49 protein-coding genes and 2 pseudogenes (2 of these 51 running past the window's edge) are annotated in these 57,671 nt (G+C 60.4%); 31 read left to right on the top strand and 20 right to left on the bottom strand.

The window, feature by feature from the left end; translation table 11 throughout:
* Together N2A98_RS11555 and N2A98_RS11550 are read left to right on the top strand one after the other, a co-directional pair.
* Window positions 1-1,121, top strand: a pseudogene (locus tag N2A98_RS11555) (TonB-dependent siderophore receptor) (it extends 1,107 nt beyond the left edge of the window).
* Window positions 1,122-1,262: 141 nt separating this feature from the next.
* Window positions 1,263-1,475: a hypothetical protein gene (locus N2A98_RS11550; RefSeq protein WP_003190877.1), complete on the top strand. Its 213-nt coding sequence runs from the start codon at window positions 1,263-1,265 to the stop codon at window positions 1,473-1,475.
* A 101-nt stretch (window positions 1,476-1,576) separates the two neighbouring features.
* Here the strand turns inward: N2A98_RS11550 and N2A98_RS11545 are convergent, their stop codons facing one another.
* The 4 genes from N2A98_RS11545 to N2A98_RS11530 all read right to left on the bottom strand — a co-directional run bounded on the left by N2A98_RS11545 (window position 1,577) and on the right by N2A98_RS11530 (window position 6,085).
* The gene (locus tag N2A98_RS11545) at window positions 1,577-2,068 is read right to left on the bottom strand and encodes a GNAT family N-acetyltransferase (RefSeq protein ID WP_003190875.1); all 492 of its coding nucleotides are present in this window, start codon (window positions 2,066-2,068) and stop codon (window positions 1,577-1,579) included.
* 165 nt (window positions 2,069-2,233) lie between these two features.
* Window positions 2,234-3,340 carry a cell division protein ZapE gene (zapE, locus tag N2A98_RS11540; protein WP_275623457.1) on the bottom strand — a complete coding sequence of 369 codons (1,107 nt, stop codon included), beginning with the start codon at window positions 3,338-3,340 and terminating at the stop codon, window positions 2,234-2,236.
* Window positions 3,341-4,007: 667 nt separating this feature from the next.
* On the bottom strand, window positions 4,008-5,411 hold the full coding sequence (locus N2A98_RS11535) for an MFS transporter (protein WP_275623456.1): 1,404 nt from the start codon (window positions 5,409-5,411) through the stop codon (window positions 4,008-4,010).
* Window positions 5,412-5,554: 143 nt separating this feature from the next.
* On the bottom strand, window positions 5,555-6,085 hold the full coding sequence (locus N2A98_RS11530; RefSeq protein ID WP_275623455.1) for a GNAT family N-acetyltransferase: 531 nt from the start codon (window positions 6,083-6,085) through the stop codon (window positions 5,555-5,557).
* Between the two features lie 442 nt (window positions 6,086-6,527).
* On the opposite strand from N2A98_RS11530, the gene proP reads away from it, so the two are divergent.
* Window positions 6,528-8,030, top strand: coding sequence for a glycine betaine/L-proline transporter ProP (gene proP / locus N2A98_RS11525; RefSeq protein WP_032892100.1), 1,503 nt, complete (start codon window positions 6,528-6,530; stop codon window positions 8,028-8,030).
* A 53-nt stretch (window positions 8,031-8,083) separates the two neighbouring features.
* Window positions 8,084-8,590, top strand: a complete 507-nt coding sequence (locus N2A98_RS11520; RefSeq protein WP_032892101.1) for a GAF domain-containing protein — start codon at window positions 8,084-8,086, stop codon at window positions 8,588-8,590.
* Here the strand turns inward: N2A98_RS11520 and N2A98_RS11515 are convergent.
* The gene (locus tag N2A98_RS11515) at window positions 8,565-9,488 is read right to left on the bottom strand and encodes an AraC family transcriptional regulator (RefSeq protein ID WP_003190868.1); all 924 of its coding nucleotides are present in this window, start codon (window positions 9,486-9,488) and stop codon (window positions 8,565-8,567) included. The two genes, N2A98_RS11520 and N2A98_RS11515, sit on opposite strands and share 26 nt — an antisense overlap.
* Window positions 9,489-9,651: 163 nt before the next feature.
* Between N2A98_RS11515 and N2A98_RS11510 the strand changes: the two genes are divergently transcribed.
* Entirely contained in the window at window positions 9,652-10,674 is a 1,023-nt protein-coding gene (locus N2A98_RS11510; RefSeq protein ID WP_275623454.1) for an alpha/beta hydrolase, read from the top strand.
* Window positions 10,671-11,861: an MFS transporter gene (locus N2A98_RS11505; protein WP_275623453.1), complete on the top strand. Its 1,191-nt coding sequence runs from the start codon at window positions 10,671-10,673 to the stop codon at window positions 11,859-11,861. Before N2A98_RS11510 ends, N2A98_RS11505 begins: the two co-directional genes overlap by 4 nt.
* On the opposite strand, the gene N2A98_RS11500 is transcribed toward N2A98_RS11505, so the two are convergent.
* A complete protein-coding gene (locus N2A98_RS11500; protein ID WP_034135456.1) occupies window positions 11,854-12,675 on the bottom strand; it encodes a helix-turn-helix transcriptional regulator in 822 nt (273 codons plus the stop codon). The genes N2A98_RS11505 and N2A98_RS11500 overlap by 8 nt on opposite strands.
* A 102-nt stretch (window positions 12,676-12,777) precedes the next feature.
* On the opposite strand from N2A98_RS11500, the gene N2A98_RS11495 reads away from it, so the two are divergent.
* Window positions 12,778-13,989: an MFS transporter gene (locus tag N2A98_RS11495; protein WP_034135455.1), complete on the top strand. Its 1,212-nt coding sequence runs from the start codon at window positions 12,778-12,780 to the stop codon at window positions 13,987-13,989.
* A 484-nt stretch (window positions 13,990-14,473) separates the two neighbouring features.
* Here N2A98_RS11495 and N2A98_RS11490 read toward each other — a convergent pair whose 3' ends face one another.
* Window positions 14,474-14,788 carry a DUF2834 domain-containing protein gene (locus N2A98_RS11490; protein WP_014718650.1) on the bottom strand — a complete coding sequence of 105 codons (315 nt, stop codon included), beginning with the start codon at window positions 14,786-14,788 and terminating at the stop codon, window positions 14,474-14,476.
* A gap of 190 nt (window positions 14,789-14,978) precedes the next feature.
* On the opposite strand from N2A98_RS11490, the gene N2A98_RS11485 reads away from it, so the two are divergent.
* Window positions 14,979-16,688 (top strand): amidase, encoded by a 1,710-nt coding sequence (locus N2A98_RS11485; protein WP_275623452.1) that lies wholly within the window; start codon window positions 14,979-14,981, stop codon window positions 16,686-16,688.
* 730 nt (window positions 16,689-17,418) lie between these two features.
* On the opposite strand, the gene N2A98_RS11480 is transcribed toward N2A98_RS11485, so the two are convergent.
* Window positions 17,419-18,744, bottom strand: a complete 1,326-nt coding sequence (locus N2A98_RS11480) for a PLP-dependent aminotransferase family protein (protein WP_275623451.1) — start codon at window positions 18,742-18,744, stop codon at window positions 17,419-17,421.
* A gap of 86 nt (window positions 18,745-18,830) precedes the next feature.
* On the opposite strand from N2A98_RS11480, the gene N2A98_RS11475 reads away from it, so the two are divergent.
* The 3 genes from N2A98_RS11475 to N2A98_RS11465 are packed head-to-tail and all read left to right on the top strand — an operon-like array spanning window position 18,831 to window position 20,650.
* A complete protein-coding gene (locus tag N2A98_RS11475) occupies window positions 18,831-19,721 on the top strand; it encodes a DMT family transporter (RefSeq protein WP_275623450.1) in 891 nt (296 codons plus the stop codon).
* A 52-nt stretch (window positions 19,722-19,773) separates the two neighbouring features.
* On the top strand, window positions 19,774-20,268 hold the full coding sequence (locus N2A98_RS11470; protein ID WP_032892109.1) for a thioesterase: 495 nt from the start codon (window positions 19,774-19,776) through the stop codon (window positions 20,266-20,268).
* Window positions 20,269-20,323: 55 nt separating this feature from the next.
* On the top strand, window positions 20,324-20,650 hold the full coding sequence (locus N2A98_RS11465; protein ID WP_275623449.1) for a hypothetical protein: 327 nt from the start codon (window positions 20,324-20,326) through the stop codon (window positions 20,648-20,650).
* Here N2A98_RS11465 and N2A98_RS11460 read toward each other — a convergent pair.
* Complete coding sequence (locus N2A98_RS11460; RefSeq protein WP_275623448.1) at window positions 20,616-21,491, bottom strand: LysR family transcriptional regulator; 876 nt, start codon at window positions 21,489-21,491, stop codon at window positions 20,616-20,618. The two genes, N2A98_RS11465 and N2A98_RS11460, sit on opposite strands and share 35 nt — an antisense overlap.
* 130 nt (window positions 21,492-21,621) lie before the next feature.
* Between N2A98_RS11460 and ampC the strand changes: the two genes are divergently transcribed.
* A complete protein-coding gene (gene ampC, locus N2A98_RS11455) occupies window positions 21,622-22,764 on the top strand; it encodes a class C beta-lactamase (RefSeq protein ID WP_275623447.1) in 1,143 nt (380 codons plus the stop codon).
* A gap of 47 nt (window positions 22,765-22,811) precedes the next feature.
* On the opposite strand, the gene N2A98_RS11450 is transcribed toward ampC, so the two are convergent.
* Window positions 22,812-23,789, bottom strand: a complete 978-nt coding sequence (locus N2A98_RS11450) for a polyprenyl synthetase family protein (protein ID WP_044273448.1) — start codon at window positions 23,787-23,789, stop codon at window positions 22,812-22,814.
* 434 nt (window positions 23,790-24,223) lie between these two features.
* On the opposite strand from N2A98_RS11450, the gene N2A98_RS11445 reads away from it, so the two are divergent.
* From N2A98_RS11445 to N2A98_RS11435, 3 genes are all read left to right on the top strand, one after another.
* Window positions 24,224-25,147 carry a hypothetical protein gene (locus N2A98_RS11445; protein WP_235369416.1) on the top strand — a complete coding sequence of 308 codons (924 nt, stop codon included), beginning with the start codon at window positions 24,224-24,226 and terminating at the stop codon, window positions 25,145-25,147.
* Window positions 25,148-25,286: 139 nt separating this feature from the next.
* Complete coding sequence (gene pnuC, locus N2A98_RS11440; protein ID WP_275623446.1) at window positions 25,287-25,850, top strand: nicotinamide riboside transporter PnuC; 564 nt, start codon at window positions 25,287-25,289, stop codon at window positions 25,848-25,850.
* Complete coding sequence (locus tag N2A98_RS11435; protein WP_275623605.1) at window positions 25,847-26,365, top strand: AAA family ATPase; 519 nt, start codon at window positions 25,847-25,849, stop codon at window positions 26,363-26,365. The genes pnuC and N2A98_RS11435 overlap by 4 nt, the downstream gene beginning before the upstream one ends.
* Window positions 26,366-26,483: 118 nt before the next feature.
* On the opposite strand, the gene N2A98_RS11430 is transcribed toward N2A98_RS11435, so the two are convergent.
* Together N2A98_RS11430 and N2A98_RS11425 are read right to left on the bottom strand one after the other, a co-directional pair.
* Window positions 26,484-27,761 (bottom strand): ATP-binding protein, encoded by a 1,278-nt coding sequence (locus N2A98_RS11430; RefSeq protein ID WP_047710708.1) that lies wholly within the window; start codon window positions 27,759-27,761, stop codon window positions 26,484-26,486.
* Window positions 27,762-28,469 (bottom strand): response regulator, encoded by a 708-nt coding sequence (locus N2A98_RS11425; protein ID WP_044273446.1) that lies wholly within the window; start codon window positions 28,467-28,469, stop codon window positions 27,762-27,764.
* Window positions 28,470-28,626: 157 nt separating this feature from the next.
* On the opposite strand from N2A98_RS11425, the gene N2A98_RS11420 reads away from it, so the two are divergent.
* Window positions 28,627-29,826, top strand: a complete 1,200-nt coding sequence (locus N2A98_RS11420) for an MFS transporter (RefSeq protein WP_044273445.1) — start codon at window positions 28,627-28,629, stop codon at window positions 29,824-29,826.
* Here the strand turns inward: N2A98_RS11420 and miaE are convergent.
* Window positions 29,782-30,384, bottom strand: coding sequence for a tRNA isopentenyl-2-thiomethyl-A-37 hydroxylase MiaE (gene miaE / locus N2A98_RS11415; RefSeq protein ID WP_044273444.1), 603 nt, complete (start codon window positions 30,382-30,384; stop codon window positions 29,782-29,784). The genes N2A98_RS11420 and miaE overlap by 45 nt on opposite strands.
* 148 nt (window positions 30,385-30,532) lie before the next feature.
* Here miaE and N2A98_RS11410 point away from each other — a divergent pair, with 148 nt between their 5' ends.
* Window positions 30,533-31,396, top strand: coding sequence for a universal stress protein (locus N2A98_RS11410; RefSeq protein ID WP_275623445.1), 864 nt, complete (start codon window positions 30,533-30,535; stop codon window positions 31,394-31,396).
* Window positions 31,397-31,530: 134 nt separating this feature from the next.
* Here N2A98_RS11410 and N2A98_RS11405 read toward each other — a convergent pair whose 3' ends face one another.
* Window positions 31,531-31,998, bottom strand: coding sequence for a DUF1289 domain-containing protein (locus N2A98_RS11405; RefSeq protein WP_003190830.1), 468 nt, complete (start codon window positions 31,996-31,998; stop codon window positions 31,531-31,533).
* A 395-nt stretch (window positions 31,999-32,393) separates the two neighbouring features.
* Between N2A98_RS11405 and acnB the strand changes: the two genes are divergently transcribed.
* Window positions 32,394-35,003: a bifunctional aconitate hydratase 2/2-methylisocitrate dehydratase gene (acnB, locus tag N2A98_RS11400; RefSeq protein WP_044273442.1), complete on the top strand. Its 2,610-nt coding sequence runs from the start codon at window positions 32,394-32,396 to the stop codon at window positions 35,001-35,003.
* A 608-nt stretch (window positions 35,004-35,611) separates the two neighbouring features.
* On the opposite strand, the gene N2A98_RS11395 is transcribed toward acnB, so the two are convergent.
* A protein-coding gene (locus tag N2A98_RS11395) for an IS3 family transposase (protein ID WP_193791350.1) occupies window positions 35,612-37,164 on the bottom strand; the annotation gives its coding sequence in 2 pieces (ribosomal slippage) (window positions 35,612-36,702 and window positions 36,702-37,164; 1,554 coding nt in all).
* Between the two features lie 148 nt (window positions 37,165-37,312).
* Window positions 37,313-38,590 (bottom strand): serine/threonine transporter, encoded by a 1,278-nt coding sequence (locus tag N2A98_RS11390; RefSeq protein WP_044273440.1) that lies wholly within the window; start codon window positions 38,588-38,590, stop codon window positions 37,313-37,315.
* 413 nt (window positions 38,591-39,003) lie between these two features.
* Between N2A98_RS11390 and N2A98_RS11385 the strand changes: the two genes are divergently transcribed.
* Together N2A98_RS11385 and N2A98_RS11380 are read left to right on the top strand one after the other, a co-directional pair.
* On the top strand, window positions 39,004-39,504 hold the full coding sequence (locus N2A98_RS11385) for a DUF4822 domain-containing protein (protein ID WP_275623444.1): 501 nt from the start codon (window positions 39,004-39,006) through the stop codon (window positions 39,502-39,504).
* A gap of 90 nt (window positions 39,505-39,594) precedes the next feature.
* A complete protein-coding gene (locus tag N2A98_RS11380; protein WP_078803002.1) occupies window positions 39,595-40,008 on the top strand; it encodes a hypothetical protein in 414 nt (137 codons plus the stop codon).
* 12 nt (window positions 40,009-40,020) lie between these two features.
* Here N2A98_RS11380 and N2A98_RS11375 read toward each other — a convergent pair whose 3' ends face one another.
* Together N2A98_RS11375 and N2A98_RS11370 are read right to left on the bottom strand one after the other, a co-directional pair.
* A complete protein-coding gene (locus N2A98_RS11375; RefSeq protein ID WP_032892123.1) occupies window positions 40,021-40,353 on the bottom strand; it encodes a hypothetical protein in 333 nt (110 codons plus the stop codon).
* On the bottom strand, window positions 40,350-40,685 hold the full coding sequence (locus N2A98_RS11370) for a hypothetical protein (protein ID WP_125969948.1): 336 nt from the start codon (window positions 40,683-40,685) through the stop codon (window positions 40,350-40,352). Before N2A98_RS11370 ends, N2A98_RS11375 begins: the two co-directional genes overlap by 4 nt.
* Before the next feature lie 181 nt (window positions 40,686-40,866).
* On the opposite strand from N2A98_RS11370, the gene N2A98_RS11365 reads away from it, so the two are divergent.
* From N2A98_RS11365 to N2A98_RS11345, 5 genes and pseudogenes are all read left to right on the top strand, one after another.
* Entirely contained in the window at window positions 40,867-41,820 is a 954-nt protein-coding gene (locus N2A98_RS11365) for a 2-hydroxyacid dehydrogenase (protein WP_275623443.1), read from the top strand.
* Window positions 41,821-41,949: 129 nt separating this feature from the next.
* A complete protein-coding gene (locus N2A98_RS11360) occupies window positions 41,950-43,017 on the top strand; it encodes a phosphotransferase family protein (protein WP_044273438.1) in 1,068 nt (355 codons plus the stop codon).
* 21 nt (window positions 43,018-43,038) lie between these two features.
* A complete protein-coding gene (locus tag N2A98_RS11355) occupies window positions 43,039-43,806 on the top strand; it encodes an SDR family oxidoreductase (RefSeq protein WP_275623442.1) in 768 nt (255 codons plus the stop codon).
* A 70-nt stretch (window positions 43,807-43,876) separates the two neighbouring features.
* Window positions 43,877-45,310, top strand: a pseudogene (locus tag N2A98_RS11350) (PLP-dependent aminotransferase family protein).
* A gap of 84 nt (window positions 45,311-45,394) precedes the next feature.
* Window positions 45,395-45,796: a cupin domain-containing protein gene (locus tag N2A98_RS11345; protein ID WP_044273435.1), complete on the top strand. Its 402-nt coding sequence runs from the start codon at window positions 45,395-45,397 to the stop codon at window positions 45,794-45,796.
* A 150-nt stretch (window positions 45,797-45,946) separates the two neighbouring features.
* Here the strand turns inward: N2A98_RS11345 and N2A98_RS11340 are convergent, their stop codons facing one another.
* Window positions 45,947-46,576 (bottom strand): DNA-3-methyladenine glycosylase I, encoded by a 630-nt coding sequence (locus tag N2A98_RS11340; protein ID WP_275623441.1) that lies wholly within the window; start codon window positions 46,574-46,576, stop codon window positions 45,947-45,949.
* Window positions 46,577-46,791: 215 nt separating this feature from the next.
* Between N2A98_RS11340 and N2A98_RS11335 the strand changes: the two genes are divergently transcribed.
* The 3 genes from N2A98_RS11335 (at window position 46,792) to N2A98_RS11325 (ending at window position 49,680) form a co-directional block, all read left to right on the top strand.
* Complete coding sequence (locus N2A98_RS11335) at window positions 46,792-48,117, top strand: C4-dicarboxylate transporter DctA (protein ID WP_275623604.1); 1,326 nt, start codon at window positions 46,792-46,794, stop codon at window positions 48,115-48,117.
* Between the two features lie 158 nt (window positions 48,118-48,275).
* Complete coding sequence (locus tag N2A98_RS11330) at window positions 48,276-48,977, top strand: FadR/GntR family transcriptional regulator (RefSeq protein WP_014718317.1); 702 nt, start codon at window positions 48,276-48,278, stop codon at window positions 48,975-48,977.
* A gap of 16 nt (window positions 48,978-48,993) precedes the next feature.
* On the top strand, window positions 48,994-49,680 hold the full coding sequence (locus tag N2A98_RS11325; protein WP_003190805.1) for a GntR family transcriptional regulator: 687 nt from the start codon (window positions 48,994-48,996) through the stop codon (window positions 49,678-49,680).
* Between the two features lie 183 nt (window positions 49,681-49,863).
* Here N2A98_RS11325 and N2A98_RS11320 read toward each other — a convergent pair whose 3' ends face one another.
* Window positions 49,864-54,732 carry an NAD-glutamate dehydrogenase gene (locus N2A98_RS11320; RefSeq protein ID WP_032892132.1) on the bottom strand — a complete coding sequence of 1,623 codons (4,869 nt, stop codon included), beginning with the start codon at window positions 54,730-54,732 and terminating at the stop codon, window positions 49,864-49,866.
* 482 nt (window positions 54,733-55,214) lie between these two features.
* On the opposite strand from N2A98_RS11320, the gene N2A98_RS11315 reads away from it, so the two are divergent.
* From N2A98_RS11315 to N2A98_RS11305, 3 genes are all read left to right on the top strand, one after another.
* Entirely contained in the window at window positions 55,215-55,568 is a 354-nt protein-coding gene (locus N2A98_RS11315; RefSeq protein WP_078802998.1) for a hypothetical protein, read from the top strand.
* Window positions 55,569-56,309: 741 nt separating this feature from the next.
* Window positions 56,310-57,269, top strand: coding sequence for a MoxR family ATPase (locus N2A98_RS11310; protein ID WP_032892134.1), 960 nt, complete (start codon window positions 56,310-56,312; stop codon window positions 57,267-57,269).
* 5 nt (window positions 57,270-57,274) lie between these two features.
* Window positions 57,275-57,671, top strand: the 5' end (the start) of a protein-coding gene (locus N2A98_RS11305; RefSeq protein ID WP_044273431.1) for a DUF58 domain-containing protein. Its footprint extends 536 nt past the window's final position; the window shows 397 of its 933 coding nt (coding positions 1-397); the start codon lies at window positions 57,275-57,277; the stop codon falls past the right edge of the window.

Raw genomic sequence — 57,671 nt, 5'->3', positions numbered from 1 at the left:
ACGCTGCTGGGCCGCGAACACGCGCTGATGATGGGCTATGGCGAAGCCGCGCAACGGGATGTCTCGCCCTTTATGCGCAGCGACCTGCCAGCCAGCTACTACCCCATCCAGGACTGGAAGCACATGGGCGGCATCGGCAAGTTCACCGACCACGTGACCGACCTGAAAGGTGAGCACAGCAAGAAGCAACAAAAAGCCGGCTACCTGGCCACGCGGCTGAGCCTCACGGACCGCTTGCACGCCGTGCTGGGCAGCCGTTACGGTAGTTGGGAGCTGGAAAGCGCAGAGCCCAAATACGACGCCAACGACCAACTGACCGCTTCGGGCAAAACCAGCCAGACCCACAATGATATGTGGACGCCCTACGCCGGCCTGCTCTACGACATCACGCCGCAGTACACCGTCTACGCCAGCTATACCGACATCTTCAAACCCCAGAGCAACCGTGATGCCAACAAGAAGTACCTGGAGCCGGTGGTCGGCAGTAACTACGAAGTGGGCCTCAAGGGCAGCGTACTGAACGAGCGCTTGAACCTGGCCGCTGCGTACTTCTGGAGCACCCAGGACAACGTCGCCGAGCGGGATGACTCCGTCCCGCCCAACCCGGTGACGGGCGAGGAGTACTACAAATCTCCGCCGGCAAAGGTAACAAGGTCAACGGCTTTGAGCTGGAAGCCGCCGGGGAAATCACGCCGGACTGGAACCTGGCCGCCGGCTATACCTACACCCATTCAGTCAATGGCTCGGACAACCGCAACAACACCAGCCAACCCTTGAACCTGGTGAAAATCTCCAGCGCCTATCGCCTGCCGGGCTCCTGGCGCAAGCTGACCGTCGGCGGCGCAGTGAACTGGCAGAGCGAGACCTACGACTTCAGCAACCGCCCGACCGGGCAGCGCAACAGCGAAGGTCGGCCGATAACCACCCGGGCGAAAATCACGCAACAGGGCTATACCGTGGTCAACCTGATGTCACGCTACCAGTTCGACGAACAGGTTTCGGCGTCGGTCAACGTGAACAATCTCTTTGATAAGCAATACTACGAGCGCGTTGGTTTTTATAACGGTGTGTATTGGGGCGAGCCGCGTTCCGTCACGTTGGCGCTGGATTGGAAGCTGTAGCCGCGCACATTGAAGTTAACGAAACTGTTAACTTCAACTGCACTTTCAGTTAATTCCCACTTAATAGGATAACGCCATAGTCGCTCCATGATCTGATCACGGAGCGACCGGACACCTATCACTTTTAATGGGAATACCGCAATGAAACTGTCGACCTTGATGCTGGCCAGCCTGATGACCCTGACCTCCGCCGCCGCCTTTGCAGAGGGCGGTGCAGAGCGTTCCAAGGAGTTCTACAACAACTTCAGCTTCATTCAGGAAAAAACCCACGGCAAGGCTGAACAGCAAGTTGCCAGCGCCGATGGCAAATCGGTTAAGTCTGAGACGGTTGATCAGACGCAACCGAACAGCTGAGTTAATACTTACTTAATCCGTAGCACCCTGCGCCATTCTGCTCCGTTGGCGAAGGTTTATTGGGCGCCATTTAATGGCGCCTTTTTTTTGCCGATTATTTATTACAACGGTTTATGCCAGAACAGCATTCGCCCATGGGCGGGATCAAACACTGAGTCGTCAAACCCGAACTTGCGGTATGCCGACTGTGCCAGGGCATTACCTTCCAGCACTTCGAGGGTGATCTTGCAGCAACCACGCTGCCGGGCGATTTCCTCGACCTTTTGCAGCATCTTCTGACTCAGGCCCAAGCCGCGAAATTGCTCCTTCACCACCACATCGTGGACGTTGACCAAGGGCCGGCAGGCGAAGGTCGAGAAGCCTTCAAAGCAATTGACCAACCCCGCTGGCTCCCCCCCGACAAACGCCAGCACGCTGAACGCGTGGGGGCGCTTGGCCAGTTCGGCGGGCAGTTGCTGCAAGAGATCGGCGGGCAGGCTGTGGCCGCCGCCCATCGGATCTTCAGCGTAATGGTTGAGCAGCAGGCCAATGGCGTCGGCGTGCACGGCGTTGGTATAGCTGGCTTGCAGCACCAGGATGTCTGGGGTGTCCATGTCCTTCCTCGATAGCGACAACCAGGGAATCGTTTCCCTTTGAGAGGGGCGATTGTAAGCGTGGAGTCGGCAGTAGATGAAGGAGATAAGCGACAAATAGCTGACAGAAAGTGCGAAGGTTACGCGCATCAAAGCGCGCAATGAGCCCGCAAGCGGCGATTTTTCCTAGGTGGCGAAGCGTTGCAGTTGCATCTCCTGCAGCCGGCTCAGGGTGCGACGGAAAGGAAATTCCAGGTAACCATCGGTGTACAGGTGCTGCAACGGCACACGGGCTTCGATAAAGAGCGGCACCTTGCGGTCGTAGCACTCGTCTACCAAGGCGATAAAGCGACGTACGCTGTCATCGTGCACCGACAACTGCGGCAACTCTCGATCCCCGGCTTCTACGCGTTCGGCGCCGTCTTCAGTGCCACGGGCAATTCGGCCCGGGCGTTTCTGTGCACTAAGGTTGGGGACGTCTCCCAGCAGGATGGCGCCGAAGCGATCACACAACAGCATGAAATCCATGGCGGCCAGGGGCTGCTCGCACAGGTCCGCATAGCGACACCAAAGCACGGTGTCACTGGCCTGCACCGTCATGATGGTGCGGTGCCCTACGTTTACCGCCCCGCTGGTCACGGTTTGGCCTTGGCTCAATTGCTGGAACACCGCCGCCAGTGCCTCGGGTTGATTCACCCAATAGCGCTGCATGCCCACGCCGGGATGCAAGCGATGATCCTCGCCACCGTCCACGGCCACCACCTGCATATGCTGCTTGAGCGCATCGATGCCCGGCAGGAAACGCTCACGGTTGAAGCCATCGGCATACAACTGGTCGGGCGGCTGGTTGGACGTGCACACCATCACCACGCCTTCCTCGAACATCACTTGGAACAGGCGGCCGAGAATGATCGCGTCCCCGATATCGTTCACAAACAGCTCGTCGAAGCACAGTACGCGCACGGCCTGGCTCAGCTCCCGTGCCAACGCCTGCAAGGGGTCCTGGGTGCCCGTGAGCTGGAATAAGCGCTGGTGCACCCACGCCATGAAGTGGTGAAAATGCTGGCGCCGCGCAGGCACGCGCAGGCTTTGGTAGAACTGGTCCATCAGCCAGGTCTTGCCGCGCCCCACCGGCCCCCACAGGTACACGCCGGCAATCGGTGAACGCCCTTGGTGCAAGGCCTCGTGACAGGCTTGCAGGGCTTGGACCGCCCGGCGCTGGGCGTCGTCGGCGACAAAACCCGGCTGGGTGATGGCATGTTGATAAGCGGCGAGGGGCGAGTCGAAAGTCATGTTGGCCAGTATGACTGATAGACCGGATATGTACTCAGCTTGATCTCACATCCCGGCATAGATATCGACGCAACGTTGGTGCGACGCAGGGCCTGTGGCGAGGGAGCTTGCTCCTGTGACGGCCTGCCAACCGACGCCTATCTACCTGGCACCCCACGATCCAACTGTGGGAGCTGGCTTGCCTGCGATGACGGCCTGACAGTCGCCCCATATCTACCTGACACCCCCACGATCCAACTGTGGGAGCGGGCTTGCTCGCGAAGGCGGCCTGACAGTCAACACCGTTGGATTGTGTACATATCCATTTCTGCGGTAACGGCCGCTTAGGGTTCCGCCCTGACGGCGGCTCACTTTGCAAAAGCGGCAAAGTAAGCAAAACGCTCTTGCCCCACCACTCGGCACCTCGCCTAGGCTCGGTGTGCCCGAACGCAGTCTTGAATCCGTGGGCCGCCGCCACGCGCCATCCATGGCGCGGGGCGGCTAACCCGGCGTCCTGCCGGGTTACCCACGAATTCAAGCCTGCGTTCGGCCAGCGTGGTTTAACGGGGCGCCTGAGATCAAGATCACAAGCAGATCAAGAGCAAGAGCGGCTCGCTTCGCATCGTGGTTAGCGTTTGCTGCTACAGCCCAAACAGTTGTATCGGGAGCAAGCGGCGTTGCATTAAAGCTACAGGTCAGTGATTTCCTTGTGGCGCGGCACCAGTGTCTTCATCACGCTCCAGGCCACCAGGTAAGCCAAGGCGCAGATGGCGAACATGATCATGTAGCCGGTATGGATGTCGTTGATGGACTTGTAATAGTCGAACACCCAGCCACCGACCTTGGTCATGAGCACGCCGCCCAAGCCACCGGCCATGCCGCCAATGCCGACCACCGAGGCCACGGTTTTCTGCGGGAACATGTCGGACACGGTGGTGAAAATGTTGCATGACCACGCCTGGTGTGCCGAGGCGCCCACGCCGATCAGCAGCACCGGCACCCAGAAGCTGAGGTAACCCAGCGGCTGCGCCAGCAACACCACCAGCGGGAACAGCGCAATCACCAGCATGGCTTTCATGCGCCCGTCATAGGGCGCATCGCCGCGCGCCATGAAGTAGCTGGGGAACCAGCCGCCGCCAATGCTGCCGACCATGGTCATGCTGTACAGCACCGCCAATGGCATCACGATATCGGCGCCTTTCATGCCGTATTGGGCAGACAGGTAGGTGGGCAGCCAGAACAGGAAAAACCACCACACGCCGTCGGTCATGAACTTACCGAAGGCAAACGCCCAGGTCTGGCGGTAGGTCAACAGTTTGAACCAGGAGACTTTCTTCACAGCGCTGCCCGTCGGCGCCGGGGTGGACGGTTGTACGGTCTGGTCGCTGCGGATGTAGGACAGTTCTTCAGGCGACAGGCGTTTTTGCTGTTCCGGCTTTTCGTACACGGCGGCCCACACGGCTACCCACACAAAACCGAGCATGCCAATGACCATAAACGCCGCCTCCCAACCCCACAGGCCGGCAATCAATGGGACACAGATGGGCGCCAGGATCGCGCCGACATTGGCGCCGGAGTTGAAGATGCCGGTGGCCAGGGAGCGTTCTTTCTTGGGGAAATATTCGGCAGTGGCCTTGATCGCGATCGGGAAGTTACCCGCTTCGCCAATCGCCAACACCGCCCGTGAAAGCATAAAGCCGGCGATCGACACCGGGATCACCGCCAGGCCGATGGCACCACTGACGGCTGCGATACCCTCGCCCATCGGTACCGCAAACGCATGCATGATCGCGCCGGTGGACCAGATACCAATCGCTACCACGTAGGCGGCCTTGGTGCCGATCTTGTCAACGAAGCGCCCGGCAAACAGCATGGAAATGGCGTAGACAAACTGGAACACCGCCGCAATGTTGGCGTAATCGGTGTTGCTCCAGCCAAACTGCGTCGAGAGTTGCGGCGCCAACAGGCTGAGGACCTGGCGGTCGAGGTAATTGACCGTGGTCGCGAAAAACAGCATCGCGCAGATCGTCCAGCGATAGCTGCCGACCGCCTGGCCGACACGAAGGGCACTGATGGGCTCGTTCAGATTCATGGCATCACTTTTTATTTTTGTTAGGTAGGACATATGTAACGTCATATGTCGTCGTACAACTACGAGTTTTATATCGGGGCGCCCACGGAGTGTCAATCGCAAAGGCTGCCGTTTATCTACGATTTATGTGAAATATGAGAATGTCAGAGCTGCTCAGTCATAGGATGACAAACCCTGAGCACCAGGCTGGGCGCTTGGCCGGGTACATCGTCGAGCAAGCCGAAACGTTGCATGCCCAGTTTTTCCAGTACGCGGATCGACGCAGCATGATCCGGCCGCACCAAACCGAACACTTCCGGTAAAGACAGGGTGTCGAACGCCAGCGCCAGGGCATCCCGCCCCAGTTCAGTGGCATACCCCTGCCCCCAGGCCTCGACGGCCAGGCGATAGCCAAGGTTGATGCGCCGCTGCGTCAGATAGTTAAGCGGCGCAATGCCGCCAAACCCGATGATGTGTTCGGGGCTCTCTTTGCGGGCAATCGCCCACCAGCCGTAACCCTGGGATGCCCATTGCTCAAGCCAGTGATCCAATAGCCGTTGTGCCGCATCCAGGTTGGGCAGCGGGCCGGCAGGATTGAACAAGTGGGTCTGTGGATCGCCGAAGATCGCGAACAATCGCTGAACGTCTGCGGCCTGTGGTTGGCGGTAGGTAAGGCGTGAATGGCTGCTTGGCATATGAATGACTTCCCTGTTTTGCCTGACTGACAATGACAACCCCCAGTGGGAGCGCTCGAGCTTTAGCGAGGCCGCGATGGCGATAGCTCAGACAACACAAATGCCAACAGTACCGCCGCCTTCGTCGCCTCGCCGGGGCTCGGCAACTTCCACATCGGTTATGCGCCTGGCACAAACCCCCTGTGGGAGCTGGCTTGCCCGCGAAAGCGGAGTGCCAGGCACTGAATTTTTGACTGAGCTACCGCTTTCGCAGGCAAGCCAGCTCCCACATTTGATCTGTTTTGCCGCTAGTGATGCATAAGCCTCGAAAACCGACGTTTCATCCCATGCGAGAAAAAATACACAAAGCGGTGAATTATTTCGTGTCCACTTGTATCTGAACTGACAGAGCGGTGCCATCGTAGCGATGGCACCTCCCCTGTTCAGCTTTTGAGTGGCCCGCATGAAACTACGTAAAAAACGCGTCAAACCCATCGGATTGAAAGACATCACCATTGTCGACGACAACAAGATGCGCAAGGCGATCACCGCTGCCGCACTTGGCAACGCCATGGAATGGTTCGACTTTGGCGTCTATGGCTTTGTCGCCTATGTGCTGGGCAAGGTGTTCTTCCCTGACGCTTCCCCCAGCGTGCAGATGATCGCAGCGCTGGCCACCTTCTCCGTACCTTTCCTGATTCGCCCGCTGGGCGGCCTGTTCTTCGGCGCATTGGGCGACAAGTACGGACGGCAAAAAGTCCTCGCCGCCACCATCGTAATCATGTCCTTGAGCACCTTTGCCATCGGCTTGATCCCCGGCTATGCCTCCATTGGCATCTGGGCGCCGATCCTGTTGCTGCTGTGCAAAATGGCCCAGGGGTTCTCGGTGGGCGGTGAGTACACCGGCGCGTCGATTTTCGTGGCTGAATACGCCCCGGACCGCAAGCGCGGCTTCCTTGGCAGTTGGCTGGACTTCGGTTCCATCGCCGGTTTCGTCCTCGGCGCGGGTGTAGTGGTGTTGATCTCCACCGTGCTCGGTGAGGCTGAGTTCGAGGCCTGGGGCTGGCGCTTGCCGTTCTTCCTCGCCCTGCCCCTGGGCATCATCGGCCTGTACCTGCGCCATGCGCTGGAAGAGACACCGGCGTTTCAACAGCATGTCGACAAACTCGAACAGGGTGACCGCGAAGGCCTGAGCCACGGCCCGAAAGTCTCGTTCAAGGAAATCGCCACCAAGCACTGGCGCAGCCTGCTGACCTGCATCGGTATCGTCGCGGCTACCAACGTGACCTACTACATGCTGCTCACCTACATGCCCAGCTACCTGTCCCACAACCTGCACTACGCCGAAAACAGCGGCGTGCTGATCATCATCGCAATCATGGTCGGCATGCTGTTCGTGCAGCCGTTCATTGGCTTTGTCAGCGACAAGATCGGCCGCAAGCCGTTCATCATCGCCGGCAGTATTGGCCTGCTGTTCCTGTCGATCCCGGCCTTCATGCTGATCACCAGCGGCAAGACCGGCCTGATCTTCGGCGGCCTGTTGATTCTGGCGGTAGTGCTGAACTTCTTTATCGGCGTGATGGCGTCGACCTTGCCAGCCATGTTCCCCACTCACCTGCGCTACAGCGCCCTGGCCAGTGCCTTCAACGTCTCGGTACTGATCGCCGGTGTCACGCCCACTGCGGTGGCCTGGCTGGTGGAGAGCACCAACAACCTGTACATGCCCGCTTATTACCTGATGGTGTTCGCAGTGGTTGGCCTGATCACGGGCCTGACCATGAAGGAAACCGCCAACAAGCCCCTGCGTGGCGCGGCCCCGGCAGCTTCCGACATGGAAGAAGCCAAGGAGCTGCTGCAGGAGCATCACGACAATATCGAGCAGAAAATCGAAGACATCGACGCCGAGATTGCCGCGCTGCAAACCAAGCGGGAAAACCTGGTACAGCAACACCCGCGCATCAATTAATATCCTGACTGTGCGTGGTCGCGGCCTGCGACCACGCCATTGGAGCGTAAAGCATGGTTTCAAGCGTCACCGCCGCACACAGGTTACTCAGCGCAGACGAGCGCGCCGCCATTGCCGAAATTGAAGCAACCACCAACATCCTCAAGCTGGTCACCCGCCTGACCGGGATGAGGTTCGCCGGCATCGCCAAGTTCACCGACCAGGAATGGGTGGTGTGTTCGGCCTACGACCCGCTGCAAATGGGCATCAACGTCGACGACGTACTCGACCTCGAAACCACCTTGTGCAGTGAGTTCTGCATCAACCCGCACACCCTGTTCATTCCTCAGATCAGCCAGAACGGCCGTTTCGCGGCGCGCCCGGTGGTCAAGCAATACGCCATCGAAAGCTACGCCGGCGCGCCGATCTTCCTGCCCGATGGCCGCCTGTTCGGCGCGCTGTGTGCGCTGGACTCACGGGCCATGTTGTTCGACGACCCGAACCTGCCGGAAACCCTGAGCCTGTTCGCCCGGCTGATTGGCTGCATTTTCTACGCTAATTTGACCCCGGCGGATCACTGACACCCGCCCTGCCCCGCAGGGTCGCCATGTCGCGCTTGGGCGGCACCCCAAACAGCCGGCTGTACTCACGGCTGAATTGCGACGGGCTCTCATACCCGACTTTGAACGCGGCACTGGACACATCCTGGTGCTCGTTCAACATCAACCGACGCGCTTCATTCAAACGCAGCCATTTCTGGTATTGCAGCGGGCTCATCGCGGTCAGTTGCCGGAAGTGATGGTGAAAGGTCGCCGCGCTCATTTGCACCCGCGCTGCCAGCTCTTCCACCCGCAGGGCGGCGTCGAAATTCAACTTCAGCCAGTCGATGGCCTTGGCAATCCGATAGCCCTGGCCGTCTACCGAGCAGATCTGGCGCAATCGGCCGGCCTGGTCGCTTTTCAGTAGCCGGTAATGAATCTCGCGCTGGATCAAGGGCGCGAGTACCGGGATGGCTTCGGGTTCATCCAGCAACGCCACCAGGCGCGCGAATGCGGCCAGCATGCCGTCGGTGACCGTGCCGATCCCCACGCCCTTCATGACCGCACGCTCACGCACCGGCGGCAAGCCACCCTGGGCGATCAGCTCGGCGAGCATGCGCAGGTCCAGCTTGAACGTCAGCCCCAGGCACGGCTGCTCTGGGCTGGCCGCCAGCACCTCGGAATTGGCGGGGATGTCCAGCGATGTCACCAGGAACCGGGACGTGTCGTAGGGGTAGCCCTCGCCGCCGACCCACAACTGCTTCTCGCCCTGGGCCACCAGCACGATGCACGGCTCAACCATGCACACCACCGGCGCAGCGGGTTGCTCACGCCGATAAAAGCCCAGGCCCGGGATCGGCATGGCGTAGTCGCCGGGCGACGGCGTGCGCGAACCAATCGACTGGATCAGCGCGTTCAATGGGGTGGGAGTGGACGTCATGACAGACCCTTTCATTGCTTCATTGCACTTTACTCGCGCAAGCCACGGGCGTCGTCACCTGGCGCTGAAACTCAGAGGATCAGGCAAGTAATCCACTCAAATGCACTACAGAAGCCCTGCCGTCACCCGGAAAATGTGCGGACACTTCACAAGGAACATCCCTATGAAACGCCTCTTGCTCGCCTTGGGTTTGCTGGTGACTTCTCTTTCTTCATTTGGAGCCGATATGTCCAACGGTGCGGATAACTTCTACAGCAGCAACACAGTGACGGCCGAACCTGTCACCTTCAACAATCAATACGGCATGCAGGTCGCCGGCACGCTGTTCGTGCCCAAGCACCTGGCCCCAGGCTCAAAGCGCGCAGCCCTTGTCGTCGGCCACCCGATGGGCGCCGTCAAAGAGCAAAGCGCCAACCTCTACGCCACCAAAATGGCTGAACAGGGTTTCGTGACCCTGTCCCTGGACCTGTCGTTCTGGGGCCAAAGCGCCGGTACGCCGCGCAACGCGGTGTTGCCCGACCTCTACGTGGAAGACTTCAGCGCCGCCGTGGACTTTCTCGGCACTCGCCCACAGGTCGACCGGGAACGCATCGGTGCCATCGGCATTTGTGGCAGCGGCAGTTTCGTGATCAGTGCGGCGAAGATCGATCCGCGTCTCAAGGCAATCGCCACGGTCAGCATGTACGACATGGGCGCGGCCAACCGCAATGGCCTCAAGCACGGCATGACCTTGCAACAGCGCCAGCAGATCCTGCGCCAGGCCGCCAACCAGCGCTATGTAGAATTCCAGGGCGGTGAGACCCTCTACACCGGTGGCACGCCGCAGAGCCTCACAGGCGATCCGATCGGCGACGAGTTCTACGACTTCTACCGTACCCCGCGCGGCGAAGTCACCCCAGCAGGCGCCTCATCGCAAACCACCACCCGGCCGACGCTGACCAGCAACGTCAAGTTCATGAACTTCTACCCCTTCAACGATATCGAGACGATCTCGCCACGCCCGCTGCTGCTGATTACCGGGGCCGACGCGCATTCCCGTGAATTCAGTGAAGACGCCTACCAACGCGCCGCCGAGCCCAAGCAATTGCTGGTCATCCCCAACGCCGGCCATGTAGACCTTTACGACCGCGTCGAACTGATCCCGTTTGACACGCTCTCCACCTTCTTCCAGAGCCACTTGCAGTGAGGTCCGTTACCCCTCAACCGCAACGCTGGGGCGCGGTGCTGGCGATGTCGCTGGCGGCGTTTGCCTTGGTCGCCTCCGAGTTCATGCCGGTCAGCCTGCTGACACCGCTGGCCGCTGACTTGCAGATCACTGAAGGCCAGGCCGGCCAGGGCATTTCCGTGTCCGGGGTGTTTGCCCTGCTCACCAGCCTGGTGATCGCGGCGGTTGCCGCGCGGATGGATCGCAAGCGCCTGCTGATGGCCTTGACGCTGCTGATGATCGTCTCGGGCAGCGTGGTGGCGTTCGCACCGAATTACGCGGTGTTCATGCTCGGTCGCGCGTTGATTGGCGTGGCAATTGGCGGCTTCTGGTCGCTGTCGGCGGCCACGGCAATGCGCCTGGTCGAGCCCGCCCAAGTGCCACGGGCTTTGGCCATCGTCAACGGAGGCAACGCCCTGGCGACGGTGATTGCGGCGCCGCTGGGCAGCTTTCTCGGCGGCCTGATTGGCTGGCGCGGCGCATTTTTTTGCGTGGTGCCGGTGGCCGTGATTGCGCTGGCCTGGCTGTGGCTGAGCCTGCCGGCGCTCAAGCACAGCGGCGCGGCGAACACCGGCAATGCACTGCGCCTGCTGAGAAACCCCAAGGTGGCCTTGGGCATGTGCGCTGTCAGCCTGTTTTTCATGGGCCAGTTCATGCTGTTCACTTACCTGCGGCCGTTCCTGGAAGGCGTGACCCGGGTCGAGGTGTCCACCCTGTCGTTGATGCTGCTGGTGCTCGGCCTGGCCGGTCTGGCGGGTACGGTGTTGATTGAGCACTTGCTCAAGCGCCACCTCTACCCGACGCTGATTGCCATCCCGTTGATCATGGCCGGCATCGCCCTTGCGCTGGTGGCGTTCGGCGGTTCAGCGATTGCCACCACTGTGCTGCTGGGCTGCTGGGGCCTGGTGGCCACTGCTGCGCCTGTGGGCTGGTGGACATGGCTGGCCCGCGCCTTGCCCGACGACGCCGAGGCCGGCGGGGGATTGATGGTCGCCATCATCCAGCTGGCGATTGCCGCCGGCGCCACCGTCGGTGGTGTGGCATTCGACTTGAGCGGCTACCGGGCCACCTTCGAGCTGAGCGCCGCCTTGCTGGTAGTCGCCACGCTGCTGGCTTACCTGGCATCGCGCCGCCCTGCTCATGCGCGCATGGCGAGCGGCACTACTTGAAAAAATGACTCGGCGTTTTGCCAAACTGTTTCTTGAACATGCTGGTAAAAGCGCTGGGGCTTTCATAGCCCAATTCAAACGCCACATCGATGATCTTCTGCCCCACCGCAATGCGCTCCAGCGCCAGCAATAGCCGCGCTTGCTGGCGCCACTGGCCGAAGGTCATGCCGGTTTCCTTGCGGAACAGGCGCTGGATGGTGGTTTGGTCCAACCCCAACCGCGCACTCCAGTCGGCGACGGTGGAGGCATCACTCGGCTCGTCCTGCAACGCCAGGCAGATCGGGCTCAGGCGTGGGTCGGCAGGCTGGGGCAAAGACAGCGGCAAGGCCGGCAGGATGGCCAGTTCATCGAGGATGAGGTGCATGATCCGCGCGTCGCGTGAATCCTCGGCATACGGCGGTTTCAAGCTCACCGAGGCCTTGATCAGTTCACTCAGCAGCGGCGAGACCGTCACCGTCTTGGGCTCGGCCGGCAGGTTGGGGAAGCTGTCCGGGCGCACGAACACGCTGCGCATCTGCAGCGTACCCACGCAGCGCAGCGAGTGAACTTGACCGCAAGGCATCCAAAAGCCACGATTGGGCGGCACCGTCCATTGCCTCAGGGCCGAGTACACCACCATCACACCGCCAATGGCGTACAGCAGTTGGTGCTTGTTGTGGCTGTGTTCGGGGATCACCCAGTTTTCGGGGTAATCGGTGGCCGAGCTGATGACGGCCCAGTCGCCCTCATCGATTTCTCGCAGAAATTTATCCAGTGATTTGATCATTTCGCCCTTTTTGCGATGGTTTCTGCCCGAATTGCGCGAGACAGGCATTGGCGCCGAATCTAGCATAAACGCCGAGTCCAGATGGAGTGGCGGTTCACATCACCGCCGCCCGCCTCCACGCCTGTTAGCTGCCTTGTACGGAATGCCCGCATGTCCACAGTCACAGCGTCACCCGCCGCACCTTCGACCAGCCCGCAAGTAAGCCCCTTAGTCATGCGCGTCCTGGGCGCCTGTGCCCTGGCGCACCTGATCAATGACTTGATCCAGGCGGTGCTGCCGTCGATCTACCCGATGCTCAAGGCCAACTACGGCCTGAGCTTTACCCAGGTCGGCCTGATCACCCTGACCTTCCAGTTGACCGCCTCGCTGTTGCAACCGTGGATCGGCTACCACACCGACCGCCACCCCAAACCCTGGCTATTGCCGGCGGGCATGGTGTGCACCTTGGTCGGCATCTTGATGCTGGCCTTTGTCGGCAACTTCCCGGCGATATTGCTCGCGGCGGCGCTGGTGGGCGTGGGCTCATCGACCTTCCACCCGGAAACCTCCCGCGTCGCACGCCTGGCCTCCGGTGGGCGCTACGGCCTGGCGCAATCGACCTTCCAGGTCGGCGGCAACACCGGCAGCGCCTTCGGCCCATTGCTGGCGGCGGCGATCATCATTCCCTACGGCCAAAGCCACATTGCCTGGTTCGGCCTGTTCGCGGTGTTCGCCATCCTGGTGCTGTACGGTTTGAGCCGCTGGTACCGCCACCACCTCAACCTGTTCAAGCTCAAGCAAGGCAGCCAGGCGACCCACGGCTTGTCCAAAGGCCGCGTGACCTTCGCCCTGGTGGTATTGGCCGTGCTGGTGTTCTCCAAATACTGGTACATGACCAGCCTGACCAGCTACTTCACGTTCTACCTGATCGAGAAATTCCAGCTGTCGGTAGCCAGCTCGCAGATGTACCTGTTCCTGTTCCTCGGCGCAGTGGCCGTGGGCACCTTTGCCGGTGGCCCGATCGGCGACAAGATCGGCCGCAAAAAGGTTATCTGGTTCTCCATCCTCGGCGCCGCACCGTTCACCCTGGCCCTACCCTACGTCGACCTGTTCTGGACCGCCGTACTCAGCGTGGTCATCGGCTTTATCATCGCCTCGGCGTTCTCGGCCATCGTGGTGTTTGCCCAGGAGTTGGTGCCGGGCAATGTGGGCATGATCGCCGGGATATTCTTCGGTTTGATGTTCGGCTTCAGTGGGATCGGCGCGGCGCTGCTCGGGATGCTCGCTGATCATCACGGCATCGAGTACGTGTACAAATTGTGCTCGTTCCTGCCGTTGGTGGGCATCCTCACGGTACTGTTGCCGTCGACCAAAGGCGTTTGATCGGTTGCGGGGCCCAAATAGGTATCGACACAACTCTGTAGCGCTCAACGGTAACCACGATGCGAAGCGAGCCGCTCTTGATCTTGATCTGCTTTTGATCTCAGGCGCCCCGTTAAACCACGCTGGCCGGAATTCGACAGGGATTTGGGGGCTAAACCGGCAGGGATGCCGGTTTAGCCGCCCCGCGCCATGGATGGCGCGTGGCGGCGGCCCCCCAAATCACTGGCGGATTACGGGCACACCGAGCCTAAGCGAGGTGCCGAGTGGTGGGGCAAGAGCGTTTTGCTTACTTTTGCGCTTTTCAAAAGTGAGCCGCCGTCAGGGCGGAACCCTAAGCGGCCGCTACCGCAGCAATGGATATGTACACAATCCAACTGTGTCGCCTGTCAGGCCGCCTTCGCGAGCAAGCCCGCTCCCACATTTGGATCGTCGTGTGTCAGGTAGATCAGCGTCGGCTGGCAGGTCGTCAAGGGAGCAACAAGCCTCACTTCATGGCCCGACGAGAAAACCCATTAACCACGATATAAAGCAACGGCCCTACCGACACAAACACTGCCGTCAGTAGAAAATACGGCAACACTGAGGCCATCGACCGCCCTCGCCCACGCGCATCCCGGTACATCCACACACACGCCAGCACCGCCATCAGATACAGGTCAATCACCACCTGGGCCGTATCCGGCCTGGACATCAGTTCCCATCCAAACGCCAGCAGTGATTGCTCAGCCGTGAGCATGGTCGCCACGGTATAGACGGTAAATCCCAGCAAGGCCGCCAGGGCGATATAAGGTTTTTGCATGGTCTCTTCCTTGAAGCGCAACGTTAATCAGCGCGGCCACCTTAGCGATAAGAGGCTGCCGCTGGCAATCATGCTGACGTTGTTCTCAAGATCTCCTGCGCGCCGCCTACGCGAGTATGCCGCGCTGGTTTTGTGAAATATCTGTACGTAGACTGCCGCCATACCCCCACTTGAAGGCGGCGAAAAAAACGTGATGCAAGTTACTGAAGTCTCCATTGCCCAATTGCGCGCTGCGCTTGAAGCCGGCCAGACCACGGCGGTTGAACTGGTCCAGGCGTACCTGGCGCGAATCGACGCTTACGATGGCCCGCAGACGGCCACTGCGCTGAACGCCGTGGTGGTACGCAATCCCGAGGCGCTGAAAGAAGCCCAGGCCTCCGATGCGCGCCGCGCCAAGGGGCAAATCCTGGGGCCGCTGGATGGCATTCCCTACACCGCCAAGGACAGTTACCTGGTCAAGGGGCTGACGGCAGCATCCGGCAGCCCGGCGTTTGCCAAGCTGGTGGCCCAGCGTGATGCCTTCACCATTGAACGCCTGCGGGCCGGCGGCGCCATCTGCCTGGGCAAGACCAACATGCCGCCGATGGCTAATGGCGGCATGCAACGTGGCGTGTATGGCCGCGCCGAAAGCCCCTACAACGCCGACTACCTCACCGCGCCGTTCGCGTCGGGCTCCTCCAACGGTGCCGGCACCGCCACCGCCGCCAGCTTTGCCGCGTTCGGGCTCGCTGAAGAAACCTGGTCCAGCGGTCGCGGCCCGGCCTCCAACAATGGCCTGTGTGCCTACACGCCTTCACGCGGGGTGATTTCGGTGCGCGGCAACTGGCCGCTGACCCCGACCATGGACGTGGTGGTGCCCTACGCCCGCACCATGGCCGACCTGCTGGAAGTACTCGACGTCGTGGTGGCCGAAGACCCGGACACCCGTGGCGACCTGTGGCGCCTGCAACCCTGGGTGCCGATCCCCAGCGTCACCTCGGTGCGCCCAGCGTCCTACCCGGCCCTGGCAGCCGGCAGCGAAAGCCTGGCCGGCAAGCGCTTTGGCGTGCCGCGTATGTACATCAACGCCGACCCGGAGGCTGGCACCAGCGAAAAACCCGGTATCGGCGGCCCGACCGGGCAAAAGATCCACACCCGTGCCACGGTGATCGAACTGTGGCAAGCCGCACGCCAGGCACTGGAAGCCGCCGGTGCCGAAGTGATCGAAGTGGATTTCCCGTTGGTGTCCAACTGCGAAGGCGACCGCCCTGGTGCACCGACGGTGTTTACCCGTGGCCTGGTTTCCAAGGAATTTCTCCACGACGAGTTGTGGGAATTGTCGGCCTGGGCCTTCGATGACTTTCTGCGCGCCAACGGCGACCCGCACCTGAACCGCCTGGCCGATGTGGACGGGCCGAAGATATTCCCCCACGACCCCGGCACCCTGCCCAACCGTGAAGACGACCTGGCCGCCGGCATGGACGAATACGTGCGCATGGCCCAACGCGGCATCACCCCATGGGACCAGATCAGCACCGTGCCCGATGGCCTGCGCGGCCTGGAACAAACCCGGCGCCTGGACCTGGAAGACTGGATGAACTCCCTTGGGCTCGACGCCGTGCTGTTCCCTACCGTGGCCGATGTAGGCCCGGCGGATGCCGATGTGAACGAAGCGTCTGCCGATATCGCCTGGAGCAACGGCGTATGGGTCGCCAACGGCAACCTCGCCATCCGCCACCTGGGCGTGCCCACCGTCACCGTGCCAATGGGCGTGATGGCAGACATCGGCATGCCAGTGGGGCTGACCTTCGCCGGGCGCGCCTATGACGATTCGGCGCTGTTGCGCTTCGCCTCGGCGTTCGAAGCCACCGGCAGCAAACGCATGATCCCGCCGCGTACGCCACCGCTGGCAGCCCGCTAAACGCGGTCAACCTGTGGCTGGCTTGCCTTAATGCCAGTCAGTTAAGGCTTTTTTGTAGGAGCGAGCTTGCTCGCGAAAAACTCACTGGCGCCGCGTTCATTCAGCAAACACGGGTTATCGTTGACGTTTTTCGCGAGCAAGCTCGCTCCTACAGAATTGGCCGCAGCGCCGACTCCATGTGGGAGCTGGCTTGCCTGCGATGGCGGCCGTTCAATCGACAGCGACATCGAATGTGCCACCCACAGGTAACCACGATGCGAAGCGAGCCGCCCTTGATCTTGATCTGCTCTTGATCTCAGGCGCCCCGTTAAACCACGCTGGCCGGAATTCGACAGGGATTTGGGGGGTAAACCGGCAGGGATGCCGGTTTAGCCGCCCCGCGCCATGGATGGCGCGTGGCGGCGGCCCCCCAAATCACTGGCGGATTACGGGCACACCGAGCCTAAGCGAGGTGCCGAGTGGTGGGGCAAGAGCGTTTTGCTTACTTTGCCGCTTTTGCAAAGTGAGCCGCCGTCAGGGCGGAACCCTAAGTAGCCGTTACCGCAGGAATGGATATGTACTCGGTATTACGGTGTCGACTGTGAGGCCGTCTTCGCGAGCAAGCCCGCTCCCACAGTTGGATCGTGGGGTGTCAGGTAGATGGGCGTCGCCTGACTGGCCGCCATCGCAGGCAAGCCAGCTCCCACACTTTGCCCCTATTTCAAATCAAACCCTGTGGCCGGGTGTTCGCTCACCACGCCACCACCTTGCGCACTTTCACCAGCGCCTCACGCAACGCCGCCATCGGCACCGACCCCAGAGCCAGGCGCAGCGCGTGGGGCACCTGGGCCGAAACCGCGAACGGTTCAGCGGTTGAAACAGAGATGCCCGCACGCTGCAAGGTCATGGCGACCTGATCGGCGCGGGCATCTTCGGCCAACGGCAGCCACAGAAAGTAGGAGGATGGGTGGCTGATCGTCCTCACGCCGGTCAGCACCTGCGCCGCCAATGCCTGGCGGGCCTGGGCATCCGCGCGCTTTTGCGCCTCCAGTTGCGCCACCGTACCGTCTTCGAGCCAGCCCACCGCTATCGCACTCATCACCCCCGGCACGTTCCAGGTGGTGGCCATGATCGTGCGCTCCAGGCCGTTTACCCAAGCCATAGGCGCAGCGATAAAGCCCACGCGCAACCCGGTGGCAACACTCTTGGACAGCCCGCCGATGTACACCGTGCGCTCCGGTGCAAGAGTCGCCAAAGGTGGCGGTGCGTCTTCGGCGAGAAACGCATAGGCACCATCTTCGATGATCATCAAGTTGTGCTGCCGGGCGATTGCCACCAAACGCTCGCGCTGCGCCAGGCTCATCACCCAGCCCAGCGGGTTATGCAGGGTCGGCATGCTGTACACCGCTCGCACCGGGCGCTGGCGACACAGGCTGTGCAGGTGGTCCAGGTCCGGGCCGCAGGGAGTGACCGGGACGGCGACGAGTTCCAGATGCAGGGTTTCGGCCAGCACCTTGAAACCCGAATAGGTCAGCGCATCCACCGCGACCACATCCCCAGGCTTGAGCAAGGTCATCATGCTCACCGCCAGGCCATGCTGGGCGCCGCTGACCACCAGCACCTGCTCGGCGGGCACCTTCAGCCCTCGGTTCAACAAATGCCGGGCCACGGCAGCACGCTCGTGCACGCGACCGGCATGGGGCTGGTAACGCAGCAGCGCCTCCAGATCGCCAGACAGGGCAAGTTGGCGCAACGCCGTGCGCAACAGCTCGGCCTGGCCGGGCAAGGACGGATAGTTGAAATTCAGGTCGAGCAAACCCGCCGCAACCGTCATCTGCCCGCTGCCCTGCCCCGGCGGTAAGGCAATCTCACGCACGAAGGTGCCGCGCCCGGTCTCGCCACTGACCAGGCCCATGGCTTCCAGCTCGCTGTACACCCGGCTGGCAGTGACCAGCGCCAGGCCATGCTCGGCGGCCAATTGTCGATGGGTGGGCAACCGCGTGCCGGGCAGCAGTTGGCCGCTGCGGATGGCCTCGGCGAAGGTATCGACCAGCGACTTGTAGCGAGCACGGGGCATAAGGATGTATCCATGACAATTTTTTGATTGTCTTAATCTTCAATCCTAGGATGCCCAGCACGCAACTGCCTTTTCAGGACGCCCCCATGGAACGCACTTCTCGCCTCGGCACTCTGGACAACAGCACCCAGGGTTGGATCAACGGTTTTATCGGCGTGGTGATTTTCAGCGGCTCGCTGCCGGCCACGCGCCTGGCGGTGATGGAATTCGACCCAGTGTTCCTGACCATGATCCGCGCCACCCTCGCAGCGCTACTGGGGCTGTGCCTGCTGTGGCTATTCAAGCAAAAACGCCCCACGCGCCAGCAATGGGCACCGCTGGTCATCGTCGCGCTTGGCGTGGTGATCGGCTTTCCACTGCTGACGGCCCTGGCCTTGCAGTACGTGACCTCGGCCCACTCCATCGTCTTTATTGGCCTGCTGCCGCTGGCCACGGCGGTGTTCGGCGTGCTGCGCGGCGGTGAGCGGCCGCGGCCGGTGTTCTGGTTGTTTTCGATCCTGGGCAGCCTGTTGGTGATGGGTTACGCCGTTGCCCAAGGCTTGAGCGCCGCACCCGCGGGCGATGTGCTGATGCTGTTGGCGGTGCTGGTGTGCGGGCTGGGGTATGCCGAAGGCGCCAAGCTGTCGCGCAGCCTGGGCGGCTGGCAGGTGATCTGCTGGGCGCTGGTGGTGTCGCTGCCGGTGGTGGCGCCCTTGAGCCTGTTGCTGGCACCTGCCACCCTCAGCGGAATCAGCCTGCCGGCGTGGTTGAGCCTGGGCTACGTGGCGTTGTTCAGCATGTTGATCGGCTTTGTGTTCTGGTACCGCGGCCTGGCCCAGGGTGGGATTGCCGCGGTCGGCCAGTTGCAGTTGCTGCAACCGTTCTTCGGCCTGGCGCTGGCGGCGGGCTTGCTGCATGAACAGGTCAGCCTGGGCATGGTGCTGGTGACGGTGGCGGTGATCGGCTGCGTGGCCGGGGCGAAGAAGTTTGCTCGCTAACCCCTGGCCTGCTAAATAGAAGCGTCGCCCCAAAAAACAATAAGGACTCTGCATGCACAGCGCTTCTCTCCAAGACACCACGGCGCCGGAAGGCATCTGCTACGGCTGCGGCAGCAGCAACCCCCATGGCCTGCACATCAAGAGCCGTTGGGATGACGATGGCGTGCACGTCATTGCAGAGCATCAACCCGAGGCTAAATACAGCGGCTGGCCAGACCTGGTCTACGGTGGCCTGATCGCCATGCTGGTGGACTGCCACTCCAACTGGACCGCCATGGCCTACCACTACCGCGCCGAACAGCGTGAACCCGGCAGCCTGCCGCGCATCGATTGCGTCACCGGCAACCTGGGGATCAAATTCATCAAGCCCACGCCGATGGGTGTACCCCTGGTCCTGCGCGCTCGGGTCGAAGGCGAAGTCGGGCGCAAAAGCCGTGTGGTCTGCGAAGTGTATGCAGGCAGCGTGCTCACCGCCGTCGGCGACTCGGTGTTCGTGCGCGTTGATACCGGGCAACTGGCCGCTGCCGCCCATGGTCGCGAGGTTTGACCCGGCGCCATAGTGACAACCATGATCAGACACCCTGCATAAGGAGCACTCGAAGATGGCCTGTGAGATTTGTCTGGGGCTGAGCGCGCAATTCACCGAGAGCTATAAACTAACCTGGCTGGACTTCGGCCTGCAGATCACCTGCGTGCCTAACGCAGAAATCAGCCAGCAGGAACAGGATCTCTATCGGTTCTTTTTCGAAAGCGGCCTGGTGTGGAAAGTCGACCACGTGGATGCCTATGGCGATTACTGGCTGTGCGTGCAACATGGCGAACACAGTTATGAAACGCTTGCACCCGTTGCGGGCAGTTTCACAAAAGTCCCCTGTGACCCACCCTATCCAGTGGCTACACACCCACCACTTCGCGCAACCACCCCTTGAACGCCACCATCGCTGACGTCTCAGCCCGCGACTGCAAGCGCGTCAGCCAATAGCTGCCCGTCGTGATCCCCACCTCGAACGGCTGGCGGATCACATCGCTCTCCAATTGCCGCGAGAACATCAAGGCTGGCGCCAGTGCTACGCCAGCCCCTTGCAGCGCGGCCTCCATCATCGCCAGCGAGGAGTCGAACACCACGCTGCGCGGCACCCGGGTATCGCTGGGCAAACCGGCGGCCTGGAACCACAGGTTCCACTCATCGGCACGGTAGGAACGTAGCAAGGCGTGCTTCAACACGTCAGCCGGGCTGCGCAGTTGTTCGGCAAGCTGCGGCACACACAACACCGTCAACGGCGCCTCAAGCAAAGGGCAGGCATCGGTGCCGTGCCAGGCGCCGGCGCCAAAGCGGATGGCATAATCCAGGCCCTCGGCGGCGACATCCACGCGGTTGTTGTGGGTGGACAAGCGCAAGTCGATCAACGGGTAGCGGCTATGAAAATCCGCCAGGCGCGGCAACAACCAGCCCACCGCAAAGGTACCGACCGCCCCCACGGTCAATACTTCACGGTAATGCCCGCCTTCAAACTGATCCAAGGTCAGAGCAATACGGTCGAAGGCCTCACGCAGCACGGGCAGCAGGGATTCGCCTTCGCTGGTGAGCATCAAGCCCCGTGGAAGGCGCTTGAACAGCGTGACGTTGAGTTGCGCTTCGAGGCTTTTGACCTGATGACTGACCGCCGCTTGGGTCACGCATAACTCGATGGCCGCACGGGTAAAGCTCAAATGACGCGCCGACGCTTCGAAGGCGCGCAAGGCATTGAGCGGCAGGTGGGAACGCAACATGGCTTGGCCCAAATTTTTCTAATGGCTGGTGCGAGATATCATCGTTTGCCCGCTACGGGAAATCCACCTACATTTGCCACGCCTGCGCAGGCTCCGATCGTCATTGCCTTTACTTACATGGAAGCGAAGCATGAAACACACCCTGAAAAAATATGCGATCTCAGCCTTATTGCTTGGGGCCGGCAGCTGCATGGCCGCCACCGATATGCGCCAGGTCGTGGACAGCCACGTCACCCCTCTGATGAAACAGCAAGGCATCGCCGGCCTGACGGTCGCGGTCGTCCAACACGGCAAGGTGCAATACTTTAATTACGGCGTCGCCGCCAAGGACACTCAGGCACCCGTCACCGAAAACACCCTGTTCGAAATCGGCTCAGTGAGCAAAACCTTCAACGCCACCCTCGGCGGGTATGCTCAGGCTATCGGCAAGCTCAAGCTGTCGGACATGACCAGCCAACACCTGCCGGTGCTGGCTGGCAGCGCGTTCGATCGCATCAGCCTGCTGCAACTGGCGACCTATACCCCCGGCGGCCTGACGCTGCAGTTTCCGGATGCCGCCGACAGCGCCACCACCATGATGGATTATTTCCAGCATTGGAAACCCACTTATGCGCCGGGGGAACAACGCCTGTATTCCAACCCCAGCATTGGCCTGTTCGGTTACGTGACAGCAAAAAGCCTGGGCCTGCCGTTCACCGTCGCCATGGAAAAAACCCTGCTGCCAAAGCTGGGCTTGACCAACACCTACACGCGCGTGCCTGCCGAAAAGGCCAGCCAATACGCCCAGGGCTATGACAGCCAGCAGAAACCGGTTCGCGTCAACCCCGGCGCCTTGGACTTCGAAGCCTACGGCCTCAAAAGCAGCAGCCAGGACCTGGCCCGCTACGTGATCGCGAACATGCACCCGCAAACCCTGGAGCAACCAGTGCAGCAGGCCATTGCCACCACTCACGCCGGCTACTACACCGTCAACGGCATGACCCAGGGCCTGGGCTGGGAACGCTACCCCTACCCCGTCGCGCTGCAAGCGTTGCTTGAGGGCAACTCCACACCGATGGCGATGGAGCCGCACAAGGTTAACTGGCTCAAACCCGCCCAGGCGCAGCCTGCCAACGTGCTCTACAACAAAACCGGCTCCACCGGCGGTTTTGGCGCCTATGTGGCGTTTGTGCCAAGCAAGGACATGGGTGTAGTGATCCTGGCGAACAAGAACTACCCGAATGCCGAGCGGGTAAAGTTGGCTTATGAAATTTTGAGCACGATGGATCAATAAACCACGAAAGGGTCTCCGACTGTCGCGGCCACCCCTGACCGCGACGTTCAGTGACTGGAGCGACACACGGGAGGGGGTGACCTGAGTAGCGTTGCGTAATAATTGTCATCGGGCTCAGGTTGGAAATGAATGCTGCGTAAAAACCCCTTTAATGCGTGAATGCTGACAGTGCTGTTTCGCCGCTTTATAGCGTCTGCAAAGCGCAATAGCTGCCCATAGGTTTGCTCCATCAACGCCAGGGCAGCGTCAAATACGCCTGCGTCTCCATATTCTCGAATAATCTGTTTTTTTTGATCTGAAGTGAGCGCGCCCTTGACCAGTGCCTTGCCCGCCAAGATCATCAGGAACGACTTTGGCCCACCCTCCAAATCCATGGCGAATCCTTTTTTTTCAAAGTGCGGAATATGATTGATATCGCAATAGTCGTTGACGTAACGATAATAGATGCCCATCAACAGCAGCATCCGTTCAAGCAGAACATAGGTCTGCGCGTCCAACGGTTTCAGACATTGGCAAGCCTTTAACAGAAACACAAAAAAACAGCCGGTATTAGCCTGTGCAATACAGCCATAGTCTTCCAAGGTGGGCAATGTGTCACCTGCACTTGCTTTGGCGTCGAGGTATTGCCCAACATGCAGTCGTTCAAGGCTTTCCATACCCGCCCGCACAACATTCAAGTCATTGAGCTTGGCCAGGAGCTGAAGACCTTCCAGGTACCCATACATCCCCGACAACAGAGCAACCTCCGTACCGTATTGCTTCCATACCGTTGGAACACCACGGCGCACCGTATCACCATCCAGTAAATCGTCATGAATCAATGAGGAAAGATTCATCTTTTCGATGGCCGCGCAGAGGGTGTGAGTCTGGACAGAAGGCAAGCCGTACAACACCGAGAGTGCCCACATGAGTTCTGTTCTTACGGCTTTACCGGGGAAACGCTCTTGATAAGCAAAAGGCTCAGACCACTGGGCTCTGGCGTTTAAGTACCAAGTGTCATCGAATGACGAGCAGAAAGGGTTCATCTCATAGGCCTCGTTGTTGACCGCGTGAGCGCCTCAACACTCACTGTCTTCTACGTTCTTCACGCGTAAAGACCTTCAACATCCGCAGGCCACCGCTTTACGTGATCATCATTCACATGATGGAAAGGTTAGCCATTTTTCAGATAGGCACAAGGAGACAACATTTTACCGCTCGCAATAACTCAGTTTATTTATTCATAATGCGCAGCACATTGATTCCAAACCCATATTGAAAGCGCACCAGACGCTACAACACTGAGTGCTATAACTTGTCTTGCATACTTATCGACGCACTCTAACGTTACAGGTTACATCGTATGTCAGCGCGATCAGGCTCGCGGGGAAGAACCTCGCCCTCTTCACCACGCCTTGATGTCCAACAGCCCATCGGCCCCTTTCATTTACCCCGATGGCTTGAGACGGGGACTTATCCTTTGAGCCCCTTTGCGCAAGAGGCTCAGCAGCACACACGCCAATGGCTCAAGAATATGGGGCTGGAACAAACATCCCGCGCAACCCATCAATTGGACATCTACATTCCCGGTTTGTATGCCGGTTATATGTGGAGTGACGCGCCACTTGAGTTATTACTCATTCTGTCTGATCTGGTGGGATGGTTCAGTTGCCAGGACGATCTCGCCGACGAAGACTGCAATGACCCCGAAGCCCTCGAACGCCTGATTCGAGGTGTCTACGCAAGAGCGTTCACGCGCGCGAGCACACCCCGAGAACCGTTGGCCAATGCACTCACAGACATCATGCGACGCGCGTCACGCTTGATGCCCTCGCTCTGGCAGCAGCGAGTGGCCGAGCAATACTTGACCTACCTGGTTCCTTGCACCACCGCGCTGATGCATCGCCTTCATAACACGCAGCCGGGCGTAGAAGGTTATGAGGCTCTGTGGCAAAACGCCGGCGGTTTTCAAGTCTGTCTGGAATTCACCTACCTGGTGCAGAACATTCAATTATCGTCCTCGCTTTACTACAGCCCCCCCTGGCAAGACCTGCGAAACCTGGCCTTGAAACTCTTCAAGGCAGTTAACGATTTGTTGTCTTTTCAGATCATGGAAAACCCTGATGAAGACATCTACAACCTACTGACTCACCTCAGGCACACCCAGGGCCAATCGGCGCTGCAGGCCGCAGCCGAGGTGTCACAGCGGATTGAACAATGGGCGAAAAGCTTCGCAATGACGCAAGCCGAGTTGCCCAAACGCCTGGATGCGCTGGGCTATGACACGCGTACTCAAGAACAGGCAATGACCTGTGCTCAAGCCCTACATAACCAATGGCGCGGCAACATTGCCTGGCATCTGGCCGTACCGCGGTATCGGGAACTGCGCTTCAAGGGTCAATAACCGGCTGCGCTTACATCCCCAGCCACGGCATCGCCGCGCGCATGGAGCAAGCCCACGTGCGCGTTTGTCCTGCGGTGTTTGAGGTTCGGTGGCCTCTAGGTACAATCACCGCCCTCTCCCACTCCCCCAAGGATCCGCCATGTCCGGGCTTGAACTGTTTGCCGCCGCCCTGGGGGTGATCGCCGTTTCGCTGACGGTCAAACAAAACCCCTGGTGCTGGCCCATCGGCCTAGTGATGGTGCTGCTCTACACCTGGGTGTTCTTTGAGGTCAAGCTCTACTCCGACATGCTGCTGCAAGTGGTCTACGCGGCCTTGCAGGTGTATGGCTGGTGGCAGTGGACCCGCGCCGGCGAGGTCAAGCAGGGCCGCCAGGTCACGAGCCTGGGCGTGCCGGCGATCATGGCCAGCCTGGCTGTGGGTGCCGTCGGCAGTCTGCTGCTGGGCGCCGCCATGGCCCACTGGACCGACGCCGCCCAGCCTTGGCTCGACGCCGCGCTCACCGGTTTCAGCCTGGTGGCGCAGATGTGGATGGCGCAAAAACGTGTGCAGTGCTGGGCCTTGTGGATCGTGGTGGACGTGATCTTCGTCGGCCTGTTCCTTTACAAAGGCCTCTACCTCACCGCCGCGCTCTACGCGCTGTTTACCGTGATTGCCGTGCAAGGCTGGCGCGAGTGGCGCGCCGACCCGGCGTTGCGCGCATGAAGGTGGTGGTATTGGCAGGCCCCGAATCCAGCGGCAAGAGCTGGCTGGCGGCGCAGTTGCACGCGCACTTCGGCGGGTTGATGGTAGGGGAATATGTGCGCTACTTCATCGATCAGCATCAGCGCGACACCACCCTGGCGGATATCCCGGCCATTGCCCAAGGCCAGTTGGCCTGGGAGGATGCCGCCCGCGCCAAACGCCCCGCGTTGCTGATCCTCGACACCCACCTGCTCACCAACAGGCTCTGGAGCCAGACCCTGTTCGGCGACTACCCCGGCTGGCTGGATGACGAACTTCTGGCGCGGCATTACGACCTGCACCTGCTGCTCTCTCCCGAAGACGTGGAATGGAGTACCGACGGCCAGCGCTGCCAGCCGGAACTGGCGGATAGGCAGGCGTTTTTCCAGGCCAGTCTGGAATGGATGCAGCAGCACCAACAGCCACTGGTGGTGATTCGCGGGGGCTGGGAACAACGGCGCCAGGCGGCGTTTGCCGCGGTAACGCAGTTGCTGTAGGAGCGAGCTTGCTCGCGAAAGACGTCAACGATAACGCGTGTTTTCTGGATAAACGCGGCGCCTGTGAGTGTTTCGCGAGCGAGCTCGCTCCTACAGGATGACGTTGGGGCAGGCCCCTTTACTCGGCATATGCCCACGTCATCCGAAACGACGCCCCGCCCCATTCCGAATCCAGCACCTCAACTTGCCCGCCATGCCACTGGCTGACACGCTTGACCAGCGCCAGGCCCAGGCCAAACCCGCCTGTGCGGCGGTCGCGGCTGGCGTCGAGGCGCAGGAAGGGTTCGAATATCTTGGTGCGGCCCTCCAGCGGCACCCCCGGCCCATCGTCGTTGACCCGCACTTCGTAACCGCTGCCAAACTTGACCAGCGACACTTCCACACGGTGGTCGGCATAACGAATGGCGTTGCGCAGCAGGTTGATCACGGCCCGCGCCATAAAGCGTGGTTCGATCTGGATAACGTCCACCTCGCAGGTGCGCAACGACAGCTGCACCCCTTGCGCCTCGGCCTCCAGGGCCACGGCGCCTATAACACTGTCGAGCCAACTGTGGGCCTCGATATGCTCACGGGTGACCCGGGTGGCGCCCGGCTCAAGGCTGGCATAGGTCAACAGCTCGGAGACCATTTCTTCCAGCTCACCGAGGTCGGCGTACATGTCGTTGATCAGCGCTCGGCGTTGCCGTGGGTCGCTTTGTTGCCTGAGTTGATCAAGCTCGAATGACAACCGCGCAATCGGCGTGCGCAATTCATGGGAGACCGCGTTGGTGAGTTCGCGTTGGTTGGCGATCAAACCCTCAATGCGCTCGGCCATCTGGTTGAAATGCCCGGCCAGGGAACGCACGGTGGAACGGCTCGGCAGCAGGATGCGCGAGCCCAGGTCGTTGTCACCGAAACGTTGCGCCGCGAGGCGAATGTGCTCCAGGTCGCGCCAGTGTGGGCGCACCCAGAAATACAGAACAATGGCCAGGCTCACGCCCAGGAAGCCGTAGGCCCACAGGTACAACCACTTGGGTTCTTCCGGCAATTTGATTTCGAGCAATTGGGGGCCGTCGTCGATAGGCGCGAGAAACTTCATGAAGTCTTCGCGCACCACCACCTGGCCAGCCGCCAGGAGTTTCTGTTCCCGTTCGCTCAAATCCTGGGTGTCGCGTTGCACCAGTTTGAGCCGCAAGCCGTAATGCGGTTGCAATTCGTCCAGGCGGGCCTGGCGCGCCTCTGCCGGCACGGGGCGCAGCTGTTCCACCAAGGCCCACGCCGGTCCGCGCAGGGCTTCACGATTGTAGGTCTCGTTGGACTCGGGCATGTAGGTGTCCAGGCCGAAGTTCACCAGCCAGATCGACCCGGCCAGGCCGAGCGCAAGTATCACGTAAAGGCGCAGATACAAGCGCAGCATCTACACCTCCCACGCGAACGGATTGAACAGGTAGCCCTTGCCCCAGATGGTCTTGATGCACACCGGCTCGCGGGGGTTGTCATTGAGCTTGCCGCGCAGTTTGCTGATGTACACGTCTACGCTGCGGTTCAGCCCATCAAAGGCAATGCCGCGCATGCGGTTGAGGATATCGTCACGGGACAGAACCTTGCCCGAGCTGCTGGCCAGCAACCACAGCAACTCGAACTCCATGGTGGTGAGGTCAATGGTTTCGTCGCCCAGGCGCACCACCCGGCAACTGCGATCAATCGACAAGCGGCCGAACTCCAGAGCGCCGCGCACCGTGGGCTCGGGCACCTGGCGGCGCTGCAACGCACGCAGGCGCGCCAACAATACCGGCGGTTTGATCGGCTTGATCACGTAATCGTCAGCACCGGACTCAAGGCCAAGGATATGGTCCAGGTCATCTTCCTTGGCGGTGAGGATTACGATGGGCGTGTCCGACAGGTTGCGAATCTCGCGGCAGACATGCAGCCCGCTCTGACCCGGCAGCATCAGATCGAGCACGACGATCTTCGGCTTGAAATCCACGAACGCCGCCAAGGCTTCATCCCCCCGGTACACCACCCGGACCTCGAAACCATGCTGCGACAGAAAATGCGAGACCAGCCCTGCCAGCTTTTCATCGTCCTCAACGAGCAGGACCTTGCCCAGACCCAGGTTTTCCATAAGTTCTCAGTGTGGATGCGCGGATTGAAAAAGGGCCATTATAGGTGGCAAGCTGGCCGACAGAAGCCGCTGGCCAGCACCCCGCGAAGAAGCTTCATGCTTTTAAGAGTTTTTAACAAATAGCCTGCAGTTTTTAACGCCATTGACAGGGAGTTCCATGCGCAAGGATTACCTGGCGTTCTTCATTTCGCTGTTCCTTTCACGACTGGCCGACCAGATTTTGCTATTTATCGTGCCCTTGATCGTGTTCCAGACCACCCAAAGCGTGTCGTGGGCGGGTTTGGCGTTTTTTGTCGAGTCGCTGCCGCGTTACCTGGCGTTTCCGGTATGCGGCGCACTGTGCGACAGGTTTTCACCGGTGCGTATCCTGCATATCAGCCAGGTGTATCGGGCCTTGGCGTGTGTAGTGGCGATGGCGTGCTATGGGCTGTTCGACGGCATCCATTGGCTGGTGATGCTGTCCGCATTGTGCGGCGTGTTGACCACCCAGGGCATCATGGCGCGGGAGGTGGTGATGCCGCATATCTTCGGGCAGTACGCCTATGCCAAGACCTTGTCCTATTCGCAAATCGCCGACCAGAGTGGCCTGGTGCTCGGGCCGTTGGTGGCGGCGCTGGTGCTGGAAGTCTGGGCGTGGCCTTGGGTGGTGCTGGGGGTGGCCGTGCTGTTTGTGCTGGCGGACCTGGCGATGCTGATCTGGCAGCGCAACACTACGGTGAACCTGGAAATACACCAACAACACCCAGGTATCTGGCTGCAACCCCTGCGCACCGCCTTCGGCCACATCTTCAGCCGGGTGGAGTTGAAGCGCATCATCGTCCTGGCGGTCGGCGTGAACCTGATAGTCGGGGTGACGCTGGCCACCTCGGCCGCCATGGTCACCGGCCACTTCGCAGCGGGCAAAGACGCCTATGCCCTGCTGCAAGCCGCCGGGGCGCTGGTGACCATCGCTATTCTGTTCTACCTGGCGCGCTCATCACTGAAGCTGAAGGTGCTGGGCGGGCTGTCGTATTCGATGATCACCGTCGGCGCGCTGATCACCGCGCTCAGCCCCGGCGTGTGGGCCTACGCGGTGGGCTTCCTGCTGGTGAGCGGCTTCGACAAGATGTTCAACGTGTATCTTCGCAGCACCCGCCAACGGGTGATCCCGGTGCAGGACTTCGGCAAGACAGTCGGCGTGATGACCTTGCTCAACAACCTCGCCCAGCCCTTGGCGGGCTTGATGATTGCCGTGCTGGCAGCGCCTTTGGGCACGCCAACGGTGATCCTGCTGCTGGCGGGGATCACCGCCTTGATCGGTGTGGCCGTGGCCTCAGGCTGGCACGCCACTGTGAAAGCGGAACTCGACGTCGGGTGACTCGATCAGCTCCTGCTCGGTGGCCCGCACCCGCTCGATCACCTGGGCGATGTCCTTGGCGTCGCCGTACTGGTAGGCCAGCTTCAGGTAGCCCTGGAAGTGCCGCGCCTCGCTCTTGAGCAAGCCGAAGTAGAACTTGCCGAGTTCTTCGTCCAAATGCGGCACCAGCGCTTCGAAACGTTCGCAACTGCGCGCTTCGATAAAGGCGCCTACCACCAGGGTATCCACCAGCTTGACCGGCTCATGGCTGCGCACCACCTTGCGCAAACCCGAGGCGTAACGGCCGGCGTGCAGTTGACGCAGCTCGACCTTGCGCTTTTTCATCAGGCGCATGACCTGCTCGTGGTGCACCAGCTCTTCGCGGGCCAGGCGCGACATCATGTTGATCAGGTCAACGTGGCCGTAGTACTTGGCCATCAGGCTCAAGGCGGTGCTGGCGGCTTTGAATTCGCAGTTCTTGTGGTCGATCAGCAGGGTTTCCTGATCGGCCAATGCGGCCTGTACCCAGGCATCGGGGGTGCGGCAGCCGAGGAATTCATGGATTTCGGGCAGGTTCATCGGGCTCACGGGCAAAGGATACAAAAGGGCGCCGATTATACCGACCCCGCCGCAGACCACCAGCCACCGGCTTTGATGTGTATCAACATGACGGCTGCCGGCCAGCAACTATAGTTATCCAACGCCCACCCTTCAGGAGAACCCGACCATGCAAGCCATCCGCAGCATCCTGGTGGTCATCGAGCCCGAGCACTCCGAAAGCCTGGCACTCAAACGTGCCAAGCTGATTGCCGGGGTGACCGACGCGCACCTGCACTTGCTGGTCTGTGACAAAAAACACGAACATTCGGCGCTGCTGAGCCTGCTCAAGCAAGGCTTGACGGAAGACGGCTACAGCGTCACCACCGAGCAAGCGTGGAACGACAGCCTGCATGAAACCATCATCGATGTGCAGCAAGCCGAAGGCTGCGGCCTGGTGATCAAGCAGCACTTCCCCGACAGCCCACTGAAAACAGCCCTGCTGACCCCGGCGGACTGGAAGTTGCTGCGCTATTGCCCAACGCCAGTGTTGCTGGTCAAGACCGCCACTCCTTGGGCGGGCGGCGTGATCCTGGCGGCCATCGACGTGGGCAACACAGACGGCGAACACCGCTCGCTGCACCATTCGATCATCGACCATGGCTTTGATATCGCCAGCCTGGCCAAAGCCAAATTGCATGTCATCAGTGCCCACCCGTCGCCCATGCTGTCGGCGGCCGACCCGACCTTTCAGCTCAAGGAAACCATCGAGGCGCGCTACCGCGAGCAGTGCAAGGCATTCCAGGCTGAGTTCGACGTAGACGACAGCCACCTGCATATCAAGGAAGGCCCAGCCGATGTGCTGATTCCACATATTGCCCATCGGTTGCATGCGGCGGTGACCATTATCGGCACGGTGGCGCGCACGGGGATTTCCGGCGCGTTGATCGGCAATACGGCGGAGGTGGTGCTGGATGCGGTGCAAAGCGATATTCTGGTGCTAAAACCGCAGACGCTCATGGATCATCTGGAAGACCTCGCCACCAAGCCCTGACACCGACCTTCAGGCAATGTGGATCAAATGTGGGAGCTGGCTTGCCTGCGATTGCGGTGGGTCAGCTGGCGCATTTGCTCCTGATACACCGCTATCGCAGGCAAGCCAGCTCCCACATTGACCTCGCCAGTCAGTTAACCCAGCGCATCTTTCAAGAAGCCCGGCGCGATATAACGCTGGTAATGCGCCTCGGACAAAATAAAAAACTCGCGATCAATGGCATCGCGCAGTTCCGGCAGCGCCCAGTCGCGAAACTCCGGCAACAGCACCATGCCATAGGCCTCCAGGTTATTGATCACCCGGGCTCCACGGGCAATCAACTGGTAGGCCCAGCAATACTCGGACTGGTGCGGCACAAAGCGAATCTTGCGTTGCTCCAACTGCCCGCGCAGGGTCTTGGGGTCGAAAACCTCAACTTTGCCGGCCATGACCTGCACCAACAGCTGCTCAAGCCTGAGCCAGACCGCGCGTTTTTCTTCTTCGTTATAGCCGTTCCACTGGATCACTTCATGGTGGAAGCGCTTGCATCCACGGCACACGAGATCGCCGTAGACCGTGGAACACAGGCCGACGCAGGGAGTTTTGATGGTTTGGTTGGGCATGGGCAACGACACGCAAATCCGCGAAACAGTGCGCCATGTTAGCCCTTTGTCTAAGGTTGATCACCCAGCAAACTTGAGCAGGCAACTTACCTTTAGATTTTTTTTGCCGTAGAATCACCCGGCCTTGTAAGGCGCCAATACTCCGCTGGAAGCTGTTTTCAAAGCGTCACGAGCACAGTCGTTCCTTCAGAACGGTGTTGGCGCAGGTTCGACCCGGTAGGTCAGAGCCCGCGCCAACCCTCATCAGCTCCGTTCTGCAGGCGTAAAACTTTGAAAGCAGCTTCTGTAAGGAATGCCGACAGCGCTGGCTTTGCGGCCCAAAAAGCCCCCGAGCGCATGCGTGCCGTTCATTTCTGGATGAGCGTCCCGTGGGACCACTGATGAGGGTAATAACTGTGCTTGAAGCCTACCGCAAACATATCGAAGAGCGTGCAGCACTGGGTATCGTTCCCCAGCCGCTTAACGCCGAACAAACCGCAGGCCTGGTCGAGCTGCTGAAAAATCCTCCGGCTGGCGAAGAAGAATTCCTCGTTGACCTGATCACCAACCGCATTCCACCAGGCGTTGACGAAGCCGCTTACGTCAAGGCCGGTTTCCTGTCTGCCCTGGCCAAGGGCGAAGCCACTTCCCCCCTGATCGACAAGAAACGCGCTGTTGAACTGCTCGGCACCATGCAAGGCGGCTACAACATCGTGACGTTGGTCGAGCTGCTGGACGACGCCGAACTGGCGCCCGTCGCGGCCGCCCAGCTCAAGCACACCCTGCTGATGTTCGATGCGTTCCACGACGTCGCCGAAAAAGCCCGCAACGGCAACGAACACGCCAAAGGCGTGATCCAGTCCTGGGCTGATGGCGAGTGGTTCCGCAACCGCCCTACCCTGGCCGACAAGATCAGCCTGCGCGTCTTCAAGGTCACCGGCGAAACCAACACCGACGACCTGTCGCCTGCGCCTGATGCCTGGTCCCGCCCTGACATCCCGCTGCACGCCCTGGCCATGCTGAAAATGGCCCGTGAAGGCATCGTGCCGGACGAGCAAGGCAAGACCGGCCCGATGAAGCAGATCGAAGAGATGCGCGGCCAAGGCTTCCCGATTGCCTACGTGGGCGACGTGGTCGGTACCGGTTCGTCGCGTAAATCGGCGACCAACTCGGTGCTGTGGTTCTTCGGCGACGACGTGCCGTACGTGCCGAACAAGCGTGCCGGCGGTTTCTGCTTCGGCAGCAAGATCGCTCCGATCTTCTACAACACCATGGAAGATGCTGGCGCACTGCCAATCGAATTCGACGTCACCAACATGAACATGGGCGACGTGATCGACCTGTACCCGCATGCTGGCAAAGTCTGCAAACACGGCACCGACGAAGTCCTGACCACCTTCGAAATGAAGACTCCGGTGCTGTTGGACGAAGTCCGCGCCGGCGGCCGTATCCCGCTGATCATCGGCCGTGGCCTGACCGACAAGGCCCGCGCCGAACTGGGCCTGGGCCCTACCGACCTGTTCAAGCTGCCTGAAGCGCCTGTCGACACCGGCAAAGGCTTCACCCTGGCACAGAAAATGGTCGGCAAGGCCTGCGGCCTGCCAGAAGGCAAAGGCGTTCGTCCAGGCACTTACTGCGAGCCGAAGATGACCACCGTGGGGTCCCAGGACACCACCGGCCCAATGACCCGTGACGAACTCAAAGACCTGGCGTGCCTGGGCTTCTCGACCGACCTGGTGATGCAGTCCTTCTGCCACACCGCGGCTTACCCGAAGCCGATCGACGTGACCACCCACCACACCCTGCCTGACTTCATCATGACCCGTGGCGGTGTATCGCTGCGTCCAGGCGACGGCATCATCCACAGCTGGCTGAACCGCATGCTGCTGCCGGACACCGTCGGTACCGGCGGTGACTCCCACACCCGTTTCCCGATGGGCATCTCGTTCCCGGCCGGTTCCGGTCTGGTCGCGTTCGCCGCAGCCACTGGCGTAATGCCACTGGACATGCCGGAATCGATCCTGGTGCGCTTCAAAGGCAAGATGAAACCTGGCATCACCCTGCGTGACCTGGTTCATGCCATTCCTTACTACGCGATCCAGGCTGGCCTGCTGACCGTAGAGAAGAAAGGCAAGAAGAACGCCTTCTCTGGCCGCATCCTGGAAATCGAAGGCCTGAACGACCTGACGCTGGAACAGGCTTTCGAGCTGTCCGACGCCTCGGCTGAACGTTCGGCTGCCGGTTGCACCATCAAGCTTTCCAAAGAGTCCGTCACCGAGTACCTGAACTCCAACATCACCCTGCTGCGCTGGATGATCGGCGAAGGCTACGGCGATGCACGCACCCTGGAACGTCGCGCCCAAGCGATGGAAGCCTGGGTTGCCAACCCGGAGTTGATGGAAGCCGATGCCGACGCCGAATACGCCGAAATCATCGAGATCGACCTGTCCCAAATCAACGAGCCGATCCTCTGCGCGCCAAACGACCCGGACGACGCCCGTCTGCTGTCCAGCGTGGCTGGCGAGAAGATCGACGAAGTGTTCATCGGTTCGTGCATGACCAACATCGGTCACTTCCGCGCTGCCGGTAAACTGCTGGAGCAGGTCAAGGGCCAGCTGCCAACCCGTCTGTGGCTGTCGCCGCCGACCAAGATGGACGCTCACCAACTGACCGAAGAAGGCTACTACGGCATCTACGGCAAGGCTGGCGCCCGCATGGAAATGCCAGGCTGCTCGCTGTGCATGGGTAACCAGGCACGCGTTGAGCCGAACTCCACCGTGGTGTCGACCTCGACCCGTAACTTCCCGAACCGCCTGGGTGATGGTGCCAACGTCTACCTGGCGTCGGCTGAGCTGGCGGCCGTGGCCTCTACCCTGGGTCGCCTGCCGACCGTCGAAGAGTACATGGGCTACGCGGCGAAACTGGACACCATGGCCAGTGACGTCTACCGCTACCTGAACTTCGACCAGATCGCTGAGTTCCGCAAGATCGCAGCAAGCGCCAACATCCCGGTGATTCAAGCCTAACGGTGTGTTGATGTGAAAAACGCCGCGTATCGCAAGGTACGCGGCGTTTTTTTATGCGTGGAACTAACCATTACTGCCAACACAAGACAAATGTGGGAGCTGCGGACCCTGTGGCGAGGGAGCTTGCTCCCGTGACGGCCTGACAGACGATGCTGATCTAACTGACGCACCGCGATCCAAATGTGGGAGCTGGCTTGCCTGCGAAGACGGCCTGCCAGCCGACACCTATCCACCTGCCCCCCCCCCACAATCCAAATGTGGGAGCGGGCTTGCTCGCGAAGGCGGCCTCACAGTCAACGCAGCTGGATTGTGTACATATCCATTGCTGCGGTAACGGCCACTTGGGGTTCCGCCCTGACGGCGGCTCACTTTTGAACAGCGCAAAAGTAAGCAAAACGCTCTTGCCCCACCACTCGGCACCTCGCTGGGGCTCGGTGTGCCCGTAATCCGCCAGTGATTTGGGGGGCCGCCGCCACGCGCCATCCATGGCGCGGGGCGGCTAAACCGGCATCCCTGCCGGTTTACCCCCCAAATCCCTGTCGAATTCCGGCCAGCGTGGTTTGACGGGGCCGGCGTTTTTCAAGGTAGTTGTCGCGTCCACCGTCGCGCTACGCGATTTTTATTACCACGGTCAGTTCCCTTTCAGGGTTCAGATACACCGTCCCGATAGGGTTCCAGTTGCGTGTCTCTCCTGACCATCGTTCCGGTCTTTTCTCTCTGGCCTGCCGGTATATCGCATCTCGACGAGCCAAGATTTCTCGGTCTTTTCCTTCATGACGTTGAGCCGGTGTTACGAAGCGGATCCGGCTATGACGGTGCACGGTGTTGTACCAGGTCATAAAATTCCTCACCCAGATACGCGCATCATCCAGGCTAGTAAACCCCGCCTGTGGCCACTGCGGGCAGTATTTCAGTGTCCTGAACAGTGATTCCGAGTACGGGTTGTCGTTGCTAACCCGTGGTCGACCGCGAGACGGCGTGATGCCCAGGTCATACATCTTGGTCAGTAACGTCACCGATTTCATCGGTGCACCGTTGTCCGAGTGAAGCACCAGCGGCTGGCGCCAACACTTCTCCTGAGTCACGCTTCGTTGCAGCAACGCTGCTGCCTTTTCCCCGCTCTCGGCTTCATAAACTTCCCAGCCCACGGCTTTTCGGCTGTAGATGTCTTCGATCAGATAGAGGTAGTAAAATTTCCCGCGAACCGGGGACGGCAAGTAGGTGATGTCCCATGACCACACCTGATTAGCTGAAGTCGCTGCGTAAGTGGTCGGTGCCTCATGGCGATGCGGTCGCTTGGCTCTAGATCGGTGATGCTGCTGACCTGCCGCATGCAGCACACGATAAAAAGTCGCCTCCGAGGCTACATATCTTCCTTCATCGGCCAATTGCGGCACGATCTGGCTTGGCGGGAGATGCGCATAGGCTTTGCTGTTGCACAGCGTCACGATGCCTTGCCGTTCAAGCTCACTGAGCGCGTTGTTCGGTATCGGCCTAAGCGTCGTCGTGCGTCCATCTGCCAAGAGTTCTTGCGGCAAGCTCCAGCGTTGCAGTGTCCTCAGTGAAATGCCTACCTCCTGACAAGCAGGCGCCCTGCGGGCGCCCGCCAGAATGGCTTCATTAAGCCAATCAACGAGTAAATACCGTTCTGGCAACAAGGTCAGGTGGCCTCGTCGTCGCTCCCCCAGTAGGCATTGAGCTTTTTTCGTAGTACCAGTAAGGCCGCTGTTTCAGCCAGGGCTGCATCTTTGCGGCGCAACTCACGTTCAAGTTCACGGATACGATTTTTATCATCCCGTGACTGTCCGGAGCTTGCAGTTTTCGCGGTTGACTGTTTCGTGCTGCCGGCGATAAAAGCGTTGCGCCAATCGGTTATTTGCTCGGGAAAAATACCTTTTCGTCGGCAGTACTCACCGATTTCCAGTTCCGATAGCGAACCTGTTTCTATGATGATCGCCAGCTTAGATTCGGCTGACCAATTTTCGGCCGGTTGCTTGGCATCGGACAATTGCGTTCCTCTGGCGGCAGCTTGTTTGCGCCAATAATGGAGAGACATATCGCTACAACCTTCGCGCCGAGCGACCTCCGCCGCCGAGAGGCTCAGGGGCGGAAGCATCATTTTCAGCAGCGCAGCTTTACGTTCTTCTGAATAGAAAGGCATGACCATACTCTTGCCGCCCCCGGAATGCTTTTCAAAAAGCGGGGGACACGACAACTACCCTGACACCGGGGGAGCGGCTCGCTTCGCATCGTGGTTACCGTCTGCTGCTACAGCCCACAAAGTTCAGTCAGATAGACCGCATCAGGGCTCAAGCAACCAGCGAATACACCAACGCCGTAATGGCAACCAAACCAACTGCCGTCACAAACACATTCGACGCCTGCCCACGGTACTTGGCCATGGCCGGCACCTTGCGGATGGCGTACATCGGCATCAGGAACAGAATCGACGCAATCACCGGCCCACCCAGGGTCTCGATCATGCCGAGGATGCTCGGGTTAAGCGTGGCGACGATCCAGCACACCACCAGCATGAAGGCTGCGGTCATGCGGTCCAGGGTCTTGGGCTCCGGACGGCGGCCAGTCTTGACCACCAGGCCCTTGAGGCCCTCGCTGGCACCGATGTAGTGGCCCAGGAAGGACTTGGCAATCGCCACAAACGCAATCAACGGTGCGGCAAAGGCAATCGTCGGGTTATCGAAGTGGTTAGCCAGATACGACAGGATCGACAGGTTCTGCGCTTTCGCTTCGGCCAACTGCGCGGGCGACAGGGTCAGCACGCAACTGAACACAAAGAACAGCACCATCGCCACCATCAGCAAGTGCGCGCGGGACAGGATCTGCGAACTGCGCTCCTCGGCGTGTGCGCCGTACTGGCGCTTCTGGTCAACCGCAAAGGCCGAGATGATCGGTGAATGGTTGAACGAGAACACCATCACTGGAATCGCCAGCCACAGCGTGTTAAGCAACGCCGAGGGGGCCGGCACTTCGCTCGCGGTGCTGAGAATGCCGCCATTCCAGTGCGGTACCAGGTACACGGCCAGGAACAGCAAGGCGACGATAAACGGATACACCATCAGGCTCATGGCCTTGACGATCACCTGCTCACCACAACGCACCACGGCCAGCAGCCCCAGGATCAACACAAACGCCAGGATCGCCCGAGGCGGCGGCAGGATATGCAACTGGTGCTCCATGAAGCTGCTGACGGTATTGGTCAGCGCCACGCTATAGATCAACAGGATCGGGAAGATCGCAAAGAAGTACAGCAAGGTGATCAATGCACCGGCCTTGATACCGAAATGCTCTTCAACCACGTCGGTGATGTCGGAACCTTCACGGCCGGACAGCACGAAACGGGTCAGCCCACGGTGGGCAAAGAACGTCATCGGGAAGGCCAGCAACGCCAGGATCACCAGCGGCCAGAAGCCCCCCAGGCCCGCGTTGATCGGCAAGAACAAAGTACCGGCGCCAATGGCGGTACCGAATAGCCCGAGCATCCAGGTAGTGTCCTGGCGGCTCCAGCTTGTGAGCGTTGCAGGTGTCGTTGCATAGCGTTCGTCGACGCTATTGGCCTGATCATTCATCCGGTCGGATCTCCGCATTCACACGGCCAGCACGAGTCAGAAAAACCTGACAGGCAGCGCCCTGGCCGAAACAAGGGCCGGATTGTCCGGGATTCTCTTGGAGAAGCAAAGACTTAGCTGAGCAATGGTTAGGCGGTGCAGCCGTTCAGAGGCCGCCCTGAGGGAGGATTTGGATGACTGAGGAGTCGTACGAAAAATAGCTCTTTCCCTTTAACGCACTCAACATACAAGAAGAGTCCGACAACAAGTTCAGAATTAACCTCCTTCAAAAACATATTATTACTCATACAACACCTCAACTGTTACAGAACCATACACAGCTATTGAGCGCGCACAAATCCACGAACTAATATTTTCACGCACCAACCAAAAAGACGATAACAACACTTAGTCAACGCTCAAGGAGTTTGACAATGCGAAGACTCACCCTTGCAGTTACCGGCCTGCTCTTTGCAGGCTTATTAGGCGCGCCTGCCACTTACGCCAAGCCTGTTGAACCCGAGGCGGATATACGTGCCCTGGCCTCCTCGCCCCAGTGGCTGACCACCAAAGTCTATATAGAGGGCGAGCCAGAAAACGACGTCAAGGCCCAGTACCCCGGCGTGGTGGGTATATCGATGTGGGACCCGCAGCGCAATCGTTATGAGTTCTTCTACACCGATACGGGGCGCTCGAAACACCCCGACGGCGGGGGCGGCTATTTCCTGGTCACTGGCGACAAACAGACCCACATCCTGGTGCCCGACCTTGGCCCGCACCGCACCATCGTCAGAAGGCTGGAAAAACTGGACAGCACCGAGTTCACGTATTCTCGCGAAGTCCCTCGCGACATGGCAGCGACCAACCCTCCCGTTAGAATTTACGTTGTACATGCCCCTTACACAGGGCCGATAAAGACTCACATGTCAAACTAGTTAAACACCTTCTTTATATCCAGCCATAAAAGCCAACAACAAACGAGGCACTTTATGATGAGTCCATATATTTCATTCAAATCGCTATTAATGCCTGCACTGCTGGCAGCCGTGCTGTTACCCAGCGCAACTACGGTACAGGCCAGCACGACACTGCCCACCAAAAACATCGCCGCCACGCCCGATAACACCGTCATGTTGACCGTGTTTCTTAAACACGACCAATCACGACCGCTCAGCGAATTGAAAGCCCAGCTGGCCAAGCAGGAATTTCACAAAGTCTTCCCGCCGGAAGGTGTCGAAGTCGTCAGCTGGAATATCACCATGGGCATCGGGCAAGTCATCGTGCTGCGTTTACCGGCGTCGCGCCTGGCTCAAGTCAACCTGGCCATCGAGAACACGGCGTGGGGTGTCTACAAGACAGAATTCTTCCCGACCTACGATTTCATGCCGATCGCGCAAAGAGAGCGAGCCCAGGCACGGCAAACGGGGACTGCGCAGTAGCTGGCGCACTCGCTAAGTGGCCGAGGTGCCCAGGTTTGGATTGCGCAGCTCGCTTTGTATGGCGTTCTGCGCAATAGCCAGTTTTTCTAACAATTCAGAGGTTTCGTGGGCCGTCAGCGCCATAAGTGGGAGGTCCCAGTCATAGTTCTTGATGACATTTATCCGAAAACCACCCGCCGCATCAAATTCTGGGTACCAACCCACATCCAGTAACAATCCCTCGGCGAACTCCACCTGGAGCATATCTTCCTTTAACAGATCGACCTGCTTGGCCACTGCAATATCCTGCAGGTGCGACAGATCGTCATGGGTGACTGTGCCACCGGTAAAGTTAAGCGAGATCAATTTGTTAACCTCCTGAATTCCTGTTCAGAAATCGGGTGACCATGAATAGCACCAGCGCTGAGCTCTATCCGCACCCAGCGGCTGAGTTTGCCATGGCTGGCCCCAATGCAGTGGGAGAACTCCATCACTTTCCAAGGTTTCCCATTGGTAGTGGGCGTTCCGTTTTTATAGGCCTCCCTTTCAAGCTTTTCAATAGCGATACCTGGCCTGTACTTGGCGGGGCCAATCAGCGTACTGGCGATCACTGTTCTCCAGGGAACCTGGGCCGAGGGGCAGTGTTTGTAACCATAGGGTGTCCATTCGATCTCTTCGGGTGCGGCAGGAACAGGCATCCATGTCGTCTCTGCTGGTGGGAAAGTCATTGAAGTCTTGCGCAAAAAAGCGGGCGCGGATGGACGGTATGTAAAATCAGACGGGCCTTACGGGCGGGGAAATTTTTCCACCGCAATAAAACGCTCTGTCTTACAAATCCCGCATACTCATGCTCTCAAACCCTTCAGGAAGAGCCTTGCGATGCCCACCACTGTTCTGGTCCTGGTTGAAACCATCAACGAATACCTGCAAATCATCGAAAGCAGTGACTTTCATGTGATCCTGGCGCCGACGCCCGCTGAACGCGCCCAGGCGATTAAGACCCATGGTGGGCAGATCCAGGCTGTGCTGACCCGTGGCCCGCTGGGGCTGTACGCCGAGGAAATCGCCGCGCTGCCCCTGCTGGAGATCATCTGCGTGATCGGTGCCGGCTACGAGCATGTGGACCTGCAGGCGGCGAGCAACCGTGGGATTGTGGTCACCAACGGCGCCGGCGTGAACGCCCCTTCGGTGGCCGATCACGCCATGGCATTGTTGCTGGCGCTGGTGCGTGGCATTCCCCAGACAGATACGGCGGTACGGCGCGGCGAATGGCCGAAGGTGATGCGCCCTTCCCTCAGCGGTAAACACCTGGGGATTGTCGGGCTGGGCGCGGTGGGCATGGAGATTGCCCGGCGCGCCGCCCTCGGGTTCGGCATGGAGGTGAGTTATCACAACCGCCAACCCCGCGATGACGTGGATTACACCTATTGTGCGACGGCCGTGGAGCTGGCGCGCACCTCGGACTTCCTGGTGCTGGCCACGCCCGGCGGTGCCAGCACTCGCCACCTGATCGACCGCCACGCCCTGGACGCCCTGGGGCCGCACGGCTTTCTGGTCAACATTGGGCGCGGCAGCGTGGTGGCGACCGCCGACCTGGTCGCCGCGCTGGAACAGCGACGCATCGGCGGCGCCGCGCTGGACGTGTTTGACGATGAACCCGCAGTGCCCGATGCCCTCAAGCGCCTGAGCAATACCGTGCTGACGTCACACGTGGCCGGGCTGTCCCCGGAAGCGGTCCATGACACGGTGCAGCGCGTCGCTGACAACCTGGTTGAATACTTTGCCGGCCGCCCCGTGCTTACACCGATAGCCTTGCCAGCGCCTGCAAAATGACCGATCAGGCACGCTGATCACGCTTCAACACGCTAACCTATTAAGCCGCCCCGACCTTGTCGCTGGGTGGCTGTGCGCATTAGATTAGGAAATAGTCCAAGGCCTTTAGAATAAGCAGAAGGGATAAGCATGGCGCTGAACGACCAATCGACCCAGATTCGCCCAGGCGAAGAACTTGATGCCAGCCTGATCGATCCCTACCTCAAGGCCCATATCCCGGGCTTGGATGGCACGCCCACCATCAGCCAGTTTCCGGGCGGTGCGTCGAACCTGACCTACTTGCTGGAATACCCCGGCCAGGAATTTGTGCTGCGTCGCCCGCCGTTTGGCCACAAGGCCAAGTCTGCCCACGACATGGGCCGCGAATACCGCATTCTCAACCAGCTTAAAGATGGCTTCCCGTACTGCCCCAAAGCCTACGTGCACTGCACCGATGAATCGGTGATCGGCGCCGAGTTCTATGTGATGGAGCGCGTCAACGGCATCATCCTGCGGTCCGACCTGCCGGCTGAACTGGGCCTGGACGCCACCCGCACCGAAGCCTTGTGCAAGAGCTTTATCGACAAATTCGTCGAGTTGCACCAGGTCGACTACACCGCCTGCGGCCTGGCCGACCTGGGCAAGCCCGAAGGCTATGTGGCGCGGCAGATTCGCGGCTGGGGCGAGCGCTATGAAAAAGCCCTGACGCCCGATGCGCCAAAGTGGGAGGCGGTACGCGCCTGGCTCAACGACAAGATGCCAGCCGATCACCCCACCTCCAGCATCGTGCACAACGATTACCGCTTCGACAACGTGATCCTCGACCCGCACAACCCGATGCAGATCATCGGCGTGCTGGACTGGGAGCTGACCACGCTGGGCGACCCGCTGATGGACCTGGGCAACACCCTCGCCTACTGGATCGAGGCCGCGGACCCGGCCCCGGTGCAACTGATGCGCCGCCAGCCGAGCAACGCCCCCGGCATGCTCACCCGCCGCCAGTTTGTCGACTACTACGCCGAGCGCTCCGGCATCCAGGTCGACAATTTCGATTTCTATTACACCTACGGCCTGTTCCGCCTGGCCGGGATTGTGCAGCAGATCTACTACCGCTTCTTCCATGGCCAGACCCAGGACAAACGCTTTGCGCAGTTCATTCACATGAACAAGCTGCTGGAGCAGATGAGCCTGAACGTCATCGGCAAATCTGCGCTCTGAGTGCAACTACAAGGAACCCTCATGTCCAAGACCAACCTGTTCGACCTCGACGGCAAGATTGCGTTTGTTTCCGGCGCTAGCCGTGGCATCGGTGAGGCCATCGCCAAGTTACTGGCCCAGCAAGGCGCCCATGTGATTGTCTCCAGCCGCAAGCTGGACGGCTGCCAGCACGTGGCTGATGCGATCATCGCCGACGGCGGCAAAGCCACGGCCATTGCCTGCCATATTGGTGAAATGGAGCAGATCACCCAGGTGTTCGCCGGCATTCGCGAACAGTTCGGCCGCCTGGATATCCTGGTCAACAACGCCGCCACCAACCCGCAGTTCTGCAACGTACTGGACACCGACCTCGGCGCGTTCCAGAAAACCGTCGACGTGAATATCCGTGGTTACTTCTTCATGTCGGTGGAAGCCGGCAAGCTGATGCGCGAGAACGGCGGCGGCAGCATCATCAACGTGGCCTCGATCAACGGCATCTCGCCGGGTGTGTTCCAGGGCATCTACTCGGTGACCAAGGCCGCCGTGATCAACATGACCAAAGTATTCGCCAAGGAATGTGCGGCCTTTGGCATCCGTTGCAATGCCCTGCTGCCGGGCCTGACCGATACCAAGTTCGCCTCGGCGCTGGTCAAGAACGATTCGATCCTGAAAGTTGCCCTGGCGCAAATCCCGCTCAAGCGCGTTGCCGCCCCCAGCGAAATGGCCGGCGCGGTGTTGTACCTGGCCAGTGACGCATCGAGCTACACCACGGGCGTTTCGCTCAACGTGGACGGTGGCTTCTTGTCCTGACCTCACCTGGGTTTTTTCAGATCGATTTGCGCGTAACCTTGGCGCAGATCGATCTGTCCCAGGATGAAACATGGAACTGCACCTCGTCATTACCGGCCGCAAGGACCTGGCTGCCCAGCTTTATCAGCAATTGCGCCAAGCCATCGCCACCGGGCGGCTGTCGGCGGGCGCGCAACTGCCCCCCAGCCGACTGCTCGCCGAACAACTGGGCATCTCGCGCAAGACGGTATCCGACACCTACGCCACCTTGACCTACGAAGGCCTGCTGATTGGCAAGATCGGCCGCGGCACCTTCGTCAACGCGTGGGCGCCACAACCCGATCGCGTGCAAACCGCCACCGACCTGGCGTGCGCCGCCAACCTGGGCAAATGGGCGGCATTGCCCTCGCCCATGGGCCACCCCGCCCGTGAAGACATCCTGCGCTACGAATTTATCGGCGGCGCGACCACACGCCACCACTTCCCCCAGGACGAATGGCGGCGTTGCACCCAGGATGCGTTGCGTCGTATCGCCCAGAACAGTGGTTTTTACAGCCAGCCAGAAGGCGTGCCCGCCCTGCGCGAAGCCATCGCCGGGCATATCGCGTTTTCTCGCGGGGTCAAATGCGGGGCCGGCGATATCGTGGTCACCAACGGCGCACAGCAGGCGCTGGACCTGATTGCCCGCGTGGTGCTTGAGCCCGGCAGCCTGGTCGCGATGGAAGACCCAGGCTACAGCCCCGCACGCCAATTGTTCGTCGCGATGGGCGCCAATGTTGCCAGTGTGGCCGTCGACAAAGAAGGCCTGCAGGTCGACCAGATCCCGGATGGCACCCGCTTGATCTATGTGACGCCGTCCCACCAATTCCCCCTTGGCATGCCCATGAGCCAGGCGCGGCGCGAGGCCCTGCTGGACCGCGCCATTGCGCTCGGCGCGATCATCATTGAAGACGATTACGACAGCGAATTCCGCTAAGAAGGCCGCCCCACTGACTCCCTGCAAAGCATGGATACCCGAGGCGTGGTTACCTACGTCGGCACCTTCTCCAAAACCCTGTCGCCGGAGTTACGCCTGGGCTATGCGGTGCTGCCGCCGGCCATCTACGGTGCGGTGCTCAAGGCCAAGAAATTGACCGACCAGCACAGCGCTACCTTGCCGCAGTGGGCACTGGCCAAGTTCATCAGTGAAGGTTACCTGCTCAAGCATATTCGTCGCTGTCACAGCCTCTATGCGGGGCGTCGCGAACGCATACTCCAGCGTCTGGCGGGCGATCTGTCGCCGTGGTTCGAGGCAGTACCGACGGTGGCGGGCTTTCACCTGGCGGCACTGTGCAAGGTGCCGGTGAATATTCCCTTACTGATGGAACGGGCGCGTGAGGTCGAGGTGGGGTTGTACCCCCTGGATGTGTTCTTTCACGACCTACCGGTGCGCTCGGGGCTGATTCTGGGGTTCGGCGCCATCGAGACCCTGGACATTGACCCGGCGCTGGACAAGGTTCGCGATATTCTCTTGCAGATTGGCTAGGCGGTTTTCCGGCGCATTGGTCATTGGTGGCGGGCCCTCTGCGGCGTAGGGTGAAGCGGTCTTGAACTCGATGGAACCCTCATCATGAAACGCTTGTTCGCTGCCACACTGATGCTCGCCTCCCTCAATGCATTTGCCCACGACCCGGTCTACAACCAGGAAACGCTCAAGGTGCTGCAAGAGCACGCCTTGACCAACGTGCCGGGCAAGAAAACCATCATGCTCACCGTGGACTACGCCCCCGGCCAAGCCACCGTGCCCCACAGCCACACCGGCACCGCCGTGGCGTATGTGCTCGAAGGCCAGATCACCTCGCGGGTCAATGATGAAAAGGCGATTACCTACAAAGCCGGGCAATCGTTCTACGAACCGGCCGGCTCGCGGCATTTTGAGTCGAGCAATGCCAGCCAGACCCAACCGGCCAAACTGCTGGTGGTGATGGTGCTGGATGACAAGGCTGAGGTACTCACCCCGCTTCCCAAATAATCAGCAACACCACAAACCCCCTGTGGGAGCTGGCTTGTGTGGGAGCGGGCTTGCTCGCGAATGCGGTATGCCAGTCACAGATGTGCTGCCTGAGCTACCGCTTTCGCGAGCAAGCCCGCTCCCACAGTTTTACTCTGCTCTGCCAGTGATTCAGGGGCGTTTGAACTGGCGCCGTAGGTGTTCAATGCGCGTGCGGCACTCGCACCCCTCCAAGTGGTCATTGACCATCCCCATCGCCTGCATCAACGCATACATCGTGGTCGGGCCGACAAAGGTCCAGCCGCGCTTCTTCAAGGCTTTGGATAACCGTAACGAAGCGGGTGACGTTGGATTGGCCGTCCAGTAAGCCATATCCACCACTGCCGGCCGCTCTTCTGCGCAGGGCTCAAACGCCCACAGCCAGCGCGCCAGCGAGCCGGTCTCCTCCACCAGTTCACAGGCCCGGCGTGCATTGTTGATGGCCGAGACGATCTTCGCCCGGTTGCGCACAATGCCCGGGGCGCTCATCAACCGCTCGATGTCCGCCTCGCCGTACTGCGCCACCCGGCAAAAATCAAAGCCCTCGAACGCCTGGCGAAAGTTTTCGCGCTTGCGCAGGATGGTGATCCACGCCATCCCCGCCTGAAAACCCTCCAGGCAGATCTTCTCGTACAGCGCGATGTCATCCGCCACCGGCACGCCCCACTCGTGGTCGTGGTAATGCAGGTACGCAGGCGCTGCGGTGCGCCAAGCGCAATACACGCGCCCTGCTTGGTCGGTTGTCAGCCCTGATTGGTCCATCCGTCACCTCGTATGCCGAAGGCGATGATACGCAAAAAAAATTAATCCCCGCCAACCGCTCAAGCATCGTGCTTACCGACCAACTGGTCAGACCGGGACCTGCCAACCGCCAAATATTTGCTTGTGATTTGAAAAAAACCGAGCGTAGACTGGCCCCGCACTGGACTTACCGGTAAGACCACAACAATTAAGCCCTGGAACCACCAGGGCACCGAATAGAGATCCCTCCCATGCTCAGATGGTGCTCGCGTTCGATTTTCCTGCAAGTCGTGATTGGCCTGATGCTCGGCATCGCCTGCGGCCTGGCCCTTCCCGAATTCTCCTCGCAACTCAAACCCTTGGGTGACGGCTTTATCAAGCTGATCAAAATGCTGATTGGCCTGATCGTGTTCTGCGTGGTGGTCAGCGGTATTTCCGGCGCGGGCGACTTGAAGAAGGTCGGGCGCATCGGCCTCAAGTCGGTGATCTATTTTGAAATGCTGACCACCGTCGCCCTGGTGCTCGGCCTGATCATGGCCTTCAGCACCGGCATTGGCAGCGGCGCCAATATTCACCTGGAGCAACTCTCTTCCGCCGGTTTGAATGAACTGGCCGACAAGGGCCAGCACATCCGCGGCACCAGCCAGTTCCTGATGGAATTGATCCCCAATTCGGTGGTCGGCGCCTTTGCCGATAACAACGTGCTGCAAGTGCTGTTGTTCTCGGTGCTGTTCGGCAGCGCGCTGAACCTGGTGGGCGAAGCGGCCAGCGGCATCTCGCGGCTGATCAACGAATTGAGCCATGTGATCTTCCGCATCATGGGCATGATCGTGCGCCTGGCGCCGATTGGCGTATTCGGTGCCATCGCCTTCACCACCAGCACCTATGGCCTGGACTCGCTGCAACACCTGGGCAGCCTGGTGGGGCTTTTCTACCTGACCTGCTTTGCCTTCGTGGCGGTGATCCTCGGGCTGGTGATGCGCCTGTCGGGCCTGCGGATATTGCCGCTGCTCAAGTACCTGCGTGAAGAACTGCTGATCGTGATGGGCACCGCGTCGTCCGACGCGGTGTTGCCGCAGATCATGCGCAAACTGGAGCACCTGGGCATTGGCAGCTCCACCGTGGGCCTGGTGATTCCCACCGGTTACTCGTTCAACCTCGACGGTTTTTCCATCTACCTGACACTGGCTATCGTGTTTATCGCCAACGCCACCGGCACACCGCTGTCGATGACCGACTTGCTGACCATCCTCCTGGTATCGTTGATCACCTCCAAGGGCGCCCATGGCATTCCAGGCTCGGCATTGGTGATTCTGGCGGCAACGCTCACGGCGATCCCGGCGATTCCGGTGGTCGGCCTGGTGTTGGTGCTGGCGGTGGACTGGTTCATGGGCATCGGTCGCGCGCTGACCAACCTGATCGGCAACTGCGTGGCCACCGTGGCAATTGCGCGCTGGGAAAAAGACATTGATATCCAGCGCGCCAACAAGGTGCTCGACGGCCAGCAAGGCTATGCCTTCCAGGCCAAGAAGCCGGTGCTGCCGGCGCATCAGGAGTTCTAGGACAACACCCATCCAATGTGGGAGCTGGCTTGCCTGCGATAGCGGTGGGTCAGCGTCAAATGTAGTGCCTGACACTCAGTCATCGCAGGCAAGCCAGCTCCCACATTGGACCTTCGCCAGACTGAATACTGTATGAGCAACATCAAGGAGCCTTCGACGTGATCAGCACCTCAACCGTCGTCAATTCAGTGGTAGAAAAACTGCGCGCCGCCTTGGCGCGAGGCCAGTGGCGCCGCGGTGAAATGCTGCCTGGCCAGCGTGAACTGGCCGAACAGCTGGGCATCAGTCGCCCGAGCCTGCGCGAGGCGGTGATCGTGCTGGAGACCCTCGGCCTGGTGCGCTCCATGCCGGGCAAAGGCGTGGTCGTGCTGGAAACCAGCGTCAGCGAGCCGCAATCGAGCGACGCCGTGGCCGATGCCAGCCTCGAGGATATCCTGCAACTGCGCTACACCCTCGAACCTTTCATCGTCGGCCTGGTGGCCCAGTCCATCAGCAGCAAGGAAATCGGCCAACTGCGCCTGACCCTGATGGACATGCGCGAGGCTCTCGATGCAGGCGATGCCGAAGCCGGCATGAACGCCTATATCGACTTCCATGAAGAGCTGTTCGCCCTGACTTCCAACCCGATCTTTCAGAACGTGGTGCAGCAAACCAGCACCGCGCTCAAACAAAGCGCCCAGGTGTTGCGCAACTCGCCAGAACACCTGGCCGAACGCCTGCAAGAAAACGAAGCCGTGGTACGCGCTATCCGCAACAAGAACAGCGCCCTGGCCAGTGCCGAAATGCGCCGGCACATCCTGCAGGAAGGCCTGCGCATGGGCATTCGCTTGAATATCCCGGACGACCATCTGGGCAGTTGATTTTCGGAGACCGGCCATGAACGCTCACGCCCTGCAACGCAATTGCACCCTCACGTCCTTACGCTGGACGCCCGAAAAAAAGCCCTCGGTGGACGACATCTATCCACGCTTGTTCGACGCCATCCTTGAGCAACGCATTGCGCCCGCCAGCCGCTTCACCGAAGAAGGCCTGGGCGAGCTCTTTGGCGTGAGCCGCAGCGTAATTCGCCGGGTGCTGGCCAAGCTGTCCCATCAGCAAGTGGTCATCCTGCGCCCCAACCAGCGCGCCCAGGTCGCCGCGCCGGATGCCCAGCACACACGGCAGATCCTGGAAGCCCGGCGCCTCACCGAAATCACCGTGGTGCAACTGGCCTGCGCCCAGGCCACCGCGATGCAGATTCGCCAACTGCGCGAGCTGATTGCCCAGGAGCGCGACGCCATTGAGCGTGATCAGCGGGGGCCGGCGATCCGGTTTTCCGGAGAGTTTCATCTGCAACTGGCGCACATGGCCGGCAATGCGCCACTGGCCCAGTTTCTCAACAGCCTGGTGCCGTTAACGTCGTTGATCATTGCGCAATTTGAAGCCAAGGCCTGCACCTATTGCGCGTGGCAGGAGCATGTGGCGATTGTGGATGCCGTGGAACAGCGCGACGCTCACACGGCCGTCGCCCTGATGACCCAGCATCTGGATCACCTGGAAACCCGACTACTCAAACACCACTGACTTCAAGTGAGTAAAGTTAAAACTGTGGGAGCTGGCTTGCCTGCGATAGCGGTGTACCAGTGACCAAATTATTAACTGACCCGCCGCTATCGCAGGCAAGCCAGCTCCCACATTGATCGCATTTCAGATCAAACAAAAAGCCCCCGCATCTCACGATGCGGGGGCTTTTGGTTTAGCGAGGCATCAAGCCGGTTGCAACACCGACTGACCACTCAACGCCAGGTCCAGCAACTCACGGTTGGCCACCGCGTACATGGCGTAGTCCGTGCCCACTGCAGCACGAATTTCCACCATCATGGCGCGCCAGCGATCCGCCATGTCCTGGTGCTGCTCAAGCCACAGGGCCACGCGGGCTTCCATGTCTTGTGGCGCATCGGCCATTTGCAGGACCGAGATGGTGATCGCCCGTTGCTGCCAGTCCACGTCATCGCGGAAGGCTTCGCGGGCCTGGGCCTGCCAGTTGTTGGCAACCGGCAGATCACTGATCTGCTGCAGGTACCACGGCAGGTCCAGGGCGCTGCCGACGGCGAAGTAGGCCTTGGCCACTTCGGCGGCGTCATGCCCGGTCACGTCGGCGGCTTCGATGATCGGCAGCAAGGTGTACAGGTGGGTAGTGCCTGCAACCATGCGTGCCAACAACTCCGGTACGCCGGCCTGGGTGTAGGCCTGGTAGCGGTTCTGCCAGCCTTCGCGGGTCGGGCCTTCCAGCAGTTCGTCGAGCTTGAGGCCTAGCGCCGCCAGGTGCGGACCGAAGTGCGCGGTGTCACGCCCGGCGTCTTGCTCGTTGCGACGGCTGCGCAGGAACCAGCGCGTAGCGCGACGGCCCAGGCGCATCAGTTCATCCATCAGCTCCAGTTGCACGTCAGCGGAAACCTGATGGTCCAGGGCTTCAATCTGACGGAACCAGTGCGGGAGATGGAAGATGTCCCGCACGATCACATACGCGCCCGCCACGTTCGCCGGGCTCATGCCGGTCGACTCTTTGAGTCGTTGAACGAAGGTGATGCCCATGTGGTTGACCAGGTCGTTGGCGATCTGGGTGCTGACGATCTCGCGCTTCAGACGGTGGCGACGCATGGCTTCCCCGAACTTGGCCACCAGGCTCGGTGGGAACGCGGTCTCCATGTCACGGGTCAGGTACTCGTCATCCGGTACCAGCGACTTGAGCAACGCTTCCTTGAGGTCGATCTTGCTGTAGGAAATCAGCACCGACAGTTCCGGACGGGTCAGGCCCTTACCGCTGGAGGCGCGCTCGGTGAGCTGCTCTTCGGTGGGCAAGTACTCGATGGCACGGTCCAGCTTGCCACGGCCTTCCAGGTCGCTCATCAGGCGCTTGTACTCGGCAGCACGCTCGTAAGCCTTGCGCGCGGCCAGGGACAGGGCCTGGGTCTGCTTGTAGTTGTTGCCCAACACCAGGTTGCCGACTTCGTCGGTCATGCTCGCCAGCAGCTGGTTGCGCTGCTTGTCGGTCATGTCACCGGCCTGCACCACTTCGTTGAGCAGGATCTTGATGTTCACTTCGTGGTCGGAGCAATCCACGCCACCGGCGTTGTCGATGAAGTCGGTGTTGGAGCCGCCGCCATTGAGGCCGAATTCCACACGCCCCAGCTGGGTCATGCCGAGGTTACCGCCCTCGCCCACTACCTTGCAGCGCAGCTCGTTGCCGTTGACGCGCAACGCGTCGTTGGCCTTGTCGCCCACATCGGCATGGCTCTCGGTGCTGGCCTTGACGTAAGTACCGATACCACCGTTCCACAACAGGTCCACCGGCGCCTTGAGCAAGGCGTTGAGCAGTTCGGTCGGGGTCAGCTTGTCAGCCTGGATGTCGAAGCGTTCTTTCATCTGTGGCGAGATGGCAATGCTTTTCGCGCTGCGCGAGAAGATACCGCCGCCTTCGGACATGATGCTGGTGTCGTAGTCGGTCCAGGCCGAACGCGGCAGTTCGAACAAACGCTTGCGCTCGACGAAGCTGGTGGCCGGGTTCGGGTTCGGGTCGATGAAGATATGCAGGTGGTTGAACGCTGCGACCAGTTGCAGTTTGTCCGACATCAACAAACCGTTACCGAACACGTCACCGGCCATATCGCCGACGCCCACCACGGTGATGCTGTCTTCCTGCACGTTGATGCCGCGCTCACGGAAGTGACGCTGCACACCCACCCACGCGCCCTTGGCGGTGATGCCCATTTTCTTGTGGTCGTAACCGGCCGAACCACCGGAAGCGAACGCATCGCCCAGCCAGAAGCCGTAGTCGATGGCAATGCCGTTGGCGATGTCGGAGAAGGTCGCAGTGCCCTTGTCCGCCGCCACCACCAGGTACGGGTCATCGTCGTCATGGCGCACGACGTTGGCCGGCGGCACCAGGGCGCCGTCTTTCAGGTTGTCGGTGATGTCCAACAGGCCGGAGATGAAGATGCGGTAGCAGGCGATGCCTTCGGCCGCGATCTCGTCCCGGCTGCCGCCCAATGGCAGGCGACGCGGCAGGAAGCCACCCTTGGCGCCTACCGGCACGATCACCGAGTTCTTCACTTGCTGGGCTTTTACCAGGCCAAGTACTTCGGTGCGGAAGTCTTCTTCACGGTCGGACCAACGCAGGCCGCCACGGGCCACGTTACCAAAGCGCAGGTGCACGCCTTCGACCCGTGGCGAGTACACGAAGATTTCAAACTTCGGCACGGGCTTGGGCAGCTCAGGGATGGCACGCGGATCGAACTTGAAGCTGAAGTACGACTTGTTCTGGCCGTTGGCATCGGTCTGGTAGAAGTTGGTGCGCAGGGTGGCCTTGATCAGGTCCAGGTAGCGACGCAGGATGCGGTCTTCGTTGAGCACCTGGACGTCGTCCAGGGCGCTGAGGATCGCTTGCTCCAGGCGTTGCTGCTTGTCTTCCAGGTCGTCGGCAGTGAGCTTGCGCGCCAAGTAGAAACGGGTCTTGAACAACCGGGTCAACTCGCGGGCGATGTCGGTGTGGTTGTTCAGGGTGCTGGCGATGTAACCCAGGTCGAAGCCCAGGCGAATCTGCTTCAGGTAACGGGCATAGGCACGCAGCAGCGCCACGTCGCGCCATGGCAGGCCGGCGGTGAGGACCAGGCGGTTGAACGCATCGTTCTCGGCATCGCCATGCACGATGTGCACGAACGCATCCTGCAGGGTGTCGTTGAGTTGCTGGATATCCAGGTTCACGCCTTCGGCGGCGATGAACGCAAAGTCATGGATCCAGAACTCACGGCCATTGGCGTGACGCAGGCGATACGGGAACTCGCCCAGCACACGCAGGCCGAGGTTTTCCAGGATTGGCAGCACGTCGGACAGCGCCAGCGGCGTATCGGCGTGGTAGAGCTTGCAATGCAGCTCGCGCTGGCCGGAAACCTGGCCCAGCGGCTGATAGAAGCTCATCACCAGTGGGTTGGCTTCGGTCAGGCTGTTGAGGTGCTGCATGTCGACCACAGCCGAATGCGCGGCGAAACGCTCGCGGTAGCCAGCCGGGAAGCCTTTGGGGAAATCCGCCAGCACGTTGGTGCCCTGGGCTTCGCCGAAGCTTTCCACTACCAGGCTGGCGTAGTCGTCCTGCCAGCTGCGGCAGGCCTGCACCACTTCTTTTTCCAGTTGCAGCGGGTCGATGTCCAGGCGGTTCTTGGGGTCAACCCGCAGAATCAGTTGCACACGGGCCAGCACGGACTCGGAGAAGAAGGTCCAGAACTCGCAGTCCGAAGCCTTCAGACGGTCCATCAGCACTTGCTGGATCTTCTGGCGCACTTCGGTGGAATAGATGTCGCGTGGCACGTAGGCCAGGCAGTAGCAGAAACGACCGTACGGGTCTTTGCGCAGGAACACGCGGATCTTGTTGCGCTCCTGGATCTGCACAATCGACATCACGGTGCTGAACAGCTCGTCGACCGGGGTCTGGAACAGGTCGTCACGGGGCAATACTTCAACCACTTGGGCAAGCTCTTTACCCAGGTGCGCCTTGGCCTGGAAGCCCGAACGACGTTCGATTTCCGCGACCTTGCGACGGATATAAGGGATCACCCGCACGCTTTCGCCGTACACCGAAGAGGTATACAGGCCCATGAAACGGTGTTCCTTGATGACCTTGCCGTCGGCGCTGATCTCGCGAATCGACACATAGTCCGGGTAAGCCGGGCGGTGCACGCGGCTTGGGTGGGCGGCCTTGGCGAACGACAGTACGGTCGGCTCACGCAAGTAGGCCACGGCGTAGTCTTCGATGCGCAGGTCTTCGGCAGTGAGGCCGGCACGCAGCAGCTTGGTCAGACCGAGGAAGGAGCTGGCGTCATATTCGATATGACCGCCGTCCGCCTCGTCACGTACCACAAACTCTTCGTAGCCCAGGAAGGTGAAGTGGTTGCCCACCAGCCATTCGAGGAAGTTCTTGATCTCGGCTTTTTCTTCGCCGTCGATGGCGAACGCACTGGCGTCGATACCGGCCAGCAGGTCCTGGACCTTGGCTTTCATCGGTTCGAAATCGGCCACGGCCACGCGCACTTCGCCCAGCACCTGCTCAAGCTCCTTGCTCAGCACGTTCAGTTCGGCGGCATTGGCGCAGCGGTCGATCTCCAGGTACATCAGCGATTCTTGCAGGATGCCTTCGCCCTGGGTGCCCTTGGGCAGGATTTCCAGCAGCTCGCCCTTGCTGCCACGACGCACGCTGAGCACGGTGGTTTGCAGGGTATGGATGCTGTAGCCACGGCGGTTCAGCTCGGTGCGTACCGAGTCCACCAGAAAGGGCAGGTCATGGTGCAGCACTTCGACCGCGGTGTGGGTCGACTGCCAGCCATGACGTTCGTAATCGGGGTTGTAGACCCGCACTTGCGGTTGGGTGTGATCAAAGCGCTCAAGCAGGCGCCAGGCAGACAGGGTGCAACCGGCCAGGTCGGAAAGGCGACGCTGGGTCAGTTCGTCCAGGGAAATGATGCCGAAAAATTGTTCAGCGAACAGCGCCACTTGTGGCAGTGCCTGTTCACTGAGGTGCTGCGCCAGTGCCGCTTGCAGTTGATGCTGGAAGTCGGCCTTGCTGGCTGCGGTGAAGAACGCCATCTGTGGTACTCCGCTTGGGCTTGTTATTGATGAAAGCGTCGCGTGTTGTCCCCTTGCGGGGAGACCGTCAGCTCTGTTCGCTGGTGTGCTGACAAGCACCATAAACGAATCAGGGCGACAGGTGGGTGAAGCTGGACAAGACAGTCAGGTCACATACAACTTCCATACGGCATGCCCCTGGCCAGGTGACGATACGACGGGCAGGTCAGGCGCCTGGCACAGGGCACATCCGTTGCGCAGCTTAACGAGTGTAGGAAGAGCGCTGCTTGCGACGCTGCGACATATTCGGTCATCGGTAAGCAGGGTGTCGGTTGCAACTTGGGCAACCCCGGATTTTCGGTAGAAAATCTTGCTACTTTGCACACCATCAGTACCAGAAATGACCGATCCGGTCCGTCAGGTCATGCCTGACTTCCGACACAGGATGAAGCACAAAATTCGCCGCGGTGGCACAATTGCCCTCCCCTACACAGGATTGCCCCATGCTGCAGCTGAAAACCGACGCCCTGATGGCCACCCCGTGCGACGACGAAGAAGACAACATGGCCATGCTGTGCTGTCACGGCAAGAACGGCGAAATGTTCATGCTCACCCGTTATCCGGATGAAGATGAAGTGGAGCTGACCTGGGACTACGAACCCTCGACCCTCGACGGGCTGAAAGTGACGTTGGGCGACACCACCTTATTGATCGAACTGGCGGCCGGCGATGCCGATGCCTTGGGCGGTAAGGACCAACTGGAGATCACCCACAGCACCGCTGCGTCAGACATGGCCGAAGTGCAGGAAACCCTGCAGAACATCCTCACAGGCACCGGCACGTTCATTCGGATCTGAATGCACCGTAGATCCCATGTGGGAGCTGGCTTGCCTGCGAAGACGGCCTCCCAGCCGACACCTATCTATCTGACACCCCACAATCCAACTGTGGGAGCGGGCTTGCTCGCGAAGGCGGCCTGACAGTCAACACAGTTGGACCGGGTACATATCCGTTATTTAGGTAACGGCCACTTAGGGTTCCGCCCTGACGGCGGCTCACTTTTGAAAAGCGCAAAAGTAAGCAAAACGCTCTTGCCCCACCACTCGGCACCTCGCCTAGGCTCGGTGTGCCCGTAATCCGCCAGTGATTGGGGGGGCCGCCGCCACGCGCCATCCATGGCGCGGGGCGGCTAAACCGGCATCCCTGCCGGTTTACCCCCCAAATCCCTGTCGAATTCCGGCCAGCGTGGTTTGACGGGGCGCCGAAGATCAAGATCAAAAGCAGATCAAGAGCGACTCGCTTCGCATCGTGGAGTGTGGGGCCCGGCGCGGTCACTGTGGGAGCTGGCTTGCCTGCGAAGGTATCGACTCGGTGTGCCTGAGTCACCGAGTTGACTGGATCGCAGGCAAGCCAGCTCCCACAGTGATCGTGCTCTACCTACCCAGCCGTTATGCCTTGCGCACCGCAATCCTGTAAGTTTCGCCAAAAATACCCATCAAGCCGTTAGTCGCCGCACCCCGCGATGCATTAAAGTAAACGCCCCAGGCCCGGTGTTTTGTCACAACACCCAGGCTCATCTTTTCCAGGAACCGTCATCGATGGAACATCGTGAAGCGCTGCTTGCGCTGCGAACCTTTCTTTCTACGCAGATTCTCGGCCAGGAAAAACTCATCGATCGCCTGCTGATCGCCCTGCTCGCTGACGGCCATATGCTGGTCGAAGGCGCACCGGGGCTGGCCAAGACCAAGGCGATCAAGGAGTTGGCCGAAGGGATCGAAGCGCAGTTCCATCGTATCCAGTTCACCCCCGACCTGTTGCCCGCCGATATCACCGGCACCGAGATCTATCGCCCGGAAACCGGCAGCTTTGTGTTCCAGCAAGGGCCGATCTTCCATAACCTGGTGCTCGCGGACGAAATCAACCGTGCCCCGGCCAAGGTGCAGTCGGCCTTGCTCGAGGCCATGGCCGAGCGCCAGGTCAGCGTGGGCCGCAGCACCTACGAACTGTCGCCGCTGTTTTTGGTGATGGCCACGCAAAACCCCATCGAGCAGGAAGGCACCTACCCGCTGCCCGAAGCCCAGCTCGACCGATTCCTGATGCACGTCAAGATCGGCTTCCCGGACGCCGCCGTCGAGCGCCGTATCCTGCAGCAAGCCCGTGGCGAAGCGCTCAACGGCGAAACCAAGCCCGAGCGCCGGGTGAGCCAGCAGGCCATCTTTGCCGCGCGCAAGGAAATCCTCGGCCTGTACATGGCCGATGCGGTGGAGGAATACCTGGTGCAACTGGTGATGGCCACGCGCACCCCTTCCAAGTTCGACCCGGAAATGGCCGAGTGGATCGCCTACGGCGCCAGCCCCCGAGGCTCCATCGCCCTGGACCGCTGCGCCCGCGCCCATGCCTGGCTGGCCGGTCGCGATTTCGTCAGCCCCGAAGATATCCAGGCGGTGCTGTTCGACGTGCTGCGCCACCGCATCATCCTGTCGTTCGAGGCCGAAGCCGCCGGTGTTGACCAGGACCGCGTGGTGCAACGCATTCTCGACGTCGTTGCCGTCGCTTGAAGTCGATGAACGCAAGCGATGGCATCCGCGTAACCCTCAGTGAATTGATTGAGATGCGCCACCGCGTGCGTGAGGTGCAGTTGTTCTCCACGCCTGGTCAACGTAGCCCGCTGGTGGGCCTGCACCACTCCAAGCTGCGCGGGCGTGGCGTCGATTTTGACCAGGTGCGCGTGTACCAGGCCGGCGACGACGTGCGCACCATCGACTGGCGCGTGACGGCGCGTACCCAGGAGCCGCACACCAAGCTGTTCCACGAAGAGCGCGAACGGCCGATTTTCATCATGGTGGAGCAAAGTTGCCGGCTGTTTTTCGGCTCGGGGCAAATGTTCAAGTCGGTGCTTGCCGCCCAGGCCGCCAGCCTGATCGGTTGGGCCGCCCTGGGCCATAACGACCGGGTGGGCG

It is taken from the genome of Pseudomonas sp. FJ2-5-13 (genome assembly GCF_029201605.1).
Taxonomy (GTDB): domain Bacteria; phylum Pseudomonadota; class Gammaproteobacteria; order Pseudomonadales; family Pseudomonadaceae; genus Aquipseudomonas; species Aquipseudomonas lactis.
The sequence above is the reverse complement of the archived record's forward strand: the minus strand, read 5'-3'. Positions and strand labels throughout refer to the sequence as shown.

Excerpts from the sequence above, each read along its gene's own strand:
- N2A98_RS11550 (WP_003190877.1), top strand. The coding sequence starts at position 1,263 with ATGAAACTGTCGACCTTGATGCTGGCCAGCCTGATGACCCTGACCTCC.
- N2A98_RS11545 (WP_003190875.1), bottom strand. The coding sequence starts at position 2,068 with ATGGACACCCCAGACATCCTGGTGCTGCAAGCCAGCTATACCAACGCC.
- zapE (WP_275623457.1), bottom strand. The coding sequence starts at position 3,340 with ATGACTTTCGACTCGCCCCTCGCCGCTTATCAACATGCCATCACCCAG.
- N2A98_RS11535 (WP_275623456.1), bottom strand. The coding sequence starts at position 5,411 with ATGAATCTGAACGAGCCCATCAGTGCCCTTCGTGTCGGCCAGGCGGTC.
- N2A98_RS11530 (WP_275623455.1), bottom strand. The coding sequence starts at position 6,085 with ATGCCAAGCAGCCATTCACGCCTTACCTACCGCCAACCACAGGCCGCA.
- proP (WP_032892100.1), top strand. The coding sequence starts at position 6,528 with ATGAAACTACGTAAAAAACGCGTCAAACCCATCGGATTGAAAGACATC.
- N2A98_RS11520 (WP_032892101.1), top strand. The coding sequence starts at position 8,084 with ATGGTTTCAAGCGTCACCGCCGCACACAGGTTACTCAGCGCAGACGAG.
- N2A98_RS11515 (WP_003190868.1), bottom strand. The coding sequence starts at position 9,488 with ATGACGTCCACTCCCACCCCATTGAACGCGCTGATCCAGTCGATTGGT.
- N2A98_RS11510 (WP_275623454.1), top strand. The coding sequence starts at position 9,652 with ATGAAACGCCTCTTGCTCGCCTTGGGTTTGCTGGTGACTTCTCTTTCT.
- N2A98_RS11500 (WP_034135456.1), bottom strand. The coding sequence starts at position 12,675 with ATGCCTGTCTCGCGCAATTCGGGCAGAAACCATCGCAAAAAGGGCGAA.
- N2A98_RS11495 (WP_034135455.1), top strand. The coding sequence starts at position 12,778 with ATGTCCACAGTCACAGCGTCACCCGCCGCACCTTCGACCAGCCCGCAA.
- N2A98_RS11490 (WP_014718650.1), bottom strand. The coding sequence starts at position 14,788 with ATGCAAAAACCTTATATCGCCCTGGCGGCCTTGCTGGGATTTACCGTC.
- N2A98_RS11480 (WP_275623451.1), bottom strand. The coding sequence starts at position 18,744 with ATGCCCCGTGCTCGCTACAAGTCGCTGGTCGATACCTTCGCCGAGGCC.
- N2A98_RS11475 (WP_275623450.1), top strand. The coding sequence starts at position 18,831 with ATGGAACGCACTTCTCGCCTCGGCACTCTGGACAACAGCACCCAGGGT.
- N2A98_RS11470 (WP_032892109.1), top strand. The coding sequence starts at position 19,774 with ATGCACAGCGCTTCTCTCCAAGACACCACGGCGCCGGAAGGCATCTGC.
- N2A98_RS11465 (WP_275623449.1), top strand. The coding sequence starts at position 20,324 with ATGGCCTGTGAGATTTGTCTGGGGCTGAGCGCGCAATTCACCGAGAGC.
- N2A98_RS11460 (WP_275623448.1), bottom strand. The coding sequence starts at position 21,491 with ATGTTGCGTTCCCACCTGCCGCTCAATGCCTTGCGCGCCTTCGAAGCG.
- ampC (WP_275623447.1), top strand. The coding sequence starts at position 21,622 with ATGAAACACACCCTGAAAAAATATGCGATCTCAGCCTTATTGCTTGGG.
- N2A98_RS11450 (WP_044273448.1), bottom strand. The coding sequence starts at position 23,789 with ATGAACCCTTTCTGCTCGTCATTCGATGACACTTGGTACTTAAACGCC.
- pnuC (WP_275623446.1), top strand. The coding sequence starts at position 25,287 with ATGTCCGGGCTTGAACTGTTTGCCGCCGCCCTGGGGGTGATCGCCGTT.
- N2A98_RS11435 (WP_275623605.1), top strand. The coding sequence starts at position 25,847 with ATGAAGGTGGTGGTATTGGCAGGCCCCGAATCCAGCGGCAAGAGCTGG.
- N2A98_RS11430 (WP_047710708.1), bottom strand. The coding sequence starts at position 27,761 with ATGCTGCGCTTGTATCTGCGCCTTTACGTGATACTTGCGCTCGGCCTG.
- N2A98_RS11425 (WP_044273446.1), bottom strand. The coding sequence starts at position 28,469 with ATGGAAAACCTGGGTCTGGGCAAGGTCCTGCTCGTTGAGGACGATGAA.
- N2A98_RS11420 (WP_044273445.1), top strand. The coding sequence starts at position 28,627 with ATGCGCAAGGATTACCTGGCGTTCTTCATTTCGCTGTTCCTTTCACGA.
- miaE (WP_044273444.1), bottom strand. The coding sequence starts at position 30,384 with ATGAACCTGCCCGAAATCCATGAATTCCTCGGCTGCCGCACCCCCGAT.
- N2A98_RS11410 (WP_275623445.1), top strand. The coding sequence starts at position 30,533 with ATGCAAGCCATCCGCAGCATCCTGGTGGTCATCGAGCCCGAGCACTCC.
- N2A98_RS11405 (WP_003190830.1), bottom strand. The coding sequence starts at position 31,998 with ATGCCCAACCAAACCATCAAAACTCCCTGCGTCGGCCTGTGTTCCACG.
- N2A98_RS11390 (WP_044273440.1), bottom strand. The coding sequence starts at position 38,590 with ATGAATGATCAGGCCAATAGCGTCGACGAACGCTATGCAACGACACCT.
- N2A98_RS11385 (WP_275623444.1), top strand. The coding sequence starts at position 39,004 with ATGCGAAGACTCACCCTTGCAGTTACCGGCCTGCTCTTTGCAGGCTTA.
- N2A98_RS11380 (WP_078803002.1), top strand. The coding sequence starts at position 39,595 with ATGCCTGCACTGCTGGCAGCCGTGCTGTTACCCAGCGCAACTACGGTA.
- N2A98_RS11370 (WP_125969948.1), bottom strand. The coding sequence starts at position 40,685 with ATGCCTGTTCCTGCCGCACCCGAAGAGATCGAATGGACACCCTATGGT.
- N2A98_RS11365 (WP_275623443.1), top strand. The coding sequence starts at position 40,867 with ATGCCCACCACTGTTCTGGTCCTGGTTGAAACCATCAACGAATACCTG.
- N2A98_RS11360 (WP_044273438.1), top strand. The coding sequence starts at position 41,950 with ATGGCGCTGAACGACCAATCGACCCAGATTCGCCCAGGCGAAGAACTT.
- N2A98_RS11355 (WP_275623442.1), top strand. The coding sequence starts at position 43,039 with ATGTCCAAGACCAACCTGTTCGACCTCGACGGCAAGATTGCGTTTGTT.
- N2A98_RS11345 (WP_044273435.1), top strand. The coding sequence starts at position 45,395 with ATGAAACGCTTGTTCGCTGCCACACTGATGCTCGCCTCCCTCAATGCA.
- N2A98_RS11340 (WP_275623441.1), bottom strand. The coding sequence starts at position 46,576 with ATGGACCAATCAGGGCTGACAACCGACCAAGCAGGGCGCGTGTATTGC.
- N2A98_RS11325 (WP_003190805.1), top strand. The coding sequence starts at position 48,994 with ATGAACGCTCACGCCCTGCAACGCAATTGCACCCTCACGTCCTTACGC.
- N2A98_RS11320 (WP_032892132.1), bottom strand. The coding sequence starts at position 54,732 with ATGGCGTTCTTCACCGCAGCCAGCAAGGCCGACTTCCAGCATCAACTG.
- N2A98_RS11315 (WP_078802998.1), top strand. The coding sequence starts at position 55,215 with ATGCTGCAGCTGAAAACCGACGCCCTGATGGCCACCCCGTGCGACGAC.
- N2A98_RS11310 (WP_032892134.1), top strand. The coding sequence starts at position 56,310 with ATGGAACATCGTGAAGCGCTGCTTGCGCTGCGAACCTTTCTTTCTACG.